This is a genomic window from Actinospineispora spinosispora DSM 44797, assembly GCF_000429025.1.
GTDB lineage: Bacteria > Actinomycetota > Actinomycetes > Mycobacteriales > Pseudonocardiaceae > Pseudonocardia > Pseudonocardia spinosispora.
Genome location: NZ_AUBB01000039.1, coordinates 1 through 57,671 on the forward strand (window position 1 = coordinate 1; position 57,671 = coordinate 57,671).

Genomic DNA, 57,671 nt, shown 5'->3' on the forward strand with positions numbered 1-57,671 from the left:
TTCGACATCAACGCCAAAGTCATCGTCGAAGCCGCCAACGCCGCCACCACCCCCGAAGCCGAAACCATGCTCACCGCACGCGGCATCCCCGTCATCCCCGACTTCGTCGCCAACGCCGGCGCCGCAGCCTGGGCCTGGTGGCTCCTACTCGGCCAAGTCGACGACAACCCAGAAAACTCCTTCACCAAACTCCGCACCGAAATGCACAACAAAGTCGCCATGCTCCTGCACCACTGGATCACCGACCACACCCCACCCCGCCACACCGGATGGGCACTCGCACACACCGACCGCTCCGCCACCCCACCCCTGATCATCCCCTGAGTGGTCGCCCGCCCGATGGCCTCGCTTCCTCGTCGAAGTGAGGCCATCGGTGTTCAGGGTGTGCAGAACTCGGCGACCAGCGCGGCGAAGTCGGCGGGGATCGTGTCCATCGCCATGTGAGCCTGACCGGGCATCTCGACGAGGTCGATGTGAGCGATGGCCGCGTGCGCCGCGCGCGTGGACGCGCGCAGGTAACCGGGGCTCTCGGTCCCCAGGAGGAACCGAACGGGAATGCCGATGTGCTCCAGCCCCGGGTTCGGGACGTAGCTGTCGGCGACCCTTCCCTCGCGCACCATGGTGGCCGCGGCGGCGAGTCGTGCCTGCCACACCGGAGTGGCCCGCAGTGCATCGACCGTCGGGTCGTCCAGGCCGATCGCCTCGTGGAAGAACGTCGTGAGAATGCCCTCGCGGTCGTTCTCGGCGAGCGACCGCGCCATTCGTTCCAGAGCACCGGCCGGGAAGACCGGCAGGCCCGGTGTCGAGAACGGCGGTTCGTACAACAGGGCCCTGGTCACCGGACCGGCGCGGACCAGGGTCTCCAGCGACACCAGCGCGCCGTAGGAGTGTCCGAGTAGTGCGACCGGCTCACCGATCGACTCGGTCACCGCGAGGAGGTCTTCCGCCTCGCGGTCGAGCGCGTAGTCGTCCGCTGGTCCGTCGTCGCTGAGGCCTCGGCCGCGACGATCGACCAGGTAGAGGGTGAACCGGTCGGCGAGCAGGGGCACGATCGATGCCCAGCGTGTGCGGTCGGCGGTGCCTCCGTGCACGAGGACGAGACCAGGTCCGGTGCCCCGGCGCTCGAATCCGATGCGCGTGCCGTCCTCGGAGAGGACGCTGCCGATGGTCGATGTCACCGTGGCTCCCGTCTGTGGGTTACTCCGCCCGGGATTAGATTGGCAGACGTGACGGTGATTTCCCCATGGCGGTGACGTCCCAGCGGCTCGGCCGCATCCTGCTCGTCCGGATGGAACGGCCGGCGAAACGCAACGCGGTCGACGCCGGGATGACCTCGGGTCTCGACGCCGCGCTCAACGAGCTGGACGATGACCCCGAACTGCTGGTCGGTGTCCTCGCCGGTACTCCGGAGGCGTTCAGCGCGGGCACCGATCTCGCGGCGGGTCCCGGTGACCCGACCGCGCGCGGCGGGAACTACGGCGTGGTGCGGCGCCGACGGTCGAGGCCGCTCATCGCGGCCGCCGAAGGGCTCGCCTATGGCGGCGGTTTCGAGATCGTGCTGGCCTGTGATCTGGTGGTTGCGTCCCGGGCGGCGCGGTTCGCGCTCCCGGAGGTGGCGCGCGGAGTGATCGCCAACTGCGGAGCACTGTTCCGGACCCATCGAGCACTGCCGCTCAATGTGGCGAAGCAGATGCTGCTGACCGGGCAGCCGTTGAGTGCCGAGCGTGCCTACGAGCTGGGCCTGGTCAACGAGCTGACCGAGCCGGGTGGCGCGGAGACGGCGGCGCTGCGCCTCGCCGGGCAGATCGTGGCGAACGCGCCGGTCGCGGTGTCCGAGTCGTTGCGAGCGCTGGAGGCGACGGCAGCCGAGCCGGATGAACGCGGCTGGCGGGTCACCGAGGAAGCGGCCGCGAAGGTGAAGTCCTCGAACGACTACCGAGAGGGCGTCGACGCGTTCCTGGCGAAGCGCCCACCCTCCTGGACCGGCACCTGACCGCCTCTCGCCGCGATGAGCACGGGGTGGGGCTCAGGACCGGAAACTGTCGGTGGGGGGTGGGACTCTCGGGGCATGGGAGACGCGCCGTGGAGAGACCTCGTTCTGAACGTCGCCGGCGGCCAGGTGGTGCGCGAGGCGAATCGCCGGCACCGCGTCGACGGTCCGGGTGCCGACTGGTCATGGCGGGTCGGCGCCGAGGGTGAGCACCTCGTCGCGGACGCCCTGATCGGGCTCGTTCGGCCGTCCCGGCTCGACCGGCTGCGGCATCGGACGCCCGGCTGGTGGGTGTTGCACTCGGTGCCGACGGGCGACGGCGGCTCGGACATCGATCATCTGCTCGGCGGGCCCGGTGGTGTGGTCACGATCAACACGAAGCACCATCGAGGCCGCCGGGTGCTGATCGAGGGCGACGCGGTGATCGTCGACCGGCGGCGCACCGAGTATGTGGCAAGGGCCCGTACCGAGGCCGAGGATGCCGCTCGCCTGTTACGCCGGGCGCTTGCGCGGAACGGCCGTACATCGGTCGCCGAGCATCTCGTGGTGCGCCCCATGGTGGCGGTGGTGGGCGCCCGGGTCCTTGACTCCGGCCGTCCGGGTGGGGTGATCGTCACCAACTCCGCGAGCCTGGAGATGTGTCTGCGCGCGCTGCCGTCGCGGCTGACGAGGGACGAGGTCGCCTCGGTGTTCGAGGTGGCCCGGCGGTCCACCACCTGGCAGGGCCACCAGCCCGAGCCGAGAGAGTCGTGGGGCGTTCCCACGATGTTCCGCTCGCCCGACTTCGCGCTGCTCGACCCGGACGGGTCGCTCAGCTACGAGCAGTGCCGACCCGGAGAGGCACTGGAGGATGCCGTCCGGCGCCATCTGAAGGGCGACCCGCGCACGACCGCACGATTTCCGCTCGGCTCGGACGCGGATCACACCGGTCCATTGGAGGTCTGGCACCGGGAACCGTTCACCGCGGACATGGCGGACAACGAGCTGGCCGACCGGGTACTCGGGGCGCTGAGTCCACAGGTCGCGGCCGGCTGGGCCGGACCGGTCGCGATCTCGATGCGGGCCGGCTCGTCAGGAGGTCACGCTCCGCCGCTGACCGCCGACGTGTGTGCCGTGCTCGACCAGGCCCGGGCGTCCGCCAGCCGTAATCGGGTGTGACCGGACGCCTGACGCGGCTATCGTGTCGTTCATGCAGCGCGTTGCCGTCACGACCACGCCGGACACCATCCCGGCGCGGTAGACGCACGCGACCAAGCCCCGGGGTGAACATCCCGGGTGGGTTTGCCCTGCGTTGTTCTCCCTGGAACATCCGAGGGGAACGTCATGATCGACCATCGCTCGCTGGGCCGCGAGCTGGAGCTCTTCGGCTCCGACCCGCTCATCGGCGCCGGTCTGCCGTACTGGCTGCCGGCGGGTGTAGCCGTCCGGTCGAGCATCGAGGACTACCTGCGGCGAGTGGAACGGCGGGCCGGATACCAGCACGTCTACTCGCCGGTGCTGGCCAGACGTCAGCTGTTCGAGCTGTCGGGCCACTGGGCGCACTACCGCGACGACATGTTCCCGCCGATGCCGGACGGTGGCGAGGACAGCGAGCTCGTGCTGCGACCGAGCCTGTGCCCCGGCCACGCCCTGATCTACCGGTCACACCCGCGCAGCTACCGTGATCTGCCGGTCCGTCTCGCTGAGCTGGGGCCGATGTTCAGGGCTGAAGCCTCGGGGGTCCTGGGCGGGCTGACCAGGGTCCGCGCGATCCAGCTCAACGACGCTCACATCTTCGCCCGGCACGAGCAGGTCGCCGACGAGGTCCACGCCGTGCTGAACCTGATCGAGGAGGCCTACGGCGCGCTCGGTATCCGGGCGCACCGGTTCCGGTTGTCGCTGCGCGGCCACAGCGCCAAGTACGTGGACGACCCGGGCATGTGGGACCTCGGCGAACAGGCGCTGGCGAGGGTGCTCGTCGAGCGCGGGCTCGACCACGACTCGGTGCCCGGCGAGGGCGCGTTCTACGGTCCGAAGATCGACATTCAGATCGTCGATCCCTCCGGCCGGGAGTCGACCCTCTCGACCGTGCAGCTCGATTACTTCCAGCCGGAGCGGTTCGGTCTCGGTTACGTCGGCCGTGACCAGGTGGTGCGGCGGCCGGTGATGATCCATCACAGCATCGTCGGCAGCCTGGAACGACTGGTCGCACATCTCATCGAGGTACATGAGGGTGTGTTCCCCACGTGGCTGGCACCGTGTCAGGTGGCGATTCTCCCGGTGGGTGACGAGCAAATGCACGCGGCGGCGTCGTTGCACGGGCGACTGATCGAACTCGATGTGCGCGCATCAGTCGTCGCACCGGACCGTGGGACCCTCGGCGGACGAATCCGGGCGCATCGCCGCGTTCCGTACCTTGCGGTTGTCGGCGACCGGGAGGTCGCCGACAACCTGGTCTCACTGCGACTGCGCGATGGCTCCCGGCTCGATCAGCATCCCCCGCAGGCAGCGATCGAGCGGATCATCGAGGTGATCAGCCGCCGTGCGCACAACCCGTGAGTGGGACCGGCCGCTCACACCCGTGAGTGGCGAGTGGTCCCCTGAGACCACTCGCCACTCACGGGTGTGGCCTGCTCTTGTGCGGCAGGTGTCAGAACGGCAGGTCGTGCCCGGAAAGCCTGCGGAACTCGGCCGTGTCGAAGTTGATGTAGTTCTCGCGGACCTGGCCGTCTCGTACCGTGATGCAGTCGGCGCCGTCCAGCTGGAACGGGCCGTTCGAACCCGTCGCGTGCATGACCCAGCGGACGAAGCCGAACTCGCCGTTCATGGCGCCCGCGTGCACCTCCAGGTGGATGTCCGGGAGGAGCGCCATGAGATCGACGAGCGCCTTGATGTAGTCGTCGGCGCCGCGCATCTTCCGGTTGCCCGGCCAGTGCCCGACGACGTCCTCGGTCACGAAGCCGGGCAGCGGGGCGGGATCCGGCGCCGCCCAGAACTGGGCGAACAGCTCGGGCGTCCAGCCGGTCACGGTGTCCGTCATGTCATCCTCACAATCAGTCGGTGTCGACCTCGGGTGAGAACGAGCATCATGGAACCGCTGTATGAAGTCGATTACCCCACAGGTAACCGACTGCCCTCCCGGTGTCAGGCCAGGAGCTGACCGATCACCACGGTGACCACACCTCCGGCCAGGACCAGGTACGGCAGGACGCCCGCCTTCCGGGTGGCCGCCGTGGCTGTGGGGGCACTGCCCTCGCTCGCGGGGGCGTACATCGACGGTGGGAACCGGCCTTTGTCCCGCACGTAGTGCCGGAACGCGAACACCGGGACGATCAGGGCGGCGAACACGAGGCCGGTGAGCAGCGCGCCCTGACCCCAGACGTTGGCGCCCCACCCCATCAGCAGTGCGTTGAAGAACGCGAGCACGGCTCCGACCGCGATCAGGGCGGTGGGCGCCCGCCACGGTCGGGGCAGCGCCGCGTTGTCGACCCGGTGCAGCCAGCCCGCGTTGAGATTCAGGAAGTTGAAGATCATGTAGCACACGGTGGAGGCCGCGAGCACGAACACGTAGTCGCTCATCAGCAGCAGGATCAGGTTGAAGCCCAGGTCGGTCCACATCGCCCGCGCCGGTGCGCCGTGGCGGTTGGCCTTGCCGAGGTAGCGGGGCAGCCACCCGTCGACCGAGCCCTGGTAAAGCGTCCTGGACGATCCCGCCATCGTGGTCATGATCGACAACAGCAGGGCCAGGACCAGCATCACCACGAGCAGGTTGCCGATCACCGCGCCGCCGCCGACCATGTCGACCATCGCGGCCCCGACCCCGGTGTTGTCCACGATCGGCTTGCTGACCAGGCGGTCCAGACCCAGCGCGCCCTGGAAGCTGACCGGAACGAGGATGTACATCACGAGGCAGACCAGCCCGGAGGCGAAGATCGCCTTGACCGTGTCGCGTCCCGGGTCCTTCAGCTCACTCGTGTAGCAGACCGACGTCTCGAACGCGTAGGCCGACCAGGCAGCGAGGAACAGCCCGCCGGCGAACAGTGTCAGACCGGCGTGGTCCCACGCCCCGCTGATCGGGACGAACGGGGTGAAGTTGCGGCTCACCACGTCGCCGGTGAGCATCGGAACGACCCCGACCACGAGCAGCGGCACCAGCACCGCGAGCCCGACGACCGTCTGGACCTTCGCCGCGCGCAGGATGCCGTGGTGCTGCAGCGCGAACACCAGCAGCAGCAACGCGGCCGCGATCACGAACTGCGCATTGACCCGCAGCTCCAGGCCGTCCTTGAGCGCGGTGAGGTCCACCAGACTCAGCGACCAGGTGTTGATCGCGGCATCGGCGGGGAACAACGCGGTCAGCAGATAGCCGGCCGCGAGCCCGGAGCCGATGGTGAGCACCGGTGACCAGGCCAGCCAGTTGCACCACACCGACACCGGTGCCACGAACTTGGAGTACGGAGCCCAGGCCATCGCCCCGTACACCGATGCTCCGCCGGACTTGTTCGGGAACAGGCCGGCGATCTCGGCGTAGGTGAAGCTCTGGACCAGCCCGAGCGTCACCGAGAGCGCCCACACCGCGATCGAGACGGTGCCGACGGTCGAGGAGATCGAGCCGATGGAGAACAACACCAGGGCCGGCACGCCGCTCGCCACCCAGAACGCGCCGGTCCAGGTGATCGAGCGGGGGAGAGCCCTCTCCTGCTCGGTGGATACGTGCACCTTCGAGGTCTCGGCCATGGCCGGCTCCTGGTGTGTGTCATTCGGTGTGGTGGTGGAGCCGTGAGTGTTCCGGGCTGCGCCGGCAACCCGGAACACTCACGGAGTCAGTGGCCGGAGGGTTCCCAACCGGTCAGTTCGGGTGGCGTCCAGTTCTCGCCGACCGTGGCCGAGCCGGCGAGCCAGGAGCCCAGCTCCGGCTGCGCGAACTTGGCGTGCTTGTGCTTCAGCCAGATGCCGTAGGAGTTGCCCTCCTGCAGGTGCTTGATCAGCACCTTGCGCGCGTAGGTGTCCTCCTCACCCGCCGGGATGTCGAAGTGAATCTTCAGGAAGGCGTTGGTGTAGCGGTCGAAGACGGCCGCGACACCGTCCTCGGTCATCAGGTGCACGTCCTCCAGCCAGTTCAGGTCCTCGCCTGGTGTCGACGCCATGAGATCGACGTCGTCGACGAGCGTCCGGTCGAACTGGTAGGGAAACGTCCGGCCGGTCAGCTCCTCCGTGTCGATGCCCGTCCGGTTGGTGAGCCGGCGGGCGGCCGGGTCGAACGGAGACTTGGTCAGCTGCAGGTCGGTCGGCTCAGACATCGCGCAGCCCCCGTCCGGTGTCGTTCGCCAGCTGCTTCTCCAACAGGGCCTTGATCTCGCCGAGGGTGCGTTCCTCGGTGACCCCGGGGATATAGTTGGTGCCGGCGAGCGGCACCTTCGCCATCGCGGCGGCCTCGGTGGTCAGCGCGCACAGGTCCTCCGGCTCGAGGCTGTGGACGTTGGTCTTGCCGCAGGCCCTGGCGAGCATCTGGACCTCGAGCGTGAGTGTGTGCAGGAAGTTGTAGACCCGCTCGGCCGCGGCCTCGACCTCCAGCCGAGCGCGCAGCTCGGGGTCCTGGGTCGCCACGCCGACGGGGCAGCGACCGGTGTGGCAGTGATAGCACTGCCCGGCCTTGACCCCCATGGTCCCCTCGTAGTCGGTGACGCCCGGGATCTCCTTGTTGCAGTTCAGCGCCATGAGCGAGGAGTGGCCGATGGCGATCGCGGTGGCGCCCAGCGCGAGTGCCTTGGCCACGTCACCACCGTTGCGGATGCCGCCCGCGACGACGAGGTCGATCTCGTCGGCGAGGCCCACGTCCTCCAGGGCACGCCGGGCCTCGGGGATCGCGGCCATCAGCGGGATGCCGGTCTCTTCCGCCGCGATGTGCGGGCCGGCACCGGTGCCGCCCTCCGCGCCGTCCAGGTAGATGACATCGGGACCGCACTTGGCGGCCATCCGCACGTCGTCGTAGACGCGGGCTGCGCCGAGCTTGAGCTGGATGGGTACCTGGTAGTCCGTGGCCTCGCGGATCTCCTGGATCTTCAGCGACAGGTCGTCGGGCCCCAGCCAGTCCGGGTGCCGCGCCGGGCTGCGCTGGTCGATGCCCGGTGGCAGCGACCGCATCTCGGCGACCTGCTCGGTGACCTTCTGTCCCATGAGGTGACCGCCGAGACCGACCTTGCAGCCCTGGCCGATGAAGAACTCCACGCCGTCGGCGAGCATCAGGTGGTGCGGGTTGAAGCCGTACCGGCTCTGGATGACCTGGTAGTACCACTTGGTGGACAGGTCTCGCTCCGGGGGGATCATGCCGCCCTCACCGGAACACGTCGCGGTGCCTGCCATCGAGGCGCCCTTGGCGAGCGCCATCTTCGCTTCGAGCGACAACGCGCCGAAGCTCATGCCGGTGATGTAGATCGGGATGTCGAGCTCGAGGGGCTTTTTGGCGAACCGGGCACCCAGGACCGTCTTGGTCTCGCACTTCTCCCGGTAGCCCTCGATGACGAACCGGGTCAGTGTGCCGGGCAGGAACATCAGCTCGTCCCAGTGCGGGATGGGCTTGAACATCGAGAACCCGCGCATCCGGTACCGGCCCAGCTCGGACTTGGTATGGATGTCGTTGATCACTTCAGGGGTGAAGATGCGGCTGTGGCCGAGGATGTTCTTCGCCGCCGCGCCGTTCTCACTACTCATGGAAGCTCCTCGCGTACGTGGTGGGATCGGCGCGACTACAGAACGAGCTTGCGTTCGTTCGGCTCGAGGTTGTCGTAGTTCCACAGCTTCCGGCCGCAGGTGAACTTGCGGAACCGGTCGGGCTTGGCCATGCCGTAGATGCCGAACTTGCGGTCGATCAGCTCCTGGTCGGACTCGCCGAACTCGACCTCGACGCAGTCGACACCCAGTGAGGCGACCTCGCCCGCGACGTAGATCTCACCGTCGTACATCGAGTCACCGAGGCCGTGGCCCGCGTTGCCACAGATGATCTGCCGGCCGCGTTGCATCATGAAGCCCGTCATCGAGCCGGCGTTGCCGCCGACGATGATCGTGCCGCCCTTCTGGTCGATGCCGGTGCGCGCGCCGACGTGCCCTCGGATCACGAGGTCACCGCCGCGCAGGGCGGCGCCGGTCAGCGACCCGGCGTTCTTGTCGATCACCACGACGCCGGACATCATGTTCTCCGCCACCGACCAGCCGACGCGGCCGGTGATGTGGACTTCCGGACCGTCGATGAGCCCGACCCCGAAGTAACCGAGGCTGCCGTCGATGGTGATCCGGCAGCGGGTCAGCAGGCCGACCGCGATCGAGTGCCGGGCGCCCGGGTTTCTGACCGTGACCTCGGTGAGGCCCTCGGTGTAGAGCAGCCTGCGCAGCTCCAGGTTGATCTGCCGGGGGGACAGCTCCGCCGCGTCGAACTCGGCCGTGGTCCCGTCGACGGTGGCGATCTTGGGTGCTTCCGCGTCCGGCTCGGCCAGGCCGCGGTGGTCGACTTTGGCGGTCATCTGCTCCACACCAACACTTCGCGCTCGTAGGGGTCGTAGGTGTCGATCTCCTTGTTCACCACCGCGCGGATCGCGATCTCCTCGGACGCGAGCGCGACCATGTCGTCGGACTCGTAGAGCACCAGCGGCTTCGCGGCCATCTCGTCCTTGGCGACGCCGAGCTGGTTCTCGGTCACCACGAGGTAGGTGAAGACGCCGTCGAGGTCGTCGAGGCTCTGCTTCATCGCGGTTTCGAGGGACATGCCGTCGGCCATGCGCTGTGCGATGTAGACGGCGATGATCTCCGAGTCGCACTCGGACTGGAACCGGTGACCGTGGCGTTCCAGGCGCCGCCGCCACTGGTGGTAGTTGGTCAGCTGACCGTTGTGCACCACGGCGACGTCGGAGAACGGATACGCCCAGTACGGGTGGGCGCCCGCGATGTCGACGTCGGACTCGGTCGCCATCCGGACGTGCCCGATCGCGTGCGTGCCGTTGAACTCGTCGAGCTTGTAGTTGCCCGCGACGGTCTGCGCGTCACCGAGGTCCTTGACGATCTCCAGCGAATGCCCGAGCGACAGCACCTCGGCGCCCGGGACGTCCTCCACGTAGTCGGCGAGCGGCTTCAGCTCGCCGGTGTAGCGGAAGGTGACGCGGTAGGCGTACTCGTTCGAATTGTCGGCGCGGTCGATCGAGGCCCCGAGTTTGGCGAGCCGGGATTCGACCTCGCGGCGGCTGCGTTCGAGCCGTTCGGTCGAGTCGAATCCCTGCGAATCGGTCGGGTCGGCCAAGGTGAAGCGCATGACCAGGAGATCGGTCGGTTTTCCGTACAGCGCGTAACCCGTGGAGTCGGCGCCCCGGTGGCGCATCGACTGGAGCATCCGGGCCATGTCGTGTCCGACCGCGCCGTCTCGTCCCTTGTAGATGATGCCGGCGATTCCGCACATGTGTCGGCGTTCCTCTCCGTCGGAGTCGAGGCAGAACTAGGGCAGGATGTCGAGGTATTCCTTGACATCCCAATCGGTGACGGTGGCGCAGAAGCGCTCCCATTCGTCCCGCTTGTAATGGCTGAAGACGGTGTACATCTCGTTCGGCATCGCCGATTTGATGACCTCGTCGCGTTCGAGTGCGGCGAGTGCGTCGCCGAGCGTCATGGGAATCTTGCGGACTTCCTTGCCGTCGGCCATCGCCTGGTAGATGTTGCGTTCCTCGGGCGGGCCGGGGTCGAGCTCGCGCTTGATTCCGTCGCCCATCGCCTTGAGCAACCCGGCCATCGACAGGTAGGGGTTCACCGACGAGTCGACCGAGCGGTACTCGAACCGGTCCGGCGAGCTGACCCGCAGCGCCGTGGTCCGGTTCTGGTAGCCCCAGTCGGCGTACAGCGGTGCCCAGAAACCGGTATCCCACATGCGGCGGTACGAGTTGACCGTCGGTGAGGTGATGCAGGTGAGAGCGTCGAGGTGCTCCAGGACGCCGCCGATCGCGGACAGCCCGAGCTTGCTGGGCATGCGCGGGTTGTCACCTTCGGGCAGGAAGGCGTTCTCGTCACCGTTCCAGAGCGAGATGTTGTGGTGACACCCGTTCGCCGAGACGCCCATGAACGGCTTGGGCATGAAGCACGGGAACGCGCCCATCTCCCTGCCGACCTGCTTGCAGATCTGCCGGTAGGTGGTGAGCCGGTCGGCGGTGTCCTCAGCGCGGTCGAACTGCCAGTTCAGCTCCAGCTGGCCCGGGGCGTCCTCGTGGTCACCCTGGATCATGTCCAGGCCCATCGCGGTGCTGTACTCGATGACCCGGTGGATGAGCGGCTGCAGCTCGGCGAACTGGTCGATGTGATAGCAGTACGCCTTGGTCTTGCCCTCGACCGAGGGCGTTCCGTCCGGGTTGAGCTTGAGCCACATCATCTCCGGCTCGGTACCCACCCTCAGGTGGAGCCCGGTGTCGGCTTCGAACTCGGCGTGGATTCTGCGGAGGTTGCCCCGGCAGTCCGAGCTGAGAAATGCCCCGGGCTCGTTCTCCTCCTCGTTTCCTCGGAACAACGTGCAGAACACGCGAGCGGTCTTCGGATCCCAGGGCAACACACAGAACGTGTCGACATCGGGGAGACCGACCAGCTCACGGGATTCCGGCCCGTAGCCGATGTAGTCACCGTGCCGGTCGATGAAGAGGTTCGCCGTCGAGCCATAGACGAGCTGAAAGCCCTTTCGGGCGAAACGTTCCCAGTGCGCCGCCGGCGCACCCTTTCCCATGATCCGGCCGGTGACGGAGACGAATTGGTAGTAGATGTACGAGACGCCCGACTCATCGATCAGCCTGCGTACTCGCTCGATACCGTCATCACGCCCGTCCTGGGCTACGAACTGTTCGAGATCGGTGCTCATGTGGTGGGCCTCCTGGCTACATGCTGCCGGTGGTCGGGATCACACCATCCACGAGCAGTAAACTCTGTATCGCCACAGGAGACAACAGTCTCTCGGGGATTTAACCTCTGGATGTGATGAGCCGTGAGCCTTGAATCCGTGCCCCAGCCCGTCGACGCCGAGCCGGTCGATCCGCGGCCGGTAGGCCGGACCGGCGGCCTGGAGGAAGCACTCGGAGGTGTCATCGCGGAGCGCGTCCGCGAGTTCCGGTTACGTCTCGGCTGGACGGTCGGGCGTCTCGCGGAGGCCTGCGGGCTCTCCAAGGCAATGCTCTCGAAGATCGAGAACGCTCAGACCTCGCCGAGCCTGGCGACCCTTGCCCGGTTGTCGGAGGCGCTGTCCGTGCCGGTCACGGCGTTCTTCCGAGGACTGTCCGAAGAGCAGGACGTGATCCACGTGAAGGCGGGCGGCGGGATCGAGATCGAGCACCGGCACTCCGAGCAGGGGCATCGGTACCAGACGCTGGGCACGATGCGGGCCCCGAACGACAGTCTCGAACCGATGTTGGTGACCCTGACCGAGCGCAGCTCCGAACCGTTCCCGCTGTACCAGCACGCAGGGACCGAGCTCATCTTCATGATCTCCGGGAAGATGGAGTACTGCTGCGGGAGCCGGCGCTACCTGCTGGAATCCGGTGATGCGCTGCAGTTCGTCGGAGAGGTCGCGCACGGTCCCGGTGAGCTGATCGCGCTCCCGATCCAGTTCCTCGCCGTCAAGTCGGTTGCCTCGCACGGGTGACGATGCTGGGCAGTGTTTCCTGACAGTAGACAGCGTTCACTGAATCTCGTAGCCTCCTGACTCGTCGAGAGCCACCACGCGGCGCGCGGCCGCGCAGACGAGGCGCTCGCTCGGGAGGCGCTCCATGTCAGCGGCCACACGCCCACCACGACGCTCGGGAAAGTACTCGGCGCTCGGACTGCTCCGGAAGGGGCTGCGCGGCTCCGACTGGCCGCGCGCCTGGCGCAGCCACGACCTGCGCTCCAGCTACGACGTCGTGATCATCGGCGGGGGCATCCACGGCTTGGCCACCGCGTACTACCTGGCGGCCAACCACGGCATCCGCAACGTCGCGGTGCTGGACAAGGGCTACCTCGGCGGTGGCGGGTCCGGACGCAACACCGCGATCCTGCGGTCCAACTACCTGACGCCCGAGGGTGTCCGCTTCTACGACCGGTCACTCGAGCTCTACCAGCACCTCGCGGCCGAGCTGAACTACAACGTGATGTTCTCCCGGCGGGGCCACCTCACGCTGGCACACAACGACAGCTCGCTGCGCACCATGGCCTGGCGTGCCGAGGTCAACAAGCTGCAGGGCGTCGACTCCAGCGTCATCGGGCCGGACGAGGTCAAGGGCCTCGTGCCGTACCTGGACACGTCCGCGACCACCCGGTACCCGATCCTCGGCGCGCTCTACCACCCGCCGGGCGGGATCATCCGGCACGACGCCGTCGTGTGGGGCTACGCGCGCGGAGCCGACAGCCTCGGTGTCCAGCTGCACCAGAAGACCGAGGTCACCGGAATCGACGTCAGCGGCGGCCGGGTCACCGGGGTACGCACCAGCCGGGGGACCATCAGCACCGGCACCGTCGTGAACTGCACGGCGGGCTGGTCGACGCTGATCTCCGACATGGCAGGCGTGCGCACGCCGGTCCGCACATCGCCGCTCCAGGCGGCGGTCACCGAACCGGTCAAGCCCTTCCTGGACGCCGTCGTGGTGTCCGGCACGCTGCACGTCTACGTGAGCCAGACCGACCGGGGCGAGCTGGTGTTCGGCGCCAGCGTCGACCCGTTCACCTCGTACTCCATGCGTGGCTCGCTCGACTTCGTCGAAGGCCTGGCCGGGCACGTGCTCGAACTGATGCCGGCGCTGTCGAAGATGCGCCTGCTGCGACAGTGGGCCGGTTTGTGCGACATGACGCCGGACTACTCGCCGATCATGGGACACACCCCGGTCGAGGGTTTCCTGCTCGACGTGGGATGGGGCACCTACGGGTTCAAGGCCGGTCCGGTGTCCGGCGAGACGATGGCCGAGACCATCGCCGAGGGGCGCCCGGCGGAGCTGATCCGGGCGTTCGGGCTGGACCGGTTCGAGCGCGGTGCGCTCGTCGGGGAAAAGGGCGCGGCCGCCGTCGGCCATTAGGGCACTCGTGCCGTTCGAGAAGGAGACCTCATGATCGAGCTGCCGTGCCCGTGGTGCGGGCCGCGCAACGTCTCGGAGTTCCGGCACGTCGGTGAGGTGGTGCCGAGGCCCGACGCGGAGCAACCCGCTCCCGAGGAGTGGCGGGCCTACCTGTACCTGCGTGCGAACCCCGCCGGTTGGACCGAGGAGACCTGGTTCCACGGGTCCGGATGCCGCCGGTACTTCCGGGTGAGCCGTCACACCGTCAGCAACGAGACCCGCGCACCGGGAGCCATGCGATGACCGACCAGTCCGTCCGCACCCCGCCGCCGCTGACCGCCGGACACCGGCTGGCGGTCCAGCCGGGAGAGGTACTGGACCGCCGGCAGAGCATCGGCTTCACCTGGAACGGCCGGCCCTACACCGGGTTCGGCGGTGACACGATCGTCTCCGCGCTCGCCGCCGGCGGGGTCCGGGTGTTCTCCCGTAGCTTCAAGTACCACCGCCCCCGGGGGCTGCTCACCGCCGACTACCACGACCCCGGCACGATCCTGCAGGTCGACGACGAGCCCAACGTCCGCGCGGCCCATCGGCTGCTCGCCGAGGGGATGCGCGTCAGCTCTCAGAACACGTGGCCGTCACTGCGGTTCGATGCGAAGGCGGTCAACCAGCTCGCCGGGCGGTTCCTGACGGCGGGCTTCTACTACAAGACGTTCATCAAGCCGGAACGACTGTGGCCGACCTACGAGAAGGTGCTGCAGCGCTTCACCCACGCGGGCCGAATCTCGCCGGACACGCCGCACGACTACTACGACAAGCGGTATGTGCATCCTGATGTCCTGGTCGCCGGGGGTGGTCCGGCAGGGATGGCCGCCGCGGTGGCGGCGGCGCGTGCCGGTGCCCAGGTACTGCTCGTCGACGAGAGTCATCAGCTCGGCGGGCACCTTCGCTGGGGTGGGCCCGCCGACCTGACCGCGCTCGGGGAGCTGCGTGACGAGGTCGACGAGCAGGTGCGCGCGGGCCGCCTCGAGGTGATGAGCGACGCCGCGGTGTTGGCCCGGTACGACGGCAACTGGGTCGCGGTCGTCCAGCGTGGGCTGCCCGGCATCCCGGAGCGGTTGGTCAAGGCGCGGGTGGGCGCGCTCGTCGTGGCGCCCGGCCTGATCGAGCGGCCCTACGTGTTCGCCGGTAACGACGTTCCCGGGGTGATGCTGTCCACCGCCGTGCGGCGGTTGGTCAACCTGTACGGAGTGCGACCGGGAGAACGGGCGGTGGTCTTCACCGCGAACGCCGAGGGCGACGCGGCGGCGCACGATCTGCGCCGTATCGGCGTGGACGTGGCCGAGGTCGTCGACGCCCGGCGCGGTCAGGACGTCGTCAGGGTGCACGGGCGTAGCGGGGTGCGTGCCGTCGAGCTGGCCGACGGCCGCAAGATCGCCGCGGACCTGCTCGTCACCGCGACCGGCTGGACCGCGCCGACCGCACTGCTGAACCAGTCCGGTGACCGACCGGTGTACTCACCGAAGGCCGCCCGGTTCGTGCCCGGTGGCGCGCACAGCTCGGATGTGCTGGTCACCGGAGGACTCGCGGGAGACGGGGACCGGGCCGCACTGGTCGCACACGGGCGCAGCGTGGGCGCGGCGGCCGCCGGTCAGGCGCTGAACCGTCGCGGGCGGCGCCTGACGATGCTGCCGACCAGGGCCGACTCGACGGGTCGTCTGCCCGACGCGGCGGCCGCGCAACGAATCACCGCTCTCCCGGTGGCGGATCACCCCGAGCTGTTCCGGGGGCGGACGCACGGCATCGTCGACTTCTCCGAGGATGTGTCGTCCAAGGACATCATGGCCGCCGCACGCGAGGGATACGACTCGGTCGAGCTGCTCAAGCGGTACACGACCGCGACGATGGGCCCGGCGCAGGGCAAGCTGGAGACGGTCAACACGGTGGCAATCCTGGCCGAGGCGACCGGCTCGACGATCGCGGAGACCGGCACGACGACGTGGCGTCCGATGCATGTCCCGGTCACGCTCGGCGCGCTCGCCGGGCGCATCTTCGAACCCGTCCGCTACTCACCGATGCAGCCGGCGCACGACCGGCTCGGGGCCGCGCCGCTGATCGCCGGCCAGTGGATCCGACCCGATCACTACGGTGACCCCGTCGAGGAGGTGCGCGCGGTTCGGGAGAAGGTCGGCATCATCGACGTGACTCCGATCGGCAAGCTCGACCTGCGCGGGCCCGATGTGCCGGCGCTGCTGAACCAGCTGTACATCAACAAATGGTCGAAGCTCGGCGTCGGCCGGGTGCGTTACGGCGTCATGTGCGCCGAGGACGGCGTCGTGCTGGACGACGGCGTCACCGGGCGGCTCGGTGAGGACCACTACCTGATGTCGACGACGTCGTCGGGCGCCGGCGCGATCTGGGAATGGGTGGAGAACTGGCTACAGACCGAGCATCCCGAATGGCGGGTGCACGTCACTCCGGTGACCACCGCTTACGCGAGCATCAACGTCGCCGGGCCCCGCTCGCGTGAGCTGCTGGGCCGGCTCGTCGAGGGTGTCGACCTCGATCTCGAGTCGTTCGGCTACATGCAGGTGCGTACCGGGCGGATCGCGGGAGTGCCGGACTGCGTGCTGTGGCGGATCGGGTTCACCGGTGAGCTGTCCTACGAGCTGCACGTGCCTGCCGGGTACGGGCTGCACGTGTGGGACGCGTTGCTGGAGCACGGTGCCGACTTCGGGGTCCGGCCGTTCGGCGTCGAGGCCCAACGGATCCTGCGCCTGGAGAAGGGCCACCTGATCGTCGGCCAGGACACCGACGGGCTGACCAAGGCATCCGGGGCCGGACTGGACTGGGCAGTGAAGCTGGACAAGCCCGACTTCGTCGGTAAGCCGGAGCTGGTCTGGGACCGGGCTCAGGGCGGTGGGCCACGGCTCGTCGGGCTGAACCCGCTGGACCCGTCGCTCGTCCCGCCGGAGGCGAGTCAGATCATCGTCGAGGTGGAGGGGCAGGCCCGGCCTCGGATCGTCGGCAGGATCACCTCCAGCCGGATGTCGCCGACACTGCGTCGCGGGGTGTGTCTCGCGCAGCTGGACGCCGCCCTCGCCGAACCCGGTACCGAGGTGACGGTGCGGCTCCCGGACGGACGGTCGGTCCGCGCGGCGGTCGCCGACCATCTCGCCGCGGTGGACCCGGATGGCGAACGGCAGAACATCGCGTCGGAGGGGCCGGTCGGCCCGCCGAGACTCGTGGACGATCCGGTCGCGCACAGCCCGATCGAGCCGGGCGGAGAGGCGGAGGTGCGTTCCGGCTGGCTGGTCGACGCCGGAGGGAACACCGCGCGGTTGATGCTGACCGACCTGAGCCCGTTGACGAAGATCTCGGTCAAGGCCACACCGGACGGTGCGGCGGCCAAGGCGCTCGATGTGCGGTTCGGCAGGTGCGCACGCGGGGGGCTCGGCGACCTGGTGATCGGGTCGGGCCCGGGGGAGTGGCTGGTACTCGGCGGCGTGGGGACGCAGAGTGCGCTCGCGGAGCAGATCACCGACGTCGTCGCGGGGCGTGAGGAGCTGGTGTCGATCGTCGACCTGACGCACGGCCGGGCGCTGCTGCGGCTGACCGGGGCCGACGCGTCCCGGTTGCTGGCCAAGGTGTGCGCGATCGACCTGTCCGACGACATGACCCCGGACGGCGCGGCGTTACGGTCCTCGGTGGCGAAGCTGGTGACCGACCTGGTGCGCGACGACCAGGACGGGACGCCGAGCTATCTGCTGCACTGCGAGCGATCTTCCGGTGCCTATCTCCGGGACGCGCTGCGTGATGCCGGCGCCGAATTCGGGATCGGAGTCGGCGGGTTCCCGATCACCGGGAATTGATACCGCGTTTCGAATTGCCCTCACGGCGATAAACGCCGTGAGGGCACTCGGATAGCGCCCTCGGATCGGTTAAAAGCGTGCAACATTTGGATATTCCCTCTCCACGGGGGGTTTACAAGCGGATCTTCTTGGCGGCATGATTTAGATCACACCAACCTCCAGGAGCAGCCGTGCTGGACTCCGCGAAGATCGATCAACTCAGGCTCGACTACCGCAACCGGCAGGTGCGGTGGGGCTTCATCTGGGCACTGTGGTGCGCCGTGCTGTGGGGCGCCTGGTACGTGCCGGGCACCGTGATCTATGCCGAGGAACCGTTCGTCTCGATGGAGAAGAACTACCTCCTCGCGGCGATGGTGATCACCACGCTGAACGCGATCGCGGTGCTCATCGCCCTGTTCATCTGGATCGGCGTGCTCGGCAAGACCGGGGACTACGTCCGGACGATGCGTCAGGTCCGCATCTCCCGCTGGTACGCGCCAGCGGGATTGGCCGGCATGCTGGCGATCTTCGGGTCGATCCTGGCCATCGCGTACGTCGGCCCGCAGTTCTCCGCGGTCGCCGCGCTGCTCTACCCGATCGTCGGTGCGGTCGCCGCGCGCGTCTGGTACCAGGAGAACATCACCAAACGAGCCGCCATGGGCATCGCGGTCATCGTCATCGGCGGTGTGGTGATCTTCGCTCCGGGCATCATCGGCGAGCTCACCGGCGCCGGCACCGGTGGCGTACTCGGGTACGTCGGGGGTGCGCTGGCGATCTTCGGCTGGGGCATCGAGGGCGCGATCGCCGGTAGGGCGCTCGACGTCAGCGATCCGGATATCGGGATCACCCTGCGGTTCACCGCGGAGGTCCTGCTGTGGATCGTGGTCGCGGTACCGGTGACCTCCGCGCTCGCGGGCAACGAGCTGTGGCACACCGTCGGGGCCGCGCTGGCGAACCCGAACAACCTGCTGCTGCTCGTGCTGCTCGGTCTGACGTTCGGCTTCTGCTACGTGTCCTGGTACAAGTCGTTCCCGCTGATCGGGGTGGGCCGGGGCCAGGCGATCGCGGCGCTCTACGGCCCACTGGCGCTGGTCTGGCTGTACGTGTTCAACCTCAAGCCGCCGGGCATCCAGTTCGTGATCGGCGCGGTGATCGCGGTGATCGGCAGCTTCATGTTGTTCACCGAGAAGCGCGACGTGCTCGAGGTCATCCGTGCCGTGCCGGCCGCGAGGACGCACGCCTCGAAGGGGGAGGCGTGATGTCCCGGTTGCACATGAAGGGCTACGTACTCCACCTGCTCGCCGAGCGTGGCGCGCTGTGGGACCACCAGATCTTCGACGCGGTGCACGCCGAGTACGGGCTGTCCGGCGGCTACTGGCTGGGCACCGTGCGGCTCACCCTGACCGACCTCTACTCCGGCGGGCTGCTCGACGAGATCGAGACGACCGTCGACCCGCAGCTGTCCGGCGGTGAGGAGAGAGTGCTGTTCAAGTTCCAGCTCAACGATTTCGGTCGGGAGCGCATGCGCCAGTCCGGACTACTGGGGGTGAATACGTGAGTACGTTCTTCGCATACGGATTCGGACCGTGGTTGATGGTCATTCTCTTCGTCGGTCTGCCATTGCTGGCCCTCTATCACGCGCGAACATTCGTCAAGAAACTGTGAGCACGGCCGAGGCAGTGCCGGTGAGTGAGACTGTGGGGGCCACACGGTGGGGCGACGGCCCGTTCTGGGGCGTCGGCGCCGAGTGGAACCCGGACTGGCTGCTCACCGACCGACACCGACGGTGGCGCGACACCCTCATCGAGCTGTGCGAACAGGAGATGCGGGCCAACGCCGAGCGGTCCGACGACGAGCTGAAGTTTCCCCGGCGCAACCTGGAGCTGCTCGGCGAGCACGGGTTCCTGGCGCTGACCGTGCCCGAGGAGTACGGCGGCATGGGCGGCGACCACACCGCGTTCGCCCTGGCCTGCGAGACCATCGCGCGCTACGGCTGTGCGTCGACCGCGATGTGCTACACGATGCACATCACGGCGGTGCAGGCGATCATGCTGCGGCCGACGCCAGAGCTGGTCGAGCGCTACATCCGGCCGCTGAACTCCGGGACCATCGGGACTCTGTCCTACTCCGACCCGAGGACCGGCGGCCATTTCTGGTACCCGATCTCCTCGGGCGCGGAGCGGGTCAACGGTGACTACCGGGTGCGGAAGCAGTCGTCCTGGACGACGTCCGGCGGGTTCGCCGACTTCTACGTGATCCAGACGACCAGCCCCGACTTCACCGGCTACCACGACCTGTCGGTGTTCGTGGTCGACTCCGACGTCGTGCGTGCGCAGCCCTCGCTGTGGGACGCGCTCGGTATGCGTGGGAACCAGTCCGGCGGTGTCGAGATCATCCAGACCCTGGTGCCCGCCGACCAGCTGGTCGGGCCGGTCGGCGACGGCGCCGAGTCCAACGACGAGGTCGTCGACCCGTGGTTCCTGCTCGGTTCGTCCTCGGTCTGGAACGGCATCGCGATGGGCGCGATCGACATCGCCAAGCGGCACACGACGCGGAAGGTGCACGAGGACACCGGGCTCCGGGTCTGCGACTACCCGACCATCCAGGACTACGTCGGCGAGGCGGTCATCGACACCAACGCGGCTCGGCTCGCCGCGTATTCGCTGGCCGGCGCGTTGGACGGCGCGACGGAGGGGAACCGGCGCGTGCTCAGCCCCGGTGACACCGCGCGGGCCGAGTACCTGCACTGGTGCTGGCAGCTGAAGTTCACCGCCGCGAAGAACGTCACCGGCGTCGTCGACCGGATGCTGCACGCCTGCGGCGGGACCGGCTACCGGCGTGACCTCGGGTTGGAGCGGTACCTGCGGGACGGCAAGGCCGGGTGGGTCATGGGCCCGTCGAACGAGGTGCTGCGGCAGTTCGTCGGTAGGTCGGTCCTGCTCGGGATGGACTCGGTCGACTACTGGAACCAGACGGTGAACGAACGGGTGGTGACCAACGAGACCCGCAAGATGGACGCGGCCGCCAAGCGCGCGCTCGCGGAGAAACTGCTGGCAGAGGCACAGGCGCAGGAGGGGATGTCGTCATGACCATGCTCGCCGGAGAGCCACGGCTGCTCGTTCCCGGTCTGCTGGACCGGGAGCCGGGTCTGGAGCGCTACTGGGTGCGGCCGGGTGGGGTGACCGCGGTGCCGCTGTCCGGCGGCGATCGGTTGACCGTGATCGACCGGCAGGGCCGGCAGCGCGCGGAGCTGACCCTGCTCGGTGCCGGTCACGAGGTGCGACAGGACGGCCCGGCGACGGTGCTGCGCTCGCTGCGCGCCGACTCGGACCCGGCGACCCGGGCGCTGCTGGCGATGCTCGCCGCGCACGGCGTCGACCCCTCCGAGGCACATGCGGCCTCGTTGTTCGGGGAGTGGTCACCGGCGGGGTCGACCGAGACGATCACGTCCCACGGTGATGCGGTAGCCCTGGTGGCGGCGCCGTCGCGGCGCATGAGCGTCGACGACGAAGCCGCCAACCCCCCGACCGAGCTGCTCCTGGAGCTGCGTAGGGCGACACCGCGACCGGCCATCGAACCCGTACTGCCGCCGCCGCTCGCCGAGCCGTTGCTGGACCTGCGGATCGACGCGGCCACCGCGACCAGCTACCCGGTGAAGGCGGGCCAGTACATCCAGGTGATCGACGTCGAGGGCCGCCAGTGCTCGGACTTCCTCGCGTTCGGCGCACACCGTCTCGACGACGGTGTCGAACGCGGACTCGACTCGACGACGACCCGCTACATCATGGGCAACGCCTATCCCCAGCCCGGGCTGCACGGGAAGTTCTACGACGCCGACGCCCAGCCGCTGGTGGAGATCGTCCGGGACACCGTGGGGCGGCACGACACGTTCGGACTGGCGTGCACCGCCAAGTATTACGAGGACATGGGCTACCCCGGGCACGTCAACTGCACGGAGAACTTCAACAACCAGCTCTCCGGGTACGGGATCGCGGCCCGGGCGGGTTGGCCGGCGCTCAACCTCTTCTACAACACCGCATTCGATGCGAACAACCTGCTGGTCTTCGACGAGCCGTGGTCCCGGCCCGGCGACTACGTCCTGATGCGTGCCGCCACCGACCTGGTGTGCGCCTCCTCGGCCTGCCCCGACGACATCGACCCCGCGAACGCCTGGGTGCCCACCGACATCCACGTGCGGGTCTACGCCGCTGACGACACCGCGAGGAGGACGTTCTCCATGGCCATCGCGCATCGGGTGACACCGGACTCGGATGTGGAGCTCACCAGGGACACCGGCTTCGCGCCTCGCATCACGGCGTTGACCAGGCAACTCACCGAGTACCGGGGCTTCTGGCTGCCGAGCAGCTTCGACAACCACGGGCCGCACGAGGAGTACTGGGCGTGCCGCGAGCGCGCCGCGGTCATGGACCTGTCGCCACTGCGCAAGTTCGAGGTCCTCGGCCCGGACGCCGAGGCACTGCTGCAGGCGACGCTCACCCGCAACATCCGCAAGCTGTCGCACGGCCAGGTCGTCTACTCGGCGATGTGCAACGAGACCGGCGGCATGATCGACGACTGCACGGTCTTCCGACTCGGCGACACCAACTTCCGGTTCGTCGGGGGCGACGAGTACGACGGGGTGTGGCTGCGTGAACAGGCTCAGCGCCTGGGGCTGGACCGGGTCTGGATCAAGCACTCGACGGACCAGCTGCACAACATCGCGGTGCAGGGCCCGGCCAGCCGGGAGCTGCTGTCGACGATCATCTGGACTCCGCCGACCCAGCCCCCGTTCGCGGACCTGACCTGGTTCCGGTTCGCCATCGGGCGGCTGGGTGACCACAACGGCATACCGCTGCTGGTGTCCCGCACCGGGTACTCCGGCGAGCTCGGCTACGAAATCTGGGTGCACCCCTCGGACGCGCCCGCGCTGTGGGACGCGGTCACCGAGGCGGGCGAGCCGCACAGCCTGCGCCCGCTGGGTCTGGACGCGCTGGACATGCTGCGGATCGAGGCCGGCCTGGTGTTCGCCGGATACGACTTCGACGACCAGACCGACCCGTTCGAGGCGGGCATCGGGTTCACCGTCCCGTTGAAGACGAAGGAGGACGACTTCGTCGGGCGCGAGGCGCTGCTGTCCCGCAAGGCCAGCCCTCAGCGGACGCTGGTCGGTCTGGAGCTGGCCGGCAACGAGCCCGCCGCGCACGGTGACTGCGTCCACGTCGGACGGTCCCAGATCGGCGTCGTCACGAGCGCGACCCGGTCACCGGTGCTGCGCACGAACATCGCGCTGTGTCGCATCGCCGTGCAGTACGCCGAACTCGGTACCGAGGTGGAGGTCGGCAAGTTGGACGGCCACCAGAAACGAATCCCCGCGCGGGTCGTGCGGTTCCCGTTCTACGACCCGGACAAGACGAAGCCCCGTTCCTAGTGCGAGCAGCCCTACTACCGGAGGATCACCATGTCACGCGTTGCCATCATCGGCGCCGGTCCCAGCGGGTTGGCCCAGCTGCAGGCCTTCGCCGCCGCCCGAGCGAGCGGTACCGACATCCCCGAGGTGGTCTGCTTCGAGAAGCAGAGCGACTGGGGCGGGCTGTGGAACTACACCTGGCGCACCGGCCTCGACGAGCAGGGCGACCCGGTGCACGGCAGCATGTACCGGTACCTGTGGTCCAACGGGCCGAAGGAATGCCTCGAGTTCGCCGACTACCCGTTCGACGAGCACTTCGGGAAACCCATTCCGTCATTCCCTCCCCGGGCGGTGCTCTACGACTACATCACCGGGCGCGCGAAACGTTCCGACATGCGCCGGCACATCCGGTTCAACACCGCGGTGCGGTGGGTGTCGTTCGACGAATCGACCGACTCGTTCACCGTGACCCTGGACAGCAGGGACGGCGCGGAACTGCACACCGAGGAATTCGACTACGTCATCGTGGCCACCGGGCACTTCTCCATCCCGAACGTCCCGGACTATCCCGGGTTCGACACGTTCCCCGGCCGGGTCCTGCATTCGCACGATTTCCGGGACGCCAGCGAGTTCGCCGGCAAGGACCTTCTGGTGATGGGCAGCAGCTATTCCGCGGAGGACATCGCGCTGCAGTCGGCGAAATACGGGGCCAAATCGGTGACGATCAGTTATCGGTCGACGCCGATGGGCTTCGGCTGGCCCGACGGGATCAGCGAGGTACCCGGCCTCGTGCGTATGGAGGGCCGGGTCGCGCACTTCACCGACGGCAGCACGCGTGAGGTCGACTCGATCATCCTGTGCACGGGGTACAGGCACAACTTCCCGTTCATCGCCGACGATCTTCGACTGCGGACGGCGAACGTCCTGTGCACGCCGAACCTGTACAAGGGTGTCTTCTGGGTGCCGAACCCGAAGCTCATGTACCTGGCGATGCAGGACCAGTACTACACGTTCAACATGTTCGACGCGCAGGCCTGGTACGCGAGGGACTTCATCCTCGGGCGGGTGTCGGTGCCGTCCCGGGAGGAGATGCGCGGCGACATCGACGGCTGGCAGGCCCGGCTGGAGGCGTGCAACGGTCCGATGGAGGAGATCGACTACCAGGCCGACTACGTCGCCGACCTGTTGAAGGAGGTCGACTACCCGGCGTTCGACCTCGACCTGACCCGCGACCACTTCAAGACCTGGGAGCACCACAAGGAGGAGAGCATCACCGGCTACCGGGACCGCTCCTTCACCTCGCCGTGCACCGGCTCGTCGGCGCCGCTGCACCACACCCCGTGGTGGAACGAACCCGACGACTCGCTCGCCACCTTCCTCCGCACCGAGTGACGGCTCGTGAGTGGTACGGGCGCCTCCAGGCGCCCGTACCACTCACGAGGTCGCGGCCTCGTGGACGGCGCGGACCAGGCGCCCGTTCTCCGGGGCGGCGCCGCCCGGGAAGGCGAACCGGCGGCGGTTGTACCCGTAGGCCAGCCCGCTGCGCGGGTCGGCGAAGGCTTCGGAGCCGGCCGCGCCCGAGTGACCGAACGCGCCCTGGCCGAGGACCGGATAGTCCTCGGCGGAGGCGGTGAACCCGAGCGCGAACACCTTGTGCGAGCGCGTCACGAGGTCGTGGCCTGCCGAGTGGATCTGTCCGACCGCAGCCGCGGTGTCCGGGGTCAGCAGTGGCGGTGCGCCGTCCAGACCGGAGATCGCCGCCGCGTACATCCTGGCGAGCCCTCGTGCCGAGGCGACGCCACCGACCGAGGCCGGCCCCTTCGCGCGGATCACCGGGATGTTCGGCAGCTCCTGCAGCTCCGCCGCCTTCGGGTGGTTGCGGTTGAACCCGATGCCCGTCAGGCTGTCCGGCCCGGTGGCGGCCGCGTCCAGCTCCGCCTGCTGTGCCGGTGTCGGCCGCATCGGGAGGGTGGTGAGGAATCGGTGCTCGTGCTCTTCCGGCAACCCCATGAAGAAGTCGAGCTGGAACGGTGCGCGCACGCGGGTCTCGAACAGCTCCCGCATCGTCGTGCCGGTGACCCGGCGGGCGACCTCGCCGGTCAGCGCGCCGATCACCAGCGCGTGATAGCCGAACGCGGTACCGGGCCGCCAGTACGGACGTTGCCCCCCGATGCGCTCGGCGATCACCGCGTCGTCGGCGAGCTCCTCGGGGGTGAATCCGGTGTCGGCGCCCACCACACCGGCCCGGTGGGCGAGCAGCTCCCGGACCGTGACGTCCTGCTTGCCGTGTGCGCCGAACTCCGGCCAGTAGTGGCTCACCGTCCGGTCCAGGTCCACGGCACCGTCCTGGACCAGGAGCGCCAGCGTCAGGTGCGCGGCGCCCTTGGTGGAGGAGAACACTCCGGTCAGCGAGTCGCCGGTGATCTCAGGGCCGATCCAGAGGTCGACCACCTCACGGCCGTGGTGATAGGCGACCAGCTGCGCGGCGTAGTCGCCGCCCTCCAACGAGGCGACGGCTTCCAGCTCGTCGCGGACGTTCTCGAACCCCGGGGCGACCGAGCCCTGTGCGGTGTGCTGCTGACCCATCGATGCTCCTCGGCTACGCGTGCGGTGCGACCACGAGCACAAACTGGATCTTGCGACCCGGTATTCCACGACGTAAGGACCCGTGAGTGGCGAGTGGTCCTATGGGACCACTCGCCACTCACGGGTCCTTACCTGGTCAGAACGTGGATGCGATGAGGGTTGCCCTGTCCGTCAGGGGCTCCAGGGCCGCCCGCATCGCGCGCGGACTGAACCGGACCGCGGGGCCCTGGACGCCGAGCACCGCGCGCAGCTTGCCCAGTGGATCCAGTACCGGGACCGCGATCGCGTTGAGGTCGTCCTCGCGCTCTCCCAGCGCCTGGGCCCAGCCACGCTCCTTCGTCCTGCCGATCTCGACCCCCAGCGAGTCCCGGTCGACGATCGTGCGGTCGGTGTAGACGACCAGGTCGCCGTCCGGGAGGCGGCCGCCCCAGGCCAGGAACACCTTGCCGGCCGCGGTCGCGTGCGCGCTGCTGTTGCGGCCGATCTCGGCGACGCTGCGTACCGACCGGGGGCTCTGGGCGAAGTCGATCGTCATGAGGTCGTGCTCTCCGGGAAGCGACAGCGTGCTCGTCTCGCCGGTCGTGCCGGTCAGCTCCTCGAGGTAGGGCCGCGAGACCGAACGGATGTCCAGGCTGGCACGCGCGGCGGCCGCCAGCTGCAGGATGTGCACGCCCAGCCGGTAGCGGCCACTCGACGGCAGATGCTGGACCAGACCGGACGAGGTCAGTGTCGAGAGCAGCCGGGAAATGCTGCTGACGTTGATTCCGGTGCGCCGGGCGATCTCGTTGGTGCCCAGTTCGCCGCCGGACGCGGCCAGCGCATCGAGCACATCGATTGCGCGCTGAACGGATTCGACCTGACGAGTCGCTGGCCGACCGGTGCGCGCCATAGTAAGCTCCTTCAGAGAGTGGATATGGAATTGCCACAGTGGAGATACCCGCGGAACAGTACTACGGAATCGCCTCTGTGACATCACTCGAGAGGCGATCGATCATGAATTCCAGCCAAGTTCGATATCTGATAGTCGGCGCCGGTATCCATGGCCTTTCCACCGCGTGGCAGCTCGCCAGACGGCTGCGCGCGACCGGAAAGGGCGAGGGCAGCGACATTCTGGTGATCGACAAGTCGGGAATCGGTGCCGGAGCGTCCGGAGTGGCGTGCGGCGTGATTCGCAACAACTATTTCCAGCCCGCGATGCGTGAGCTGATGGCGCATTCGGTCGACGTCTGGGAGAGCGATCCTGAGGCGTTCGCCTACCACTCCGTCGGCTACCTGCAGGTGGCGCCCGAGGCGATGCGCGCCGATGTGGAGCAGATTTACAAGGAGCAGCGCGCGATCGGCTACGAGTCCGAGCTGGTCACCGGCGACAAGGACTGCAACCGGTATCTGCTCGACCTGTTCTCGGACTGGAAGGCCGAGGGCATCACGGCGGTCCTGCACGAGAAACGTGGCGGCTACGCCAACAACGTGGCGTCGCTCAAGGGCCTTGCCGCCAAGGCGGAGGCCGAGGGCGTCCGGATCCGGTCAGGCGTGCGGGTCACCGGCGTGACCGTCGAGGGCGGAGCGGTCACCTCGGTGCGGACCGACTCGGGCGACATCCGGTGCGAGCAGCTGGTGGTCGCGGTCGGCCCGTGGGTCCGCGACATCTGGTCAATGCTCGGACTGCCGGACCGTGTCACGGTGGCCGGCCCGGACGGGACGGTCCACACCGAGGCTCCGATGTGGGAGTACTGGGCGCTGCAGGAAGGCACCCTCGAGGTCGACCCGAAGGAGTTCACGCTCAACAGTGGGACCCTGCCGCCGGTCGTCCACGTCGACTCGGACGAGCCGCTGCTCGACGACACCGACGGCAGCCTGGTCACCGACCAGATGTGGGGCATCTACTACAAGCCGGACTTCTCGTTCGGCGGGGTGCAGGGCGGCGCGTCCCCGATACGGGTGGCAAAGGCGGCGGCGGACGTCGAGGTCGACCCGTACGGCACGCAGAGCCCGGAGTTCGTCGTCGGCGAGGACTTCGTCCGCATGTGGACCTCCGCGCTGGCACACTGCCACCGCAGGTTCGAAGGCTGCGGAATGCAGTACCGCCGGGAGCCATCCGGCGGGATCGGGGCTTTCACCCCGGACAGCTTCCCCGTGTTCGACCGGTTCCGGCAGAACGCCTACGTCATCGCCGACTCGAACCACGGCTACAAGATGATCGGCATCGGCGAGCTCGTGGCGAAGGAGCTGCTCGACGAACGGCAGTCCCTGCTGGAGCCGTTCCGTTTCGACCGGTACGCCAGCGGTCGCCTTCACCCGGTCAGTCACTCACCGTTCCCCTGGAGCTGAGCGCATGGAGCAGACACTCACCGCCCGACGGCCCGTCACCCGACCTCACCAGACCCCGGACCTGGGACGGCTGGTGGTGTCCTGCGCCGACGGTCCCGGCATCGTCTCGGCGATCACCGGTTTCCTGCACGCCAGAGGCGCGAACATCGTGCAGTCCGACCAGGATTCGACCGATCCGACCGGTGGACAGTTCTTCCTGCGGCTGCTGTTCCACCTGCCCGGGCTGGCCGGCGAGCTGGACCGGCTGGAACGGGAGTTCGCCACCGAGGTCGCGCAACGTTTCGCCATGTCCTTCCGCATGCGGGATGCGTCGGTGCTGACCAGGGTCGCACTGTTCGTGTCCCGCTATGACCACTGTCTGCTCGACCTGCTGTGGCGGTGGCGGCGGGGCGAGGTGCCGATGGACGTCGTGCAGGTCGTGTCGAACCATCCGGACCTCGCGGCCGAGGTCGAGGCGTTCGGGGTGCCGTACGAACACATCCCGGTCACCCGGGCGACGAAGTCCGAGGCGGAGGCGCGCCAGCTGGAGCTCCTGGCGGGCCGGGTCGACCTGGTCGTCATGGCCCGCTACATGCAGATCCTGTCCGGCGACTTCCTCGATCGGGTCGGCGTTCCGGTGATCAACATCCATCATTCGTTCCTGCCGGCCTTCGCCGGGGCCGGGCCGTACGACCAGGCCAAACGTCGTGGCGTGAAGCTGATCGGCGCGACCGCGCACTACGCGACCGAGGACCTCGACGAGGGCCCGATCATCGAGCAGGACGTGGCACGGGTCTCGCACCGGCAGAGCGTGTCGGAGCTGGTCCAACGCGGCGCGGACATCGAACGCACGGTCCTGGCACGCGCGGTGGGCTGGCACTGCGAGGACCGCGTCCTGGTGAACGGTCGCACCACGGTCGTCTTCTGACGACACCACGCACCCTCCGTCCACGCCGCGCCCTGTGCACGGTGCGCGGTGTGGGCGAAGCGTGCGCGGTGTGGTGCTAGGCCTGGGTGGGGCGTTGGCGACGGCGGGTCGTGTACCAGGTGGTGACTACCACTGCCGCCACGATCAGCAGCGCGCCGTAGTTCAGCCACTGGCAGATCGCCTTGTACGCGGCGCCGGTCAGATAGCCGACGACCACCAGGCTCGTGCCCCATGCAGCCGCCGTCGGAACGCTGATCGTGGCGAACCGGGAGTAGCTGATGCCCGCGCGGGCCGCGAGTCTCGGCGCGATCGTCCGTGCACCGACCAGCCACTGGCACAGCGAGAACGCGAGCGGCCCGGTGCGTCGTAGCAGGGCGGTGGCGTGCAGCTGGGGCTTACGCAGGTACGGCCTGCTGGTCAGGCCGATTCGCCTGCCCCGCAGGTACGCGACCTGCGTGCCGAAGACGGCAGCCGCCGCCGCGGTGCCGACCGCGAGTGCCGGTGCCACGATCCCGAGGTTGGCCAGGACTCCGAGGGCGAGCACCGCGCTCGCACCGGGCAGGACCACCCCGATCAGGAGGCCGGCCTCGGCCGCGATGAGCGCCCCACCCGCCACCAGCACGACGGGCGACGGCAGGTCGCGCAGCAGCCAGAGCGGGTCAGGCATCGTTCGCCCGCGTCAGCGGCTTGTGACAGATGTAGACGAACGCCGGAGGCACGTTGCGCCACACGGTACGCGTCTCGACGACCTCGTCGAAGTGGGTGTGCAGCATCTCGCGGAACCGCTGTGCGCTGAACAGTGGCGTGGTGTGGCGGTAGGCGAATGTGCTGAAGCCCGCTCCGGGGGCGAGGAAGCGGCGGATCTGGGTCAACAGCTCCGCCTGCCGGTCCGCGCTGAACAGTGACCAGGGCAATCCGCTCACCACGGCGTCGGCTCGGGAGACGTCATCGCGGCCCAGTATGGCGCGCAGCTGTGCCACGTCCCCACGCAGGACCCTCATCCTGGGACGGGTGCGCTCCAAGTGATCCGCCATCGCATCGTCGATCTCGATGCCGTAGTGGACACCCTCACTGGGCAGCCGCTGCTCGATCGCACGGCTCACCGTTCCGGTGCCCGGGCCGAGCTCGACGACGGTGGGCTCACCTCGCGTGGGGACGACCGTGGCGAGCACCTGGCCCAGACTGTGTGAGCTGGGCGCGACCGCGCCGACGACACCGGGTCTGCGCAGTGCCGCCGCCAGGAAGATCGGCAGACCGCCCGTGGGATTGATCAATCGCATACCGCGATCCTGTTCGGAATGCGGCGTCGCGGAATCCGCTCACGGGCCGTGCCTCGGCGCCGGCGGGAGGAGCCCGTCTCCACCCTCGGGAGGAGGTACCCTAGATGTCCGATTCCCAAGTCTTCGCTGGTGGAAGGGACGCGCGAGGGCCTGCCGTACGACCTCGCACACCTTGATGTCGTGTCGCGGATATTGCAGCATCCGCGACACGACACGAGGCTCTGCGAAGTGGTGCAGGTGTGACCGGTGAGATCAATGGGGTCCGTCGAACGGGGCGTGGAACGCGTAGCTGCCGGAGGCGACCTGGCAGACCAGCTCGTCCGTGCCGGCCTTCGCGCTGGTCACGCCCTCGGCCTCAGCGGCCGGATGCCCGCCCTCGCACGCGGCCGTGGGGTCCGATGTCGGGATGTGGACCGTCGCGGTGGCTCCCGGCGGCACGGTGACCCGCAGATGGAAGCGACCACCCTCGATGTGCCACGAGCTGCGGACGAGGCCGCGCACACTGTCGTACTCGGCGTGCGCCCGGCGCACGGCCGGACCGGGGTGGGGGTGGACCACCAGTTCACGCCAGGCGAGTGAACCGGAGGCCTGGTCGATTCCGGCGACGCCGCGGTAGAGCCATTCGCCGATCGAGCCGAGGGAGTAGTGGTTGTAGGAGTTCATCGCGGCCGCCTGGACGCCCTTGTCCTCGGTCCACCCGTCCCAGCGCTCCCAGATGGTGGTCGCGCCGTTCGCTATCGAGTAGCCCCAGGACGGGTGTTCGGTCTGGACGAGCAGCGCGTGTGCCAGGTCCGCGCGGCCGTGCGCGGTCAACGTCGGCGCCAGCAGCGCCACACCGAGGAAACCCGTGGTCAACCGGTGACCCCGCGCCTCGATCAAGGTGCACAGCCGGTCGACGGCAGGCACGACCAGCTCGTCCGGGAGGAGCCCGAACGCCAGCGCGACGAGGTAGCCGGTCTGGGTGTCACCGACGAGCCTGCCCCGCGCGTCGGCGAACTCCGCGGTGAACGCCTCGGCGATCGAGTCGGCGAGCGCGCCGTAGCGTGCGGCCTCCTCGGTGCGGCCGAGCACGGCGGCGGCCAGCGACACGGTGCGGGCCGAGCGGGCGAAGTACGCGGTGGCCACCAGCTCTGGCGGGGTGGTGGCGTCGATCTGCAGCCAGTCGCCGTAGTCGTTGCCCCTTCGGTGCCGCCAGACCAGGTCCGGGTTGAACCGGTGCACGTAGTCCACCCAGGCGCCCATGGCCCCGAAGCACGCGGACAGCGTGTCGCGGTCGCCGTACTCGCGCATCAGCAGCCAGGGGATGAGCACTCCTCCGTCGCCCCAGGCGGGTGCGCCCTGCCGTTGCCGCAGCCACTGAGTCATGTTGGGTGCTACGTCGGGGAAGGCACCCTCCGCGGTGCATCCACTCAGGACGTCCAGCATCCACCGCCGGTAGAAGGCGGCGGTGTCGGCGTTGAGACTGGCCGTCGGGGCGAAGATGTGCGCGTCGGCCAGCCAGCCCAGCCGCTCGTCACGCTGCGGACAGTCGGTCGGCACCGACACGAAGTTCCCGCGCTGGCTCCAGCGGATGTTCGACTGGAGCCGGTTGACCAGCTCGTTGTCACAGTCGAACGTGCCGACGAACTCCGTGTCGCTGTGCAGCACGATCGCTGTGACGTCGGCCGGATCGAGATCGCCCGGGTAGCCGGACACCTCGATCCAGCGGAAACCGTGCGTGGTGAACAACGGCTCGAACGTCTCGACCTGGCTGCCTCGGGCGTAGTAGATGTCGGTGGCCTCGGCGGAGCGCAGGTTGTCCGTGTAGAGCGCACCGTCGTCGTCGAGCAGCTCACCGTGGCGCAGCTGCACCCGCTGGCCCGCTCGCGCGCCCCGGACGACCAGCCGCACCCGGCCGGCGAGGTTCTGTCCGAAGTCGACGACGAAGCCCTCGGCGCGTTCGGTGATCCGGCGGGCAGGAAGCTCCTGGGTGGCTCGCACCGGCTCGTCGCCGGTGGCCACCAGTGTCGACGTGTCGGTGTCCAGCACGACCGCGCGCGGCCACGCGCTGTCGTCATACCCGGGGAGCCGCCACCCCGGGGTGTCCTCCCTGGCGTCGACCTGTTCGCCCATGAGCAGGTCCGAGTACTGGATGGCGCCCGGGTGCTCGCGCCAGTTCCCGTCGGTGACCAGCAGCGTCTCACCGTCGGCGCCGCGCAGAACCAGCTGGGCGAGGAACCGCGGCGCGGTGCCGTAGTGCATGGCCTGATGACGGGCGTCGAAACCGACGTATCCGCTCCACCACCCGTCCGCGACGACGGCGCCGAGCACGTTCTCGCCGCCGCGCAGCAGGTCGGTGACGTCGTAGGTCTGGTACTGGATGCGATGGCGGTAGTCGGTCCAGCCCGGGGTCAGCTCGTCCTCGCCGACCCGCTCGCCGTTGACCGTCAGCCGGTAGACACCGCGGGCCGACGCGTGCACGTACGCGCGGCGCGGTGGCTCGGGGGGCTGGACGACGCGGCGCAGCTGCAGCGGAGCGGCCAGGTGTTCACAGCGCAGCGATCGATCCCGGTCGGTCGGTACCCCGGGCGGTGGCAGCGTGGTGACGTCTCGACCGATCCAGCTCGCTCGCCATTCCCCGGCCGCCAGCACACCGGTGGTGAAGCCCGACTCCGCCGAGCCCTCGCCGGCACCGTGCGAGTCCCGCACGGTCACCCGCCAGCGGTAGGCGGTGCTGGAGCGCAACGGCACACCCTGGTAGGCGATGCCGACCTGATCCGTGGACCGGACCCAGCCGGAGTCCCACATCGTGGTGCCCTCGACCTCGGAGCGGACCTCGACGCGATAGGCCGTCTGGCGCGAGCCCCGCGCCCCGCCGGTGAGCTTCCAGGACAGCAGGGGACGGCGGGTACCGATCCCGCTCGGCGCGGCGCGGTGCTCACACCGCAGCGCCCGAGGGCGCAGGATGCCGGGGATGTCAGTGGTCATGCCTGCCCTTGGTGGTGGTCGATCCGCACCGGGCCGAACAGACCGGTACGGGTCTGCCCCGCGGTGATCGCCGTGGTCGGTGAGGCGTGTTCCAGGTATCCGGCCAGCGTGCCCCGGACGACGATCTCGAGTGCGTTGTCGCCCGGACGCAGCGCGTCGGTCAGCTCGCTTCTCCACGGCCCCCAGGCCAGCTGGTCCACCAGGATGCCGTTGACCAGCACATCGGCGGTGCCGCGTACGTCGCCGAGGTGCAGCACGGCGCGCGTCGGCGGACCGGAAGGGTTGTGGTGCACGGTCGTGCGGTATCGGACCAGCCCACCGAGCCCGCTCAGCCCGAGGTCCTCCCACGGTGGGAACGTTGCGGCGGGGACCTCGACCTCGCCGGTCACCGCTTCCACCGCCCCATCGAGCAGTGCGCCGCCTCCCCGACCGTCGACGGCGTCGAAACACAGCAGGACCGGCGTCGTCGCGGCGAGCGGACCGGGCAGGGAGATCACTCCTCGCTCGACGTGGTGATCGACACCGTCGATGCTCGCGCGGACCGGCAGCGACGTGGGAACGCGCAGCCGCAGGGTGCCGAGTGGAGCCGGGAACCGCAGCCACTCGGTGCGTGGCCCGGCGCCGTGCGCGTCGGGGATGAGGCGCTCCACCCCGTCGCCGATCCGCCGTGGCTCCAGCCAGTCCGCCGAGGGGAGCGGGTGCGGCCTGCGCCACGCACAGCGAGTCCTCGGATCCCGGTCACTGTCGCGTCGCGGCTGAACGGGAACCTCGACACCGTCCAGCCGGGCCGACCAGTGGGACCCGGTGATCAGTCCGGCGCCACGTCGATGCCTCGGCTCCGAGTCGAGCGACGCCGCGGTCGCGCGCCCACCGACGCAGGTGAGGCGCAGCGTGACCGAGTTCGGGCCCGCGCGCAGGTGTGACGTGAGGTCGTAGGGATGGACCCGAATCTCCCGGTGACCGGGGTACGGGTTGAAATCGCCCTGCCTGCCGACCTCGACATCGTTCACCAGCACGCTGCACGGCCCGTCCGAGGCCACCAGCACCACACCGTCGGCGAGTGGGTCGGCCAGGTCGAGCGCCGTCGTGAGATCGACGGATCGGCCGACCGAGGGTTGTTCGGCACTGATCCACTCCGGCCGGCGGTAGCCCGCGACGTCGTCGATCACCGCGAACGACGCCCGCACGGGTCCGTCGACGTCGGCGACGAGCTCGATCCGCAGCATGACCCGCCGCGCTCGGGTGTGTTCCGGCAACAGGTGGAACGACTGGTGGCTACCGTCGTCGCCGTCCAGCTCGATGTCGTCGACGAACACCCGCCGTGCCGCGTTGGCACCCACCGCGAGGTGTAGACCGCCACGTTCGGGCAGTGTCAGCAGAGTCCGTACGGCCACCCGTCCGCCCGCCGGGACCGACCGCCAGTCCAGGAAGTCCTCCGGGACGTAGCCCTTGGGCCCGAGTGGCTCGGTGTGGATCGGATCGTTGTGGATGCCCCGCGCCAACGACCAGGAGGCGTCGGTCCACTCGTCGGAACCGGGGCCCCGGACCTGGGCGAACGGGCCGAACCCGGCGATCGCGGGCTGCCACTGCTCGGGGTCGTCGCCCGAGGCGTGCTCGAACCGCCACACCTCGATCGGCAACGTCCCGCCGCGTCGCTCGGCGGCCAGGTCGCCCCACTGGTTGTCGAGGGTCGACTCGGCCGAGAGCGTCCACGGTCCGCGCAGGTCGGTCGAGCACTCGACCGCCCCCGGAGCCGTTCTGGTCGGGGACCGAAGATCGTTCCCGATGACCACGAGGGCGACCGAGCCGTCCTCGAACGGCACCTCCACCGACCACCCATCCGATGAGCGGGTGACCGTCAGCCCGGTCCGGTACCCGGTTCGCGGGTCCCACTGCTGGACGGCCGAGGGCGGGAGGCCACGCACCCGGACCGTGGCCCGGCGTTCGCCGACCGGTACGAACCGGTATCCCGTGTCGCGCAGCTGCGACCAGTACTCCGTCCACGGGAAGCCGGTCTCCGGCCAGTCCCGCTCGTCCAGCTCCACGATCGGAGCCGAGGTCCCGGTGACGTCGTCGTGGGCCATCAACGCCACCAGGTAGGTGTCGCCGTCGCGGCGCACGAGGCACGGAGCGTCGGCCTCGATCCGCACCGAGCCGCGCACCACCTCGGCCGGCACCTGTTCGGCGTCCGGAACCAGCCTGATCACACCGGACCGGACGGCATCGGCGAACCGCGACGCGATCTCGGCGTTCTCCCGATGGCCCTCGCCGAGGAACAGCTCCGGTGCACCGCCGACGCACAGGACCGTGCCGCCGCTCTCGGCGAACCTGATCAGCGTGCGTGCCGTGGTGGTCAGGAGAGCGGCGGGCCGGGGGAGGACCACCGTCCGGTAGACCTCGTCGCCGACCCGCATTCCCTCCGCCGTCACCTCACCGGAGGCGACCGTCGCCTCGTCGAACGTGTCGTGATCGAGCCCGGCACGCTCCAGGACCCCTGGTTTCTCCGCGAACCAGGCGTCGACGCCGTTCAACGCATGGAAACACTCGGTGCTCGCCCGCGCCGGGGCCAGTGGACCGTCGAAGGTCAGATAGGCCTGCGCGGTGCTGGTCGGCGAGACCAGGATCGTGTCGCACACGTGCGTGCCGGCGGTGAGGACCGAGCACAACCGGGAGACCGCACCCGCGAACACGTGATAAGCGGGCCAGTACGGCTGACGCCAGCAGGTCGACGGCGCCGCCCACTCCCACCAGCCGCCGACCGTGCTGTAGTACACCGCGTGCGGGTTGTAGAGGTTCGCCCCCCGGCGCAGGAACGGCGCGAGCCAGTCGTAGGTCTCTTCGAGCGTTCCGCCCCAGCCGGACGAGTGGAAGGCCTCGATCCAGGTGCGGCGGTGGCCGTTCGCGTGTGCCAGCGAGCTGTGGACCTTCGCGTCCCCCCAGTGATCGTTGCCCGGCGCGCCGTACCCGGAGTGGGTGTCGAGGTAGTCGCCGTAGAGGGTGACCCCGCCGACCGGGTCACCCTCCCTGGCCGGTGACGCCTGGTCGAACCCGCAGATGAGGCCGTGCTCGGCGTACCAGGCGTCCTGCTGGTCGAAGAACGCGGAGCGCGCCAGCGCGGCCCGGTGGGACTGGTAGTCGCGGCGAACCCGAGCGGACCCGACGTCGTCGCCCTCCCACAGCGAGCCGAGCACGGGCACGAGGTCATAGCCGTGCGCCTCGCGGAACGTCTGGGCGAACTCGCTGCCCCAGGTCGGCAGCGGTGGCAGCTCGTCCTGGAAGAAGCCGCCGATCGCACTGCCGAACCAGTGCCCGACCGCACGGTCCAGCGTGCCGTGGACCTGGTCGAACAGCGCGGCACAGGCCTTCAGTGAGAAGTAGTCGAAACCCCGGGGCCCGGAGTGAAACAGCGTCAGTGCCGCCGCGCCACCCGACCAGCGAGCGTGCCCGTCGGTGAGCGGCACACGGTGGCGTACCCCGTCCCGGGTCTCGGCGACGGCGCTCAGCGCGGTGTGGCCGGCCGGCGGGGCGAGCACGAGCTCAGCGCCGTCGGCGCCGTGCGCGATCGTGCGGTGCAGCGCCTGCCCGGCGAAATCCGGGTTCCCGGCGATGAGCCGACCTTGGAAGTTGGCGCCGGAGAACCCGATCTGGTCGTACATCCAGAGCGTGAACCCCAGCTCGTGCGCGTCGGCGCAGGCCTGGTCCAGCAGCGCCACCCAACGGTCGGACAGGAACGGGGGATCGTCGGCGAGTGACCCGAACATCGGCCCGGTCGGGGCCAGGCACATCACCACCGCCTGTCGAACGCCCTGGGCGACGAGCTGTTCGAGCTGCCATCGAAGACGCTGTGAGGTGACCGGTGCGCCGCTCCACCACCAGATCGGCAGAGGCCCGAACTCGGGACCGGGGTGGGAGAACCGGTCGAGGAAGGACGACGAGCTCACGCGGCCGCACGCTCCGACTCGATCCGCTCGAGCGACTTACCGACCGTGTCCGGCATGAAGAAGAACCCGATGATCCCACTGATCAGCAGGAACAGCGCCAGCAGCGCGGCCACCGGCTTGATTCCGGTGCTCGCCAGCATCGGCACGAGGAAGCTCCACACGCCGAGGACGACCCGGGCCACCCCGAAGGTGAGCCCCTGCGCGGTACCCCTCAGCAGCGTGGGGAACAGCTCCTGGCTGAACACCTTGTAGAACGCCTCGCCGGCGATCGAGCAGCCGACGTTGAACAGCACGATGTTGGCGATGATGACCGGAATGCTGAAGGGAAGTACCAGGTAGAGCGCGAACGCGACGATCTGGAGCACCGAGCCGACACCCCAGAGCACCTTGCGGGTCCGGTGACTGCGGTCGGACAACGGCATGAACACGAACGTGATGGTCAGGATGCAGATGACGAAACCCGCGCAGGCGAGCGCCACCCCGGCCGCCTGGCTACCGGCATGCAGGGTCTCGACGACGTACGGTGTGAACAGACCGGCGGTACCCGCGGCGAGCCCCCAGAACACGTAGATCCCCGACGTCCAGCCCAGCGCTCGCAGGTTCGCGCCGCTGAACAGCGCACGCACGCTCGACGCGGCCGTCCTCGTCTTCCCCGCCGCGGTCTTCCACCGTGCCGACTCGACCATGCCTCGCCGCAGCGCCCAGGTCACCACGGCGACCAGGAACAGATGCAGGAAGACGATGCGGATGCCGAGCAGTCCCAGCGGGGACAGGATGAGCGCGAGGATCAGGACGACGGCGGGCCCTGCCGACCAGGCGACCTGGGTCAGCCCCATGAGCTTCGCCCTGGCCTTGGTGGGGGAGAACTCACCGACCAGTGCGAGCGAGGTCGGGACGTCGGCGCCGACCGCGATGCCGATCACCAGGACACCGGCGAACAGCATCGCGGCGTTGAGCGAGCCCGCGATGCACAGCGTGCCCAGTGCATAGACCAGCAGGTCCCATTTGTAGATCCGTTTGCGCCCGAGCTTGTCGCCCAGCCGCCCGCCGATGAACGCCCCGATCGCGGCACCGATCGCGTTCGGGCCGATCGCGGCGAGCACTCCGACACCGGAGTTGCCCAGCCCCAGCTCGCTCTGGAACAGGGTCAGGCCGGCGCCCAGCGCGACGATCGACCCGGCGTCCAGATAGGAGGCCATGCCGGCGAGGACCGACCACTTCCACTGCTGGCGGGTGATCCCGCCGCTCTCCTCGACCTCATCGGACGTTGTCGCCTGGTGGGCGGTCATCGGGCACCCCTCGTCGCCGGTGACGGGCAAGTGAACGATACGAATTGAAACGTATCAATCGCGGAGCGTAGTGAACCGTGACCCAGCTAGCAACCACCAGTTCACCCGAGCGACACGAGCCGACGTCCATGATCAGCACCGCCTCAGGGCTGTTCCGGGGCGCGGAAACAGCCTTCAGACGGTGGTGATCATGGGTTGGGCGCGGTGTCAGGTGCGGGTGAGGGCCAGCTGGTGGACGTCCAGGTAGCCGACCCGGAAACCGGCCTCGCAGTAGGCGAGGTAGAACTCCCACATGCGGCGGAACGTGTCGTCGAAGCCGAGCTCGCGGACCTGGCGCCAGTTGGCCAGGAACGTCTCCCGCCAGTTCTCCAGGGTGCGCGCGTAGTGCTGGCCGAAGGCCATCCGCTCGACGACCCGCAGCCCGGTGTTCTCGGTCAGTGACTGTTCGATCGCGGTCATCGAGGGGATCAGACCGCCGGGGAACACGTACTTGTGGATCCAGGTGTAGTTGTCCCTGGTGGCGAGCATCCGGTCGTGCGGCATCGTGATCGACTGCAGTCCGATCCGGCCGCCGGGCGCGAGGAGGCGCTCCAGAGCCGTGAAGTACGTCGGCCAGTGGCGCATCCCGACGGCCTCGATCATCTCGACGCTCACGACCGCGTCGTAGCTGCCCTGCGCCTCCCGGTAGTCACGCAGCAGGACCTGCACCCGGTCGCCGACACCCGCCGTCGCGATCCTGGCCTCGGCCAGATGGCGCTGTTCCGCCGAGATCGTCAGCGAGGTGACCCGCGCGCCGCGTTGGGCCGCGCGGATTGCGAGCGCTCCCCAGCCGGTTCCGATCTCCAGGATGTGCTGCCCGGCTCGGACACCCGCGAGGTCGAGGACCGAGTCGATCTTCGCACGCTGGGCGTCCGCCAGCTGTTCCGTCCCGTCCTCGACGTCGGTGAACAGTGCCGAGGAGTAGCTCATCGTCTCGTCGAGGAACGCTGCGAACAACTCGTTCGACAGGTCGTAGTGGCGGTGGATGTTCTCCCGTGCCCCGGTGATCGTGTTGTCCTCCTCAGGCGGTGTGTGCGCCACGGCCCACCGACGCAGCCGTTGGAACGTCGGGGGGATCAATGTGGCGAGGCGCGCCGCGAACGGGGTCAGGAGGTCCGCGAGCTCCGGGCTGGTCCAGTCGCCGACCATGTACGACTCACCGAACCCGATGTTGCCGTGCTCGCCGAGACGGTGGAAGAACGCCGAGGGTCGATGCAGCCGCATGAGCGGTGACTCGGGGCCGCCGGCACCGAGGACCTCACCGTCGGGCAGCGTCACCCGCACTTCGAGTCGCCGGACCGCCCTGCGGAACAACGCCTCGGCGATCCTGGCCCTGGCCGGGGTGTGTGGCACTGCCGCGAGCCCTGGCCAGACGCCCTCGTTCGGCCGGGGCACGGCCCGGGGGAGCAGTCGGTCCGGTGTGCTGGTCATCGTGTGCTCTCCTGTGCTGTTCTCCTGGGCGTGAGCGGATAACCGCGCAGCCACATCGCGATGCCGTGTCGTCGGATCAGCGCCCAGATGCGCTGGGGCATCAGGGGCCTGCGCAGCAGGAGCCGCAGCAGCTCGCGGGTGGTCGCCGGTCTGCGCCTGCCGTTGATCGACGCCGCGAGTACCGCGGCGCCGTTCTGGCGCAACGTCACGGTGACCGCCAGCCGTTCGCCGGGGCGGGGCAGCGACATCTCGTAGTGACCGTCGAGGGTGAGGAACGGGGACACGTAGAAGTCCTTGGCGACCTCGGCCTTACCCGAGCGGTCCGGGTGGAGCAGGTACCGGTGGCGTTCGCCGTAGGTGTTGTGCACCTCCGCGACCACACAGGCGGGCTCTCCTCCGGGCCGGTGGCACCAGTAGACGGTCAGCGGGTTGAACACGTAACCGAGAACCCGGGCTCCGGCCAGCATCAACACCTGCCCCCCGGCCAGGTCGATGCCCTCCCCGGCGAGGTAGGTGTCCAGGTTGGACCGGATCGAACGCGTCGGATCGCCGACGTGGTCGGCCGCGCGGAACCCGGCGAACGGCCGGAGCCACCACGGCAGCTCGGGCAGTGCATCCAGGTCCACCAGCCACAGGTAGATGCCGTGCCGGAACCCGCGCCGTGGGCCGAGGGTCCGCTCGTGCGTGACCCTCGCGTCGTAGAGCGCCGTCACCAGGTGACCCCGAAGGCCTCGGCCGCCCGCACGCCGGACGCGCAACCGTCCTCGTGGAACCCCCACCCGTGATAGGCACCGGCGAACGCGGTCGTCGCGCTCGTGAGGGAGGGAAGCCGTCGTTGCGCGGCCACCGACTCGGGGGTGTAGACCGGATGGTCGTAGGTCATGCGCGCGATGACCGCGTCGGGCGCGATCCGGGACGAACCGTTCAGGGTCACGATGTACGGCTCCGGCGTCGATATCCGTTGCAGCCGGTTCATGTGGTAGCTCACCAGCACCGGATCGGACGAGCTGGCGCAGTCGGTCTTCAGGTAGTTCCAGGACGCGCCCGCGCGGCGCGGCAGTACCGAGTCGTCGCTGTGCAGCCAGGTCTCGTTGCGCGAGTACCTGAACGCGCCGAGCACCGAACGCTCCGCCGTGGTCGGATCATCGAGCAGCTCGAGTGCCTGGTCGGGGTGAGTGGCGACGACCACGTGGTCGAACCGGTGGTCGGTGTCGTCGGCGTCGCGGATGCACACCCCGCCCTCGGACCGGCGCACCGACCGCACCGGGGTCGACACCGCCACGGCGGTGAGCCCCTTGACCGCGCGTTCGACGTATCGATGCGAGCCACCGACCACCGTGCGCCACGTGGGCGAGCCGGTGACCGACAACAGCCCGTGATGGTCGAGGAACTCGAACAGGTAGCGCGCCGGGTAGCGGGCGGACAGCTCGGCGTCGGTCGACCACACCGCGGAGACGACCGGCAGGATGAAGTGGTCGATGAAGTACCGCGAGTAGCGGCCCTCGGCCAGGAACTCGGCGAGCGTCATGTCGTCCGAGGTGCCCAGTGCCCGCCGGGCCTGCCGGTGGAAGCGCGGCACCTCGGCCAGCATGCGCAGGTACCGAGGCCGCAGCAGGTTCGACCGCCCGGGGGCGGAGCGCGGGAACAGCCCTCGAAGTCCCCGCGCTCCGCTGTATTCCAGCCCGCACCCGTCGCACCGGACGCTCATCGACATCTCGGCGTCCTGCGTCGCCACCCTGAGCTCGCCGAACAGCCGCAGCAGGTTCGGGTAGGTGCGCTCGTTGTGCACGATGAAGCCGCTGTCGACGAAGGCGCTGCTGCCGTCGAGCGTCTCCAGCTCATGGGTGTGCGCGTGGCCACCCAACCGGGAGTCCGCCTCGAACAGGGTCACGTCGAAGCGACGTTGCAGAAGGTAGGCGGCGGTGAGTCCGGCCACGCCGCTGCCCACCACCGCCATCTTCGCTCGCGCGGGCTGGTCGGCCATCAGCCGGCGGGGGTCGCGGCCGGCGGCATCAGCACGCTGTCGACGATGTAGACGGTCGCGTTGGCGGTCTGCACGTTTCCGCAGATCACGTGGCTCTCGCCGTTCACGGTGAAGTCCTGCCCGGAGCCGGTCGTCTTGAGGGTGGCGCCCTCGAGCGTCTTGAAGTCACCCGAGGCCAGGTCCGCCGGGGTGATCTTCTGGCCGACGACGTGGTAGGTCAGGACCTTCTTGAGCATGGCGTCGTCAGCCAGCACCTTGTTGAGGCTGGCCGGCGGGATCTTGTCGAACGCCGAGTTGGCCGGTGCGAAGACGGTGATGTCCTTCGCGCCGTTCAGGGTGTCCACCAGCTGCGCCTTCTTGACCGCTGTGACCAGGGTGGACAGCACGGGGTTGTGGCTTGCGGCGGTGGCGACCGGGTCCGTGGCCATGCCCTGGAAGCTGCCCGGTCCGGTGGTGGGTACGGCACTGCACGCGTCACCGAACTGGCCGGCGGCCGCGGACTCGGTGGTGCTGGGTGCCGCGGCCATGGAGCTGGTCATCGGTGCGGCGGAGCTGGGCTGTTCGCTGCTGCCGCACGCGCTGAGGCCGAGCACGGCCGCCGTGATGCTCGTGGCGATCAGGATGTTCTTGGTACGCATGATCGGGTTCCTCTGCGAGGTCTGCATCGCCTCGGCGGGGAGCCGGACGGTTACCTTGCTACTTCGGAGCCCGTGTCGGTCCGGCTTGGTACTGAGCAAGATTCACTCGTCCGCGCACAGCCCGGCGTGGAACCAATCCATGCCGGCCGACGGCGCGAATACTCACCGGCGAGTCCGGCGGCGAGAGGCGAGAAGTGATGCGAGATTCGGCGTGGCCCGCGCGTCGCGACGACGGGCAGGGTGAACCGGGGCGCGAGACCGCCGAGGACCTGCTGACCCAGGTGGCCAGGGGTGACGAGGCGGCGTTCGAACGCTTGTATCCCCTGGTCGCGGGGCCGGTGCTGGGCGTCGTCCGCCGGGTGGTGCGCGACACCGCGCAGACCGAAGAGGTCGCGCAGGAGGTGCTCGTGGAGCTGTGGCGGACCGCGCCCAGGTTCGACCGTGCCAGGGGCAGCGCGCTGACCTGGGCGCTGACCCTGGCTCATCGGCGCGCGGTGGATCGCGTCCGTTCCGCGCAGGCGCGCACCGACCGGGAGGAGCGGTTCGGGGCCGAGTCCGGCACCCGCGAGTTCGACGAGGTGGCCGAGACGGTGACCACCAACTTGGAACGTGAGCAGGTCAGACGATGTCTCGGCTCGTTGACGACGCTGCAGAGGGAGTCGGTCGTGCTGGCCTACTACGGCGGTCGCACCTACAACGAGGTCGCTGAGCTGCTGCGGGCTCCGCTGGGCACCATCAAGACGCGCTTGCGGGACGGACTCATCCGGCTGCGCGACTGTCTCGGGGTGGCCTGATGACCAGCCCCGATGTCCACACACTGACCGGTGCGTACGCACTCGACGCACTGGACGATTTCGAGCGCCGTCAGTTCGAACGGCACCTCGCCCAGTGCCCGGACTGCGTGGAGGAGGTCGACGAACTCCGCGCCACGGCGGCGCGACTCGCCGTCGCCGTCACGGAGGTCGCGCCCGACGCCTTCAGGCAGCGCGTCATGGCCGAGGTCGCCACGACCCGTCAGGAGCCGCCCAGCACGACGGCGAGCCCTCGCCGTGGCCGGCCGGATCGGACGGGCCGGGGGTACGGCTGGGTCGTCCGCCTCGGCGCGGTCGCGGCGGCCGCCGCGGTGGTCGTGTTGAGCGTGGTGGCGGTGCGCAGCAACCAGGAGCGGGACTCGGTGCAGGCGCAGCTCGACCAGCTACAGGCACGGATCGCCTCGGTACGACAGCTCGCGTCCGCTCCCGATGCGCGCCGGGACACCGGTGTCGGCGTCCACGGAGGCACCGCGTTCGTGCTGGCGTCGCCCTCGCTGGACAAGGCGATGCTCATGACCTCGGATCTTCCGGCACCGCCGTCCGGTCACACCTATCAGGCGTGGCTGATCGGCGCGGGCCAGCCACGTTCGGTCGGCCTCGTGACGCCTGTCCAGGCCACCGAGGGTCCGCTGATGTTCGAGAAGCTGTCCGGCGCGAAGAAGGTGGGTCTGACGATCGAGCCGGAGGGCGGTTCCGAGCAACCGACGACGACCCCGGTGGTCCTCTTCGACATGCCCAGCTGAGCACCGGTCGGGCGGAGCGGCGTCAGGACGGAGCCATGCGGGTGGAGGCTCGCACGATCAGCTCGGGGGCGAAGACGACCTCGCGGTGCTGGTGGTCGAGCTCGTCGCCCGCCTCGGCCATCAGCAGCTCCGCCGCGGTCCGGCCGAGCAGGTGGCGGGGTTGGCTGACCGAGGTCAACGGCACCGCCGCGGCCTGGGCGAACTCGATGTCGTCGTACCCGACGATCGCCAGGTCGTCGGGTACGCGTAAGCCCAGCCGGACCATCTGCTGCAGCAGACCGAGCGCGACGAGATCGTTCGCGCAGAAGGCTGCCGTGGGACGCCGGCTGGCCGGCAACCCGACCAGCCGCTCACCCGCGCGTCGGCCCTGGGCCACGGTCAGTGCCTCGGTGTCGAGCACGACCAGTCCGTCGGGGTCGTGTCCGGCGCGCAGGAGCGCGGCCCGGGCTCCGGCCGCCCGGTCGGCGACCTGACCGAGCGCGGGCGGGCCGCCGATGAACGCGATCCGGCGGTGCCCGCTGTCCAGCAGATGAGTCGCCGCGAGCTCGCCGCCGAGCCGGTCGTCGACGGTCACCGAGCAGAAGTCCGCGCCGGCGCCTCGGTCCACCAGCACCACCGGCGTGCCCCGGCGGGGCAGCAACCGGAGGTGCTCGTCCTCGGCATCGACCGGGGTGATCAGCACGCCCTCGACCCGCTGCTCCTGGAGCAGGTCCAGGTATGCGGACTGGCGTTTCGGGTCCTGGCCGCTGTTGCACAGGTACACCGCGAGGCCGGCCGCGTCCGCCGCCTCCTGCACACCGAGCGCGACGTCGGTGAAGAACGGGTTGCTGGCGTCGAGAACGACGTAGGCGAGCGTGCGGCTGCTGCCGGCACGAAGCTGACGGGCCGACTCGTTGCGGACGAAGCCGAGTGTGTTGATCGCCGCGAGCACTCGTCCCCTGGTGCTCTCGCTGACCAGTTCGGGCCGATTGAGCACGTTGGAGACGGTGCCGAGCGAGACGCCGGCGCGCGCGGCGACATCCTTCATGCTCGGGACGCCCGCGCTGGACATGCACCGCTCCGATCTGTGAGGTCGTTCGCAGATTAGCCCAGCGTCCGATCACGCACGCCCACCCGCGGCCCGTGCCTCGGCGGCGCCGAGTCTTGACTGCTCCGCGCGCCGCGGCCTAGGGTCGCCAAACCATAGCCTTGAAACGTTTCAGCATCGAGGCTGGTTTCGGTTCGGAGGAGAACACCCGATGGACAACGCCGTCAGAGTGACCGCAGCCAAGGACGGGCTGCGTGCCCAGCGGATCGAGACGCCGTCCTGGGCCTACGCGAACTCGGGGACGAGGTTCAAGGTGTTCGCCCAGGCCGGCGTACCCCGCAATCCCCGGGAGAAGATCGCGGACGCCGCCGTCGTGCACCGGCTGACCGGCGTCGCCCCGACGGTCGCGCTGCACATCCCGTGGGACCGGGTCGATGACTACCGCGAGCTGGCCGCGTACGCCAAGGACCAGGGCGTGTCGCTCGGCGTGATCAACTCGAACGTGTTCCAGGACGACGACTACAAGCTCGGTTCGGTGACCAACCCGGATCCCGGGGTGCGCCGCAAGGCCATCGACCACCTGCTGGCCTGCGTGGACATCATGGACGCGACGGGCTCACGCGACCTGAAGCTGTGGTTCTCCGACGGCACCAACTACCCCGGCCAGGACTCGATCCGCGCCAGGCAGGACCGGCTGGCGGAGGCACTGCGCGAGGTCTACGACCGGCTCGGCGACGACCAGCGCATGCTGCTCGAGTACAAGCTGTTCGAGCCGGCGTTCTACACGACCGACGTGCCCGACTGGGGGACCTCCTACGCCCACTGCATCGAACTCGGGCCGAAGGCGACGGTGTGCATCGACACCGGCCATCACGCGCCGGGGACCAACATCGAGTTCATCGTCGCGTTCCTGCTGCGGGCGGGCAAGCTCGGCGCGTTCGACTTCAACTCACGCTTCTACGCCGACGACGACCTGATGGTCGGGGCGGCCGATCCGTTCCAGCTGTTCCGGATCATGCACGAGATCGTCTCCGCCGACGCCTTGCGGCAGGACGCGGGCATCGCGTTCATGCTCGATCAGTGTCACAACATCGAAGCCAAGATCCCGGCGATCATCCGGTCGGTGCTGAACGTCCAGGAGGCCACCGCGAAGGCTCTGCTGGTGGACACCGACGCACTGGCCGCCGCTCAGCGTTCCGGCGACGTCCTGGGTGCCAACGCGGTGTTGATGGACGCGTTCTCCAGCGATGTCCGCCCGTTGCTCGCAGAGCTCCGGACCGAGATGGGGCTGGACCCCGATCCGGTGGCCGCCTATCACCGTGAGGGCTATGCGGAGAAGATCATCGCCGAGCGCGTGGGTGGCGACCAGGCGGGATGGGGTGCCTGAGCCGATGACGTCCGTTGCGGAGCCGACGGCGCTCACCCGGGTCACACCTCGCCGTACCAGGGTCGGGCTGGTCTCGGGCGGTCTCGGCGCGTACTGGCCGCAGTTCCCGGACCTGCTGCCGACGCTGCAACGGTCCGCGACGCGGGTCGCGGACCGGCTGCGGGCCCTGGGCGACGTCGAGGTGGTGGACGTCGGGTTCATCTCCGACGAACGCGAGGGCGCAGAGGCGGCGGAACGGTTGCGCCTCGCCGGCTGCGACCTGATCGTCGGGTTCCTGACCACGTACCTGACATCCTCGATGCTCGTCCCGATCGCCCAGCGCGCCGACGCACCGGTGCTGTTGATCAACCTGCAGCCGACCGAGTCGATGGACCACGCGACCTTCGACACCGGGGCGTGGCTCGCCTACTGCGGCGCATGCCCGCTTCCGGAGATGGCCAACGCGTTCACCAGGGCCGGTGTGGCCTTCCGGTCGGTGTCCGGCCATCTCGCGGACGAGCGTGCGTGGCGACGGATCGCCCGCTGGGTCTCGGCCGCGGGCGTGCGAGGTGGTCTGCGGAACGCGCGGCACGGGCTGATGGGCCACCTGTATCCCGGAATGCTCGACGTCGCCACCGATCTGACCTCGGTGCCCACGCAGCTCGGTGGACACGTCGAGGTACTGGAGCTCGACGACCTGCGGGTCCGGGTGGAACAGGTGAGCGACGCCGAGGTCACCGAACGGATGGCCGTTGCGCGCGGGGTGTTCACCGTGGACGACTCGGTCGAGCACGACGACTTCGAGTGGGGAGCGAAGGTGTCGGTGGGTCTCGACCGGCTGGTGGAGGACTTCGCGCTGGACAGTCTCGCCTACTACCACCGAGGGCTGAACGGCGAGCAGCACGAGCGGCTCGGCGCCGGGATGATCCTGGGCGCTTCACTCCTCACCGCGCGGGGTGTGCCCGCGGCGGGGGAGTACGAGCTGCGCAACTCGATCGCCATGCTGGTCATGGACCGGCTGGGCGCCGGAGGGTCCTTCACCGAGCTGCAGGCGTTGAACTTCGTCGATGGTGTCGTCGAGATGGGCCATGACGGCCCTGCTCACCTGGCGATCAGCTCAGGGCGGCCGCTGCTGCGCGGGCTCGGCGTCTATCACGGCAAGCGCGGGTGGGGTGTGTCCGTCGAGTTCGACGTCCGTCCCGGCCCGGTCACCACGTTCGGCCTCGGTCAACGCCCGGACGGTCGGTTCGTGATGGTCGTGGCCGAAGGTGAGGTCGTTCCGGGCCCGCTCCTGCGTATCGGCAACACGACGTCGCGGGTCGACTTCGGCGTCGACCCCGGCGAGTGGACCGATGCGTGGAGCGCCTCCGGGGTCAACCACCACTGGGCGCTGGGAACGGGCCACCGCGCGGAGGAGCTTCGTGCGGTGGCCGAGCTCCTGGATGTCGAATTCGCCGAGGTGCGCCTCGGGCGATGAGCGATGTCAGCAGAAGGTGTGCCGTTCCGCGGTACGCATGCCCGTGAGCTGGGCTGATAAACGATGTCTATCAGCCCATAAGCGTCACTGGGATTGACCCGGACAGCGCGAATAGCGGAGTATGCAGTATGCAATCTGGTCATCTCGACCCTGCGACGATGCAGAGGATTCGAGCGATCGCGGCCGCTCACGCCGACCAGCGCGGGCCGCTGCTACCGATCCTGCATGCACTACAGGCCGAATTCGGATACATCGACCCGGCAGCGGAACCGCTGCTGGCCGACGTACTCAACATCTCGACCGCGGAAGTGCACGGTGTCATCACATTCTACCGTGATTTTCGCCACGAGCCACCGGGACGTACTACCGTCCGGATCTGTCGTGCCGAAGCGTGCCAGGCGGTCGGCGCCGATCGGGTCGTCGCGCACGCCGAAGCGAGTCTCGGTGCGAAGCTCGGCGGCACGACGGACGACGGTTCGGTGACCCTGGACGAGGTGTTCTGCCTCGGCAACTGTGCGCTCGGTCCGGCGGTCACGGTGGACGACCGGTTGTACGGGCGGGTCAGCCCTGCCCGGTTCGATGCACTGCTGGGAGATCTGCGATGACGGTGTACGTGCCCCGCGACTCGGCCGCCCGCTCGGTGGGCGCCGACGAGGTGGCCGAGCGGATCGCCGCGATCGCCCCCGACGTCGAGCTGGTCCGGACCGGTTCACGCGGCATGCTGTGGCTGGAACCGATGGTGGAGGTCGACACACCCGCTGGCAGGGTCGGTTACGGACCGGTGCTGCCGGAGGACGTGGACGGTCTGATCGCCGCCGGGATGCTGGACGGTGCCGGGCACGAACTGAACCTCGGTCCGGTCGCAGAGCTCCCCTGGATGCGCGCCCAGCAGCGCCTGACGTTCGCCCGCGTCGGCGTGGTGGATCCGCGATCGGCGTCGGACTACGAGGAGCACGGCGGTCTGGCCGGTCTTCGGCGGGCTCTCGACATGGCACCGGCCGATGTCGTCGAGGAGGTGACGGACTCCGGTCTACGCGGCAGGGGTGGCGCCGGGTTCCCGACCGGCATCAAGTGGAAGACCGTGCTGGGCGCGGACTCGCCGCTGAAGTTCGTCTGCTGCAACGCCGACGAGGGCGACAGCGGGACGTTCGCCGACCGCATGCTCATGGAGGGCGACCCGTTCACCCTGATCGAAGGCATGACGATCACCGCGCACGCGGTCGGGGCCACCGAGGGCTACATCTACGTCCGGTCCGAGTACCCCGATGCGGTGGCCGCGTTGCGTGCCGCGATCGACTCGGCGTACGAGCGGGGCTGGCTGGGCGAGCGAATCCTCGGCAGCGAGCTGCGGTTCGACCTGTACATCAGGGTCGGGGCCGGGGCCTACATCTGCGGCGAGGAAACCTCGATGCTGGAGAGCCTCGAGGGCAAGCGGGGAACGGCACGACCGAAGCCGCCGATCCCCGCGCTGGAGGGGCTGTTCGGCAGGCCGACCGTCGTGAACAACGTGCTGACGCTCGCCTCGGTCCCGGCGATCCTCGCCGACGGCGCGCAGGCGTTCGCCGACCTCGGCGTGGGCCGCTCGCGCGGCACACAGGTGTTCCAGATCGGCGGCAACGTGGCGCGCGGCGGGGTCGTCGAGACGGCGTTCGGCGTGACGCTCGGTGAGCTGGTGGGCACCTTCGGCGGCGGGACGGCCTCCGGGCGTCCGGTGCGTGCCGTGCAGGTCGGCGGCCCGCTGGGCGCGTACCTGCCGGTCGAGAAGTTCGACCTGCCGATGGACTACGAGGCGTTCGCCGCCTCGGGCGCCATGGTCGGGCACGGTGGGATCGTCGTGTTCGACGACACCGTGGACATGTCGAAGATGGCACGGTTCGCCATGGAGTTCTGCGCCGAGGAGTCGTGTGGCCGGTGCACCCCGTGCCGGGTCGGCGCGGTGCGCGGCGTGGAGACGATCGACCGCATCCGGGCGGGCGAGGACCGCAAGGCGAACCTGGTCCTGCTGGATGACCTGTGTGACCTGATGACCGACGGCTCGCTGTGTGCCATGGGTGGCCTGACGCCCATGCCGGTGCGCAGCGCGGTCAAGCATTTCGCCGAGGACTTCGGAGTCGATCCGAGGTCCGATCTGGAGGGCGCATCGTGAGCTTGTTGAAGGAACCCGACTTCGGAACACCGGCCAGGGCCGGGGAAGCCACCGTCGAGCTGACCATCGACGGCATGCCGGTGTCGGTCCCTCCTGGCACCTCGGTGATGCGCGCCGCGAAGCACGCCGGAGTGGACATCCCGAAGCTGTGCGCCACCGACAGCCTGGAGGCGTTCGGCTCGTGTCGGCTGTGTGTCGTGCAGATCGACGGTGCGCGCGGCACCCCGGCGTCCTGCACCACCCCCGTGTCGGACGGCATGGTCGTCCACACCCAGAACGAGAAGCTGGGCAAGCTGCGCCGCGGTGTCATGGAGCTCTACATCTCCGACCACCCGCTGGACTGCCTGACCTGCTCGGCAAACGGGGACTGCGAGCTGCAGGACATGGCGGGCGTCACGGGCCTTCGTGAGGTGCGGTACGGCTCCGGGGTCGACGCCGGTGCCAACCACCTGGACGCCCCGAAGGACACCTCGAACCCGTACTTCGACTTCGACGCGTCGAAGTGCATCGTCTGTTCGCGCTGCGTGCGCGCCTGCGACGAGGTGCAGGGGACGCTGGCGCTGACGATCGACGGCCGAGGCTTCGACTCGAAGGTCGCCGCGGGCGCAGGCGGGACGTTCATGGAGTCGGACTGCGTGTCCTGCGGTGCCTGCGTGCAGGCCTGCCCGACCGCGACGCTGCAGGAGAAGACGGTCGTCGAGCTGGGCATGCCGACCCGCAGCGTCATCACGACGTGCGCGTACTGCGGCGTCGGTTGCTCGTTCAAGGCCGAGCTGCGCGGCGACGAGCTGGTCCGGATGGTGCCGTACAAGGACGGTGGCGCGAACGAGGGCCACTCCTGTGTGAAGGGCCGGTTCGCGTTCGGCTACGCCTCGCATCCCGACCGCGTGCTCGCACCGATGGTGCGTGACTCGATCGCCGACGAGTGGCGCACGGTGACCTGGGAGGAGGCGATCACCTTCACCGGGCGTCGCCTGCGTGAGATCCAGAACGAGCACGGCGCCGGCTCGATCGGCGCGATCACCTCGTCCCGCTGCACCGACGAGGAGGTGTACGTCGTCCAGAAGATGGTCCGGGCGGCGTTCGGCAACAACAACGTCGACACCTGCGCCCGCGTCTGCCACTCGCCGACCGGCTACGGCCTCGGCCAGACGTTCGGCACGTCGGCGGGGACACAGGACTTCAAGTCGGTCGCCAAGGCCGACGTCATCGTCGTGATCGGTGCCAACCCGACCGACGGGCACCCGGTGTTCGCCTCGCGGATGAAGCGACGGTTGCGCGAGGGCGCGAAGCTGATCGTGATCGACCCCAGGCGTATCGACCTGGTGCGCACCCCGCACATCGAGGCGGCCTACCACCTGTCCCTCGCCCCCGGCAGCAACGTGGCGATGCTCAACGCGATGGCACACGTCATCGTCACCGAGGGACTGGTCGACCGCGAGTTCCTCGACGAACGCTGCGAGGACGTCTCGGAGTGGGAGGCGTTCATCTCCGGCCCCGAGCACAGCCCCGAGGCAGTGGAGTCGATCACCGGGGTACCGGCCGCCGACGTGCGCGGCGCGGCCCGCATGTACGCGACCGGCGGCAACGGCGCGATCTACTACGGACTGGGAGTCACCGAGCACAGCCAGGGCTCGACGGCGGTCATGGGCATGGCGAACCTGGCGATGGCGACCGGCAACATCGGCCGTGACGGCGTCGGCATCAACCCGCTGCGCGGCCAGAACAACGTGCAGGGCTCGTGCGACATGGGCTCGTTCCCGCACGAGCTGCCCGGCTACCGCCACGTGGCCGGCGACGAGGTGCGCGACATCTACGAGAAGCTGTGGGGCACGCCCATCCTCAGCGAACCGGGACTGCGCATCCCGAACATGTTCGACGCGGCTGTCGAGGGATCGTTCAGGGCGTTGTTCGTGCAGGGCGAGGACATCGCCCAGTCCGACCCGAACACCCGGCACGTGCACGCGGCGCTGGCCGCGCTCGACCTGCTCGTCGTGCAGGACCTGTTCGTCAACGAGACGGCGAAGTTCGCGCACGTCCTGCTCCCGGGAACGTCGTTCCTGGAGAAGGACGGGACCTTCATCAACGCCGAGCGGCGCATCAACCGGGTGCGTCCGATCATGGCGCCGCGCACCGGCAAACAGGAGTGGGAGATCGTCTGCGAGATCGCGCAGGCGATGGGCTACCCGATGCACTACGACAACAGCGCGCAGATCATGGACGAGATCGCGCTGACCACACCCACGTTCGCCGGGGTGTCCTTCGAGATGCTGGACAAGGTCGGCAGCGTGCAGTGGCCGTGCAACGACGCCGCGCCGGAGGGCACGCCGATCATGCACATGAGCGGCTTCGTCCGGGGCAAGGGCCGGCTGGTGCAGACCACCTACGTGCCGACGAAGGAGCGCAGCACCCGCAAGTACCCGTTGATCCTGACGACCGGGCGCATTCTGTCCCAGTACAACGTGGGCGCTCAGACCCGCCGGACGGCGAACGTGGCCTGGCACCCGGAGGACCTGCTGGAGATTCATCCGCACGACGCGGAGGTACGCGGCATCAACGACGGTGACATGGTGTCGCTGTCCAGCAGGGTCGGCAGTACGACCCTGCGAGCGCGGATCGCCGATCGCATGCCGGTCGGGGTCTGCTACACGACGTTCCACCACCCGGTGACCGGCGCGAACGTGGTGACCACCGACAACTCCGACTGGGCGACGAATTGTCCGGAGTACAAGGTGACGGCCGTGCAGGTCTCGTTGCTCGCCCAACCGGTGCACCGTGAGGAACACGAGGCGTCGGTACCGGTCCCGGTGGCGGGTACCTGACGTGATCCGGCATTCCACGGTGGAACCGGTGGTCCGGCTGGCCGGCGAGATCGCCGTACAGTTCGCGCACCGGCCGGTAGAGGAGTCCGCCCCGCTGATCGCGGAACACATCCGCAAGTTCTGGGATCCGAGGATGCGGGCCGCGCTGCATGCGGCCGTCGATCGCGGTGACGAGCTGGATCCGGCAGCGGTCGCCGCGGTCGCGCTGCTGGAGCGGCCCGGCTGAGATGTCTCGAACCGTACTCAGGCATGATCCTGGGGTGCGGAGCGTGAGCGGATCGGTGCCTGCCACCGGTCGCCCGGCGCCGGTGGGTTGGGACGAGGCGCGCGAGGCAGCGCATCGAGCGGCCACTCCGCTACGTGCGCGGCAGGTCCCGGTGGCCGCCGCGCTGGGGTCCGCGCTCGCGGAACCGCTGCACGCTCTGGTGGGCATCCCGGTCGCGGATCGCGCCGCGATGGACGGCTACGCGGTCAACGGTGCGCCACCGTGGACCGTGGTCGCGTCGGTCCGCGCGGGAGACGGCGTGCCCGAGCCGCTGCGGCCGGGGACCGCCTGCGAGATCGCCACGGGCGCCCCGGTCCCGGCCGCGACGCACGCGGTGCTGCCCTACGAGCACTCGCAGCGGGTCGGTGCCCTGCTCAGCGGCGACGTGGAACCCGGCCGCCACATCAGGCGTGCCGGCGAACAATGCGTTGCGGGTGAAGTGGTGCTGGCGGAGGGCTCCGTGCTCGGGCCGGCGGCTCTCGGGCTGGCGTCCGCGCTCGGTCACGACACCGTGCTGGTCCGGACCGCTCCGATCGTGCACGCGCTGGTCACCGGCGATGAGCTGCTCGAGCGTGGGGTTCCGACCGCGGCCCGGGTGCGGGATGCGATCGGCCCGATGCTTCCCGGCCTGACCGGGTGGGCGGGCGGACGGTTCGACGGCATCACGAGGCTGGGCGACTCACATGAGCTGCTCGCCTCGGCGCTGGAGACCATCGACGCGGACGTCGTGCTCGTGTCCGGCTCGTCGTCCCGTGGTCCGGCCGATCACCTCAGGGCGGTGCTGGAGGAGCTGGGGGCGGAGCTCGTCGTCGACGGTGTGCGCTGCCGGCCGGGGCATCCGCAGGCTCTCGCGCGCCTGCCCGGTGGCAGGCTGCTGGTCGGGCTGCCGGGCAACCCTCTGGCTGCCTACGTCGCGTTCCTGACCCTGGCGCTCCCGGCGATCACCGCGCTGCTCGGACTGCCGTTGCCCGAGCTGGAGCCCGGGCCGGCGTTGAGCGGTCACGAGTCGGGACACGGCAGCGCGACGCGGCTGCTGCCGGTCCGCGTCAGGGGCGGTGAGCTGACCGAGGTGCCGCATTCAGGCAGCGCGATGCTGCGCGGTGTGGCGACTGCTGACGCGCTGGCAGTCATCGCGCCGACCGGAGGTGTGCGCCTCCACCCGTTGCCCGGCGCGTCGACCGGGCCGGGCAGCTGATCCGGGTCGCCTGGATGCCGCGGTACCGGCGGCCGGGTGGCCGCCGGTACCGCGATCGAGATGTCAGCTCCGGTACCGGAACAGGATTCGGCCCCGGTTCAGGTCGTACGGGCTGAGCCCGACGAGCACCCGGTCGAGCAGCACGATCTTGATGTAGTTCTTCCGGATCTTCCCGCTGATGTGTGCGAGTACCTTGTGCCCGTTCTCGAGCTCCACCCTGAACAGGGCGTTGGGTAGGCACTCGACGACGGTGCCCTCGACCTCGATGGCTCCCGCTGTCTTCGTCATGCGCCACACCCCATTTCCACGGCGGTGCTCACGTGCCGTGCGCCGATGCCCTCGAACAGTGCCCGTGCCGCCGTGTTGCGTTCGTCGAGCTCGGCCGACGCCGTCTCGAACCCGCCGTGATGCAGCGTGCCCAACGCTTCGGCCAGCATCGCCCGTGCGATACCTCGCCGATGTAGCTCCTCGCGGACCACGACCAACCCGATCCGTGCGTGTCTACGTCGCGACACCACCCGGACCAGCCCCACGTACCGATCTCCGGCCTCGGCTACCACGTACCGCGATGGGTCCAAGGGGGCTCCGGCCGGCCGAGCCGGTACCTCGACCGGCATCGTGTCCCACCCGACGCGGGCGTCGACCTCGGCACGCACCGCCGCGTAGACCTCGCGCAGCCCGGGCTCCCGCGCCGCGCCGAGGCCTACGACCGTCACACCGGTCGGCACCCGCCCGGTATCGAGGCCGGTGACCGCGGGGTCGGTGGCGAAGTGGTACTCGCGTTCCCGGCGCCGGATTGTGAGCCCTGCCCGCGCCCACCGGGCTGTCAGGTCATGGTCGGACTCGTCGACCATCGTGTACAGCGGCTTTGGCAGATCGTTCAGCATCGTGGCGGCTAGCTGATCGAAGACCGTGCCGTGCCACGTGTCGATGCTGAGGAAGACCCGACCGTCTGGCCTGCGAGATGCCTCGCCCTGACCGATCGTGCGGTTGTCCTCGACGGCTTGCCAGTGCAGTTCGTCGACCCGGCTGATCACCGCCCGCGTACCGCTTCTCGCGGGCGTGTTCGTGCTGAAATGCACAGAGTTCATAGGTTTGCCTCTCAGGAGTGCCTGGTGGGAGGCGCTCCTGGCGACACCTACGTCAATCGCCCGATCGTGACAGAGAGGGGAGCACCCACGTGTGTACTACGAACATGGGTCTCACCTCCAACGGCCGAGTCGCGATCGCCTGCACCGTATCAGCGTGATCCCCTGACCCGCCACTGATTTCCATCCGGCCGGCGAGCTGTGTGCCGACCTGCTCCTATCTTCGGAGGATGGTCTCCAGGTCAATGATCGGTGGTGGTTTTCGGCGGGGCATCTGTGTCGAGTCGAGCCATTTCGGTGGGATTATGGATGGATATCCATTGACCATGTTGATGGTCCATCCGGATTCGTGGATCATCCGGTGGTGCTGCCAGCAGAACATCGCCAGATTGTCGATATCGGTCCTACCGCCGTGCGCCCATGGGGTGAGGTGATGGATTTCGCAGTGGTGTGGCGGTTGGTCGCATCCCGGGTGGGCGCAACCGCCGTCGCGGGCGGTGATCGCTGCGCGCTGGGCCGGGGTCGCGGTCCGTTTCTCCCGGCCCACATCCAGGATCTGGCTCTCGCCGCCTAGAACGACCGGGAGAATCTTCGCGTCACACAACAGCATGCGGGTCTGCGCGGCCGAGAGCTGCCCGCCGTACTCCAGAACCACACCACGATGCTGCTCACGTAGTTCCTTCTCAGTGAGGATCACCGTCACGTGCGGGCGTTCCCCACCACGCTGCGGCAGACACCCCTCATCCAGAGCATGCACACACAGCTGAGCCAAAGCATCACCCTGACGCTCGGCCAGTGACTTGTTCTCGTCCTTCTCCGACAACAACCGAGCGTCGAGCGCCCTGCGAAACACCTCGAACGACAACGCATCGAGGCGGCCCTTGAAGAAACCACCGCCGTGCTGGTGACGAGCGAACGACAGGTCGTTGACCAGCCCGTCCACCCCCGAATCATCATCACCGGGCCGGGCGCCGTCATGGTCGAGACCGTTGACCAGCCGCCGCGCCTCCACCGCAAGCTGCGCCGGCGTATACGTCTGCGCCCACTCCGCGAGGATCGATTCAGCGCCACCCCAGATACCAGGGTCGAGGCGACGCGCGGCGCTGGACCTCAACGCGATGTCGATCACAAGGCCGTGTGCTTGGTCGATGACATGCGAGTCCAAGGCCGCCGCGGTCGCGGACAGGCGAGCGGCGACAGGCTGACCGGTCAAGGTGACGGTCGGGAACGCGTGACGCGCCAACCGCACCAACCGATGCGCCTCCGACGGCCTCACCCCCAACAAATCCGCCACCGCCGACTTCGCCCGCACCCCACGCTCGACGAACCCACCCTCAGAATCCAGGCGAGAAATAGACCGCAACACATCCTGTTTCGACTGCCGCTGCAACCGATCATGAAACTGAATCGACTCAATCAACGCCTGATCCGACAAAACCTTTTCCGCATCACGAAGCCGAGCCATCACCGAGACAGCTTCCGCGCGCAACTCACGCACCAAGACTTCGGACATGAACCTATTATCTCAGATAACACCGACAATTCCCAACGAAAAAGAAGGCCTGTACGAAAAGAAACAAGCCCCCAGTCCCCGCAACCCCCAGCATCCGCACACCACCCCCATCCCCGCGATCCTGGCCCGCACTTAGCGCGGCCGGGCGCTGTCAATCCTGAAACCTCGACCCCCGAACTCCGTGCAACCACGAACGACCGTCGAGGCGCGAAGCGGGATTGACAGCGCCCGGCCGCGCTAAGACACTCAACGGCCAGCGGGGATGAACCCCAAACGAAGCCAGCGAAGGATGACCCGTCAGGCCCGCGCCAGTGCCTGCTGCACCGAATGGTTCAATGCGGTGGGGACGTCCGTGTCCGTCACCGCCTCCAGCAACGCACTGGCAGCGATGGGCGGCGGCTCGTGATCGGAGATCAACAGTCCGACCGTCGGATGAGGGCTGGGCTCGGTCAACGGGACGGCGCTGGTCCCGGCGGGCAGGCCGAAGGCGTGCAGCCAGGTGTGCGCGATGATCGCCGACCAGCGACGGGTCGCGACGTGGGCGTAGATCGCGTCCACCGTGTCG

At 68.9% G+C, this 57,671-nt stretch carries 47 protein-coding genes and 1 pseudogene (1 of these 48 running past the window's edge); 24 read left to right on the forward strand and 24 right to left on the reverse strand.

Going from position 1 to position 57,671, the window contains the following annotated elements; translation table 11 throughout:
• A pseudogene (locus G406_RS47835) lies at positions 1–324 on the forward strand (glutamate dehydrogenase); the annotation flags it as partial.
• 53 nt (positions 325–377) lie between these two features.
• On the opposite strand, the gene G406_RS47840 reads toward G406_RS47835, so the two are convergent.
• Positions 378–1,178: an alpha/beta fold hydrolase gene (locus G406_RS47840; protein WP_051342304.1), complete on the reverse strand. Its 801-nt coding sequence runs from the start codon at positions 1,176–1,178 to the stop codon at positions 378–380.
• A gap of 65 nt (positions 1,179–1,243) precedes the next feature.
• Here G406_RS47840 and G406_RS0118330 point away from each other — a divergent pair, with 65 nt between their 5' ends.
• From G406_RS0118330 to thrS, 3 genes are all read left to right on the forward strand, one after another.
• Entirely contained in the window at positions 1,244–1,993 is a 750-nt protein-coding gene (locus tag G406_RS0118330) for an enoyl-CoA hydratase-related protein (protein WP_028934957.1), read from the forward strand.
• 75 nt (positions 1,994–2,068) lie between these two features.
• Complete coding sequence (locus tag G406_RS54150) at positions 2,069–3,148, forward strand: nuclease-related domain-containing protein (RefSeq protein ID WP_051342305.1); 1,080 nt, start codon at positions 2,069–2,071, stop codon at positions 3,146–3,148.
• A 165-nt stretch (positions 3,149–3,313) separates the two neighbouring features.
• On the forward strand, positions 3,314–4,528 hold the full coding sequence (gene thrS, locus G406_RS0118345; RefSeq protein ID WP_028934959.1) for a threonine--tRNA ligase: 1,215 nt from the start codon (positions 3,314–3,316) through the stop codon (positions 4,526–4,528).
• 91 nt (positions 4,529–4,619) lie between these two features.
• On the opposite strand, the gene G406_RS0118350 is transcribed toward thrS, so the two are convergent.
• The 7 genes from G406_RS0118350 to G406_RS0118385 form a co-directional block, all read right to left on the reverse strand.
• Positions 4,620–5,009, reverse strand: a complete 390-nt coding sequence (locus G406_RS0118350; protein WP_028934960.1) for a nuclear transport factor 2 family protein — start codon at positions 5,007–5,009, stop codon at positions 4,620–4,622.
• Between the two features lie 104 nt (positions 5,010–5,113).
• Positions 5,114–6,706 carry a trimethylamine N-oxide permease gene (locus tag G406_RS0118355; RefSeq protein WP_051342306.1) on the reverse strand — a complete coding sequence of 531 codons (1,593 nt, stop codon included), beginning with the start codon at positions 6,704–6,706 and terminating at the stop codon, positions 5,114–5,116.
• An 86-nt stretch (positions 6,707–6,792) separates the two neighbouring features.
• On the reverse strand, positions 6,793–7,269 hold the full coding sequence (locus G406_RS47850) for a hypothetical protein (RefSeq protein WP_037077297.1): 477 nt from the start codon (positions 7,267–7,269) through the stop codon (positions 6,793–6,795).
• On the reverse strand, positions 7,262–8,680 hold the full coding sequence (locus G406_RS47855) for an FMN-binding glutamate synthase family protein (RefSeq protein WP_084216163.1): 1,419 nt from the start codon (positions 8,678–8,680) through the stop codon (positions 7,262–7,264). Before G406_RS47855 ends, G406_RS47850 begins: the two co-directional genes overlap by 8 nt.
• A gap of 35 nt (positions 8,681–8,715) precedes the next feature.
• On the reverse strand, positions 8,716–9,486 hold the full coding sequence (locus tag G406_RS47860; RefSeq protein ID WP_051342313.1) for a GltB/FmdC/FwdC-like GXGXG domain-containing protein: 771 nt from the start codon (positions 9,484–9,486) through the stop codon (positions 8,716–8,718).
• Entirely contained in the window at positions 9,483–10,412 is a 930-nt protein-coding gene (locus G406_RS0118380) for a class II glutamine amidotransferase (RefSeq protein WP_028934962.1), read from the reverse strand. The genes G406_RS47860 and G406_RS0118380 overlap by 4 nt, the downstream gene beginning before the upstream one ends.
• A gap of 36 nt (positions 10,413–10,448) precedes the next feature.
• Complete coding sequence (locus G406_RS0118385; protein ID WP_028934963.1) at positions 10,449–11,846, reverse strand: glutamine synthetase family protein; 1,398 nt, start codon at positions 11,844–11,846, stop codon at positions 10,449–10,451.
• A 123-nt stretch (positions 11,847–11,969) separates the two neighbouring features.
• Between G406_RS0118385 and G406_RS47865 the strand changes: the two genes are divergently transcribed.
• The 9 genes from G406_RS47865 (at position 11,970) to G406_RS0118435 (ending at position 24,654) form a co-directional block, all read left to right on the forward strand.
• Positions 11,970–12,623, forward strand: a complete 654-nt coding sequence (locus G406_RS47865; protein WP_211241192.1) for a helix-turn-helix domain-containing protein — start codon at positions 11,970–11,972, stop codon at positions 12,621–12,623.
• 124 nt (positions 12,624–12,747) lie between these two features.
• Entirely contained in the window at positions 12,748–14,025 is a 1,278-nt protein-coding gene (locus tag G406_RS0118400; RefSeq protein ID WP_051342307.1) for an FAD-dependent oxidoreductase, read from the forward strand.
• A 30-nt stretch (positions 14,026–14,055) separates the two neighbouring features.
• The gene (locus tag G406_RS0118405) at positions 14,056–14,307 is read left to right on the forward strand and encodes a sarcosine oxidase subunit delta (RefSeq protein ID WP_028934965.1); all 252 of its coding nucleotides are present in this window, start codon (positions 14,056–14,058) and stop codon (positions 14,305–14,307) included.
• Positions 14,304–17,876, forward strand: coding sequence for a 2Fe-2S iron-sulfur cluster-binding protein (locus G406_RS47870; RefSeq protein WP_051342308.1), 3,573 nt, complete (start codon positions 14,304–14,306; stop codon positions 17,874–17,876). The genes G406_RS0118405 and G406_RS47870 overlap by 4 nt, the downstream gene beginning before the upstream one ends.
• A gap of 170 nt (positions 17,877–18,046) precedes the next feature.
• Positions 18,047–19,114: a DMT family transporter gene (locus G406_RS0118415; RefSeq protein ID WP_211241193.1), complete on the forward strand. Its 1,068-nt coding sequence runs from the start codon at positions 18,047–18,049 to the stop codon at positions 19,112–19,114.
• Complete coding sequence (locus tag G406_RS0118420; protein ID WP_028934967.1) at positions 19,114–19,413, forward strand: hypothetical protein; 300 nt, start codon at positions 19,114–19,116, stop codon at positions 19,411–19,413. The genes G406_RS0118415 and G406_RS0118420 overlap by 1 nt, the downstream gene beginning before the upstream one ends.
• Before the next feature lie 127 nt (positions 19,414–19,540).
• On the forward strand, positions 19,541–20,944 hold the full coding sequence (locus G406_RS0118425) for an acyl-CoA dehydrogenase family protein (protein ID WP_211241194.1): 1,404 nt from the start codon (positions 19,541–19,543) through the stop codon (positions 20,942–20,944).
• On the forward strand, positions 20,941–23,283 hold the full coding sequence (locus tag G406_RS0118430) for a trimethylamine N-oxide demethylase (RefSeq protein ID WP_084216164.1): 2,343 nt from the start codon (positions 20,941–20,943) through the stop codon (positions 23,281–23,283). Before G406_RS0118425 ends, G406_RS0118430 begins: the two co-directional genes overlap by 4 nt.
• Positions 23,284–23,313: 30 nt before the next feature.
• Positions 23,314–24,654, forward strand: coding sequence for a flavin-containing monooxygenase (locus G406_RS0118435; RefSeq protein ID WP_028934970.1), 1,341 nt, complete (start codon positions 23,314–23,316; stop codon positions 24,652–24,654).
• Positions 24,655–24,696: 42 nt separating this feature from the next.
• On the opposite strand, the gene G406_RS0118440 is transcribed toward G406_RS0118435, so the two are convergent.
• Both G406_RS0118440 and G406_RS0118445 read right to left on the reverse strand, forming a co-directional pair.
• Positions 24,697–25,848, reverse strand: coding sequence for an EstA family serine hydrolase (locus G406_RS0118440; RefSeq protein WP_028934971.1), 1,152 nt, complete (start codon positions 25,846–25,848; stop codon positions 24,697–24,699).
• Between the two features lie 136 nt (positions 25,849–25,984).
• On the reverse strand, positions 25,985–26,737 hold the full coding sequence (locus tag G406_RS0118445; RefSeq protein WP_028934972.1) for an IclR family transcriptional regulator: 753 nt from the start codon (positions 26,735–26,737) through the stop codon (positions 25,985–25,987).
• Positions 26,738–26,841: 104 nt separating this feature from the next.
• On the opposite strand from G406_RS0118445, the gene G406_RS0118450 reads away from it, so the two are divergent.
• Positions 26,842–28,176, forward strand: coding sequence for an NAD(P)/FAD-dependent oxidoreductase (locus tag G406_RS0118450; RefSeq protein ID WP_028934973.1), 1,335 nt, complete (start codon positions 26,842–26,844; stop codon positions 28,174–28,176).
• Positions 28,177–28,180: 4 nt separating this feature from the next.
• Entirely contained in the window at positions 28,181–29,083 is a 903-nt protein-coding gene (gene purU, locus G406_RS0118455; RefSeq protein WP_051342309.1) for a formyltetrahydrofolate deformylase, read from the forward strand.
• 76 nt (positions 29,084–29,159) lie between these two features.
• Here the strand turns inward: purU and G406_RS0118460 are convergent, their stop codons facing one another.
• The 9 genes from G406_RS0118460 to G406_RS0118500 form a co-directional block, all read right to left on the reverse strand.
• Positions 29,160–29,750 carry a DedA family protein gene (locus tag G406_RS0118460; RefSeq protein ID WP_028934975.1) on the reverse strand — a complete coding sequence of 197 codons (591 nt, stop codon included), beginning with the start codon at positions 29,748–29,750 and terminating at the stop codon, positions 29,160–29,162.
• Entirely contained in the window at positions 29,743–30,363 is a 621-nt protein-coding gene (locus G406_RS0118465) for a class I SAM-dependent methyltransferase (protein ID WP_037077299.1), read from the reverse strand. Before G406_RS0118465 ends, G406_RS0118460 begins: the two co-directional genes overlap by 8 nt.
• A gap of 252 nt (positions 30,364–30,615) precedes the next feature.
• The gene (locus G406_RS47875; RefSeq protein WP_051342310.1) at positions 30,616–33,330 is read right to left on the reverse strand and encodes an alpha-L-rhamnosidase; all 2,715 of its coding nucleotides are present in this window, start codon (positions 33,328–33,330) and stop codon (positions 30,616–30,618) included.
• Positions 33,327–37,271: a hypothetical protein gene (locus tag G406_RS58905; RefSeq protein WP_028934977.1), complete on the reverse strand. Its 3,945-nt coding sequence runs from the start codon at positions 37,269–37,271 to the stop codon at positions 33,327–33,329. Before G406_RS58905 ends, G406_RS47875 begins: the two co-directional genes overlap by 4 nt.
• Positions 37,268–38,560, reverse strand: a complete 1,293-nt coding sequence (locus tag G406_RS0118480) for an MFS transporter (RefSeq protein WP_028934978.1) — start codon at positions 38,558–38,560, stop codon at positions 37,268–37,270. The genes G406_RS58905 and G406_RS0118480 overlap by 4 nt, the downstream gene beginning before the upstream one ends.
• 207 nt (positions 38,561–38,767) lie before the next feature.
• Positions 38,768–40,030, reverse strand: a complete 1,263-nt coding sequence (locus G406_RS0118485) for an SAM-dependent methyltransferase (RefSeq protein WP_028934979.1) — start codon at positions 40,028–40,030, stop codon at positions 38,768–38,770.
• The gene (locus tag G406_RS0118490; RefSeq protein ID WP_028934980.1) at positions 40,027–40,746 is read right to left on the reverse strand and encodes a DUF1365 domain-containing protein; all 720 of its coding nucleotides are present in this window, start codon (positions 40,744–40,746) and stop codon (positions 40,027–40,029) included. Before G406_RS0118490 ends, G406_RS0118485 begins: the two co-directional genes overlap by 4 nt.
• Positions 40,740–42,014: an NAD(P)/FAD-dependent oxidoreductase gene (locus G406_RS0118495; RefSeq protein ID WP_028934981.1), complete on the reverse strand. Its 1,275-nt coding sequence runs from the start codon at positions 42,012–42,014 to the stop codon at positions 40,740–40,742. Before G406_RS0118495 ends, G406_RS0118490 begins: the two co-directional genes overlap by 7 nt.
• Positions 42,014–42,652, reverse strand: coding sequence for a fasciclin domain-containing protein (locus tag G406_RS0118500; protein ID WP_028934982.1), 639 nt, complete (start codon positions 42,650–42,652; stop codon positions 42,014–42,016). The genes G406_RS0118495 and G406_RS0118500 overlap by 1 nt, the downstream gene beginning before the upstream one ends.
• 197 nt (positions 42,653–42,849) lie before the next feature.
• Here G406_RS0118500 and sigK point away from each other — a divergent pair, with 197 nt between their 5' ends.
• Both sigK and G406_RS0118510 read left to right on the forward strand, forming a co-directional pair.
• Positions 42,850–43,446 carry an ECF RNA polymerase sigma factor SigK gene (sigK, locus tag G406_RS0118505; RefSeq protein WP_028934983.1) on the forward strand — a complete coding sequence of 199 codons (597 nt, stop codon included), beginning with the start codon at positions 42,850–42,852 and terminating at the stop codon, positions 43,444–43,446.
• Positions 43,446–44,207, forward strand: coding sequence for an anti-sigma factor (locus tag G406_RS0118510; protein ID WP_028934984.1), 762 nt, complete (start codon positions 43,446–43,448; stop codon positions 44,205–44,207). Before sigK ends, G406_RS0118510 begins: the two co-directional genes overlap by 1 nt.
• A gap of 22 nt (positions 44,208–44,229) precedes the next feature.
• Here G406_RS0118510 and G406_RS0118515 read toward each other — a convergent pair whose 3' ends face one another.
• Positions 44,230–45,258, reverse strand: coding sequence for a LacI family DNA-binding transcriptional regulator (locus tag G406_RS0118515; RefSeq protein ID WP_028934985.1), 1,029 nt, complete (start codon positions 45,256–45,258; stop codon positions 44,230–44,232).
• 187 nt (positions 45,259–45,445) lie between these two features.
• Between G406_RS0118515 and rhaI the strand changes: the two genes are divergently transcribed.
• The 7 genes from rhaI to G406_RS47880 all read left to right on the forward strand — a co-directional run bounded on the left by rhaI (position 45,446) and on the right by G406_RS47880 (position 54,505).
• Positions 45,446–46,621, forward strand: a complete 1,176-nt coding sequence (rhaI, locus tag G406_RS0118520; RefSeq protein ID WP_028934986.1) for an L-rhamnose isomerase — start codon at positions 45,446–45,448, stop codon at positions 46,619–46,621.
• A gap of 4 nt (positions 46,622–46,625) precedes the next feature.
• On the forward strand, positions 46,626–48,077 hold the full coding sequence (locus G406_RS0118525) for an L-fucose/L-arabinose isomerase family protein (RefSeq protein ID WP_028934987.1): 1,452 nt from the start codon (positions 46,626–46,628) through the stop codon (positions 48,075–48,077).
• A 158-nt stretch (positions 48,078–48,235) separates the two neighbouring features.
• Positions 48,236–48,682 (forward strand): formate dehydrogenase subunit gamma, encoded by a 447-nt coding sequence (locus G406_RS0118530; RefSeq protein ID WP_245607153.1) that lies wholly within the window; start codon positions 48,236–48,238, stop codon positions 48,680–48,682.
• Entirely contained in the window at positions 48,679–50,223 is a 1,545-nt protein-coding gene (locus G406_RS0118535) for a formate dehydrogenase beta subunit (RefSeq protein ID WP_028934989.1), read from the forward strand. The genes G406_RS0118530 and G406_RS0118535 overlap by 4 nt, the downstream gene beginning before the upstream one ends.
• On the forward strand, positions 50,220–53,045 hold the full coding sequence (fdhF, locus tag G406_RS0118540) for a formate dehydrogenase subunit alpha (protein WP_028934990.1): 2,826 nt from the start codon (positions 50,220–50,222) through the stop codon (positions 53,043–53,045). The genes G406_RS0118535 and fdhF overlap by 4 nt, the downstream gene beginning before the upstream one ends.
• 1 nt (position 53,046) lies before the next feature.
• Complete coding sequence (locus G406_RS0118545) at positions 53,047–53,271, forward strand: formate dehydrogenase subunit delta (protein ID WP_245607154.1); 225 nt, start codon at positions 53,047–53,049, stop codon at positions 53,269–53,271.
• Positions 53,272–53,314: 43 nt separating this feature from the next.
• Positions 53,315–54,505 carry a molybdopterin molybdotransferase MoeA gene (locus G406_RS47880; RefSeq protein WP_211241195.1) on the forward strand — a complete coding sequence of 397 codons (1,191 nt, stop codon included), beginning with the start codon at positions 53,315–53,317 and terminating at the stop codon, positions 54,503–54,505.
• Positions 54,506–54,568: 63 nt separating this feature from the next.
• On the opposite strand, the gene infA is transcribed toward G406_RS47880, so the two are convergent.
• From infA to G406_RS0118570, 4 genes are all read right to left on the reverse strand, one after another.
• Positions 54,569–54,793, reverse strand: coding sequence for a translation initiation factor IF-1 (gene infA / locus G406_RS0118555; RefSeq protein WP_028934992.1), 225 nt, complete (start codon positions 54,791–54,793; stop codon positions 54,569–54,571).
• Positions 54,790–55,596, reverse strand: coding sequence for a GNAT family N-acetyltransferase (locus tag G406_RS0118560; protein WP_028934993.1), 807 nt, complete (start codon positions 55,594–55,596; stop codon positions 54,790–54,792). The genes infA and G406_RS0118560 overlap by 4 nt, the downstream gene beginning before the upstream one ends.
• Positions 55,597–55,810: 214 nt before the next feature.
• Entirely contained in the window at positions 55,811–57,106 is a 1,296-nt protein-coding gene (locus tag G406_RS47885; RefSeq protein ID WP_051342311.1) for an HNH endonuclease signature motif containing protein, read from the reverse strand.
• Between the two features lie 297 nt (positions 57,107–57,403).
• A protein-coding gene (locus G406_RS0118570) for a LysR family transcriptional regulator (protein ID WP_028934994.1) crosses the window boundary here: on the reverse strand, positions 57,404–57,671 show its end. It continues 677 nt past the right edge of the window; 268 of the gene's 945 nt are visible here — the last part of the coding sequence; the start codon falls outside the window, past its right edge; it ends in the stop codon at positions 57,404–57,406.

What these genes read in the sequence shown, in the direction of transcription:
- G406_RS0118330 (WP_028934957.1), top strand. Translation starts at nt 1,244, where the DNA reads ATGGCGGTGACGTCCCAGCGGCTCGGCCGCATCCTGCTCGTCCGGATG.
- G406_RS54150 (WP_051342305.1), top strand. Translation starts at nt 2,069, where the DNA reads ATGGGAGACGCGCCGTGGAGAGACCTCGTTCTGAACGTCGCCGGCGGC.
- thrS (WP_028934959.1), top strand. Translation starts at nt 3,314, where the DNA reads ATGATCGACCATCGCTCGCTGGGCCGCGAGCTGGAGCTCTTCGGCTCC.
- G406_RS0118350 (WP_028934960.1), bottom strand. Translation starts at nt 5,009, where the DNA reads ATGACGGACACCGTGACCGGCTGGACGCCCGAGCTGTTCGCCCAGTTC.
- G406_RS0118355 (WP_051342306.1), bottom strand. Translation starts at nt 6,706, where the DNA reads ATGGCCGAGACCTCGAAGGTGCACGTATCCACCGAGCAGGAGAGGGCT.
- G406_RS47850 (WP_037077297.1), bottom strand. Translation starts at nt 7,269, where the DNA reads ATGTCTGAGCCGACCGACCTGCAGCTGACCAAGTCTCCGTTCGACCCG.
- G406_RS47855 (WP_084216163.1), bottom strand. Translation starts at nt 8,680, where the DNA reads ATGAGTAGTGAGAACGGCGCGGCGGCGAAGAACATCCTCGGCCACAGC.
- G406_RS47860 (WP_051342313.1), bottom strand. Translation starts at nt 9,486, where the DNA reads ATGACCGCCAAAGTCGACCACCGCGGCCTGGCCGAGCCGGACGCGGAA.
- G406_RS0118380 (WP_028934962.1), bottom strand. Translation starts at nt 10,412, where the DNA reads ATGTGCGGAATCGCCGGCATCATCTACAAGGGACGAGACGGCGCGGTC.
- G406_RS0118385 (WP_028934963.1), bottom strand. Translation starts at nt 11,846, where the DNA reads ATGAGCACCGATCTCGAACAGTTCGTAGCCCAGGACGGGCGTGATGAC.
- G406_RS0118400 (WP_051342307.1), top strand. Translation starts at nt 12,748, where the DNA reads ATGTCAGCGGCCACACGCCCACCACGACGCTCGGGAAAGTACTCGGCG.
- G406_RS0118405 (WP_028934965.1), top strand. Translation starts at nt 14,056, where the DNA reads ATGATCGAGCTGCCGTGCCCGTGGTGCGGGCCGCGCAACGTCTCGGAG.
- G406_RS47870 (WP_051342308.1), top strand. Translation starts at nt 14,304, where the DNA reads ATGACCGACCAGTCCGTCCGCACCCCGCCGCCGCTGACCGCCGGACAC.
- G406_RS0118420 (WP_028934967.1), top strand. Translation starts at nt 19,114, where the DNA reads ATGTCCCGGTTGCACATGAAGGGCTACGTACTCCACCTGCTCGCCGAG.
- G406_RS0118430 (WP_084216164.1), top strand. Translation starts at nt 20,941, where the DNA reads ATGACCATGCTCGCCGGAGAGCCACGGCTGCTCGTTCCCGGTCTGCTG.
- G406_RS0118435 (WP_028934970.1), top strand. Translation starts at nt 23,314, where the DNA reads ATGTCACGCGTTGCCATCATCGGCGCCGGTCCCAGCGGGTTGGCCCAG.
- G406_RS0118440 (WP_028934971.1), bottom strand. Translation starts at nt 25,848, where the DNA reads ATGGGTCAGCAGCACACCGCACAGGGCTCGGTCGCCCCGGGGTTCGAG.
- G406_RS0118445 (WP_028934972.1), bottom strand. Translation starts at nt 26,737, where the DNA reads ATGGCGCGCACCGGTCGGCCAGCGACTCGTCAGGTCGAATCCGTTCAG.
- G406_RS0118450 (WP_028934973.1), top strand. Translation starts at nt 26,842, where the DNA reads ATGAATTCCAGCCAAGTTCGATATCTGATAGTCGGCGCCGGTATCCAT.
- purU (WP_051342309.1), top strand. Translation starts at nt 28,181, where the DNA reads ATGGAGCAGACACTCACCGCCCGACGGCCCGTCACCCGACCTCACCAG.
- G406_RS0118460 (WP_028934975.1), bottom strand. Translation starts at nt 29,750, where the DNA reads ATGCCTGACCCGCTCTGGCTGCTGCGCGACCTGCCGTCGCCCGTCGTG.
- G406_RS0118465 (WP_037077299.1), bottom strand. Translation starts at nt 30,363, where the DNA reads ATGCGATTGATCAATCCCACGGGCGGTCTGCCGATCTTCCTGGCGGCG.
- G406_RS47875 (WP_051342310.1), bottom strand. Translation starts at nt 33,330, where the DNA reads ATGACCACTGACATCCCCGGCATCCTGCGCCCTCGGGCGCTGCGGTGT.
- G406_RS0118480 (WP_028934978.1), bottom strand. Translation starts at nt 38,560, where the DNA reads ATGACCGCCCACCAGGCGACAACGTCCGATGAGGTCGAGGAGAGCGGC.
- G406_RS0118485 (WP_028934979.1), bottom strand. Translation starts at nt 40,030, where the DNA reads ATGACCAGCACACCGGACCGACTGCTCCCCCGGGCCGTGCCCCGGCCG.
- G406_RS0118495 (WP_028934981.1), bottom strand. Translation starts at nt 42,014, where the DNA reads ATGGCCGACCAGCCCGCGCGAGCGAAGATGGCGGTGGTGGGCAGCGGC.
- G406_RS0118500 (WP_028934982.1), bottom strand. Translation starts at nt 42,652, where the DNA reads ATGCGTACCAAGAACATCCTGATCGCCACGAGCATCACGGCGGCCGTG.
- sigK (WP_028934983.1), top strand. Translation starts at nt 42,850, where the DNA reads ATGCGAGATTCGGCGTGGCCCGCGCGTCGCGACGACGGGCAGGGTGAA.
- G406_RS0118510 (WP_028934984.1), top strand. Translation starts at nt 43,446, where the DNA reads ATGACCAGCCCCGATGTCCACACACTGACCGGTGCGTACGCACTCGAC.
- G406_RS0118515 (WP_028934985.1), bottom strand. Translation starts at nt 45,258, where the DNA reads ATGTCCAGCGCGGGCGTCCCGAGCATGAAGGATGTCGCCGCGCGCGCC.
- rhaI (WP_028934986.1), top strand. Translation starts at nt 45,446, where the DNA reads ATGGACAACGCCGTCAGAGTGACCGCAGCCAAGGACGGGCTGCGTGCC.
- G406_RS0118525 (WP_028934987.1), top strand. Translation starts at nt 46,626, where the DNA reads ATGACGTCCGTTGCGGAGCCGACGGCGCTCACCCGGGTCACACCTCGC.
- G406_RS0118530 (WP_245607153.1), top strand. Translation starts at nt 48,236, where the DNA reads ATGCAGAGGATTCGAGCGATCGCGGCCGCTCACGCCGACCAGCGCGGG.
- G406_RS0118535 (WP_028934989.1), top strand. Translation starts at nt 48,679, where the DNA reads ATGACGGTGTACGTGCCCCGCGACTCGGCCGCCCGCTCGGTGGGCGCC.
- infA (WP_028934992.1), bottom strand. Translation starts at nt 54,793, where the DNA reads ATGACGAAGACAGCGGGAGCCATCGAGGTCGAGGGCACCGTCGTCGAG.
- G406_RS0118560 (WP_028934993.1), bottom strand. Translation starts at nt 55,596, where the DNA reads ATGAACTCTGTGCATTTCAGCACGAACACGCCCGCGAGAAGCGGTACG.
- G406_RS47885 (WP_051342311.1), bottom strand. Translation starts at nt 57,106, where the DNA reads ATGTCCGAAGTCTTGGTGCGTGAGTTGCGCGCGGAAGCTGTCTCGGTG.